Annotated in this window: 22 protein-coding genes (1 of these 22 only partly in view); 18 read left to right on the forward strand and 4 right to left on the reverse strand. The window is 39.1% G+C overall.

Features of this window, described 5'->3' with window-relative positions; all coding sequences use genetic code 11:
* Nucleotides 1–246 precede the first annotated feature (246 nt).
* The 9 genes from HNP77_RS07385 to HNP77_RS07425 all read left to right on the forward strand — a co-directional run bounded on the left by HNP77_RS07385 (nt 247) and on the right by HNP77_RS07425 (nt 39,610).
* Nucleotides 247–9,795, forward strand: a complete 9,549-nt coding sequence (locus HNP77_RS07385) for an Ig-like domain-containing protein (protein ID WP_184652534.1) — start codon at nt 247–249, stop codon at nt 9,793–9,795.
* An 11-nt stretch (nt 9,796–9,806) separates the two neighbouring features.
* Nucleotides 9,807–19,496: a hypothetical protein gene (locus HNP77_RS07390; RefSeq protein WP_184652535.1), complete on the forward strand. Its 9,690-nt coding sequence runs from the start codon at nt 9,807–9,809 to the stop codon at nt 19,494–19,496.
* Between the two features lie 243 nt (nt 19,497–19,739).
* On the forward strand, nt 19,740–30,761 hold the full coding sequence (locus HNP77_RS07395; RefSeq protein ID WP_184652536.1) for a hypothetical protein: 11,022 nt from the start codon (nt 19,740–19,742) through the stop codon (nt 30,759–30,761).
* Nucleotides 30,762–31,065: 304 nt separating this feature from the next.
* Nucleotides 31,066–32,076, forward strand: coding sequence for an ABC transporter permease (locus HNP77_RS07400; protein ID WP_184652537.1), 1,011 nt, complete (start codon nt 31,066–31,068; stop codon nt 32,074–32,076).
* A gap of 19 nt (nt 32,077–32,095) precedes the next feature.
* Nucleotides 32,096–32,983, forward strand: a complete 888-nt coding sequence (locus HNP77_RS07405; RefSeq protein ID WP_184652538.1) for a carbohydrate ABC transporter permease — start codon at nt 32,096–32,098, stop codon at nt 32,981–32,983.
* Nucleotides 32,984–33,224: 241 nt separating this feature from the next.
* Nucleotides 33,225–34,862 (forward strand): ABC transporter substrate-binding protein, encoded by a 1,638-nt coding sequence (locus HNP77_RS07410; RefSeq protein WP_184652539.1) that lies wholly within the window; start codon nt 33,225–33,227, stop codon nt 34,860–34,862.
* Between the two features lie 229 nt (nt 34,863–35,091).
* The gene (locus tag HNP77_RS07415) at nt 35,092–37,404 is read left to right on the forward strand and encodes a glycoside hydrolase family 2 protein (protein ID WP_184652540.1); all 2,313 of its coding nucleotides are present in this window, start codon (nt 35,092–35,094) and stop codon (nt 37,402–37,404) included.
* A 179-nt stretch (nt 37,405–37,583) separates the two neighbouring features.
* Nucleotides 37,584–38,108, forward strand: a complete 525-nt coding sequence (locus HNP77_RS07420; RefSeq protein WP_184652541.1) for a hypothetical protein — start codon at nt 37,584–37,586, stop codon at nt 38,106–38,108.
* Between the two features lie 122 nt (nt 38,109–38,230).
* On the forward strand, nt 38,231–39,610 hold the full coding sequence (locus HNP77_RS07425; protein WP_184652542.1) for a GGDEF domain-containing protein: 1,380 nt from the start codon (nt 38,231–38,233) through the stop codon (nt 39,608–39,610).
* Between the two features lie 120 nt (nt 39,611–39,730).
* Here the strand turns inward: HNP77_RS07425 and kduI are convergent, their stop codons facing one another.
* The 3 genes from kduI to HNP77_RS07440 are packed head-to-tail and all read right to left on the reverse strand — an operon-like array spanning nt 39,731 to nt 42,140.
* A complete protein-coding gene (gene kduI / locus HNP77_RS07430; RefSeq protein WP_184652543.1) occupies nt 39,731–40,573 on the reverse strand; it encodes a 5-dehydro-4-deoxy-D-glucuronate isomerase in 843 nt (280 codons plus the stop codon).
* 23 nt (nt 40,574–40,596) lie between these two features.
* Nucleotides 40,597–41,322 (reverse strand): GntR family transcriptional regulator, encoded by a 726-nt coding sequence (locus tag HNP77_RS07435; protein WP_184652544.1) that lies wholly within the window; start codon nt 41,320–41,322, stop codon nt 40,597–40,599.
* A 14-nt stretch (nt 41,323–41,336) separates the two neighbouring features.
* A complete protein-coding gene (locus HNP77_RS07440; protein ID WP_221266546.1) occupies nt 41,337–42,140 on the reverse strand; it encodes a gluconate 5-dehydrogenase in 804 nt (267 codons plus the stop codon).
* A 220-nt stretch (nt 42,141–42,360) separates the two neighbouring features.
* Between HNP77_RS07440 and HNP77_RS07445 the strand changes: the two genes are divergently transcribed.
* The 7 genes from HNP77_RS07445 (at nt 42,361) to HNP77_RS07475 (ending at nt 54,330) form a co-directional block, all read left to right on the forward strand.
* A complete protein-coding gene (locus tag HNP77_RS07445) occupies nt 42,361–43,149 on the forward strand; it encodes a DUF7402 domain-containing protein (RefSeq protein WP_184652545.1) in 789 nt (262 codons plus the stop codon).
* A 523-nt stretch (nt 43,150–43,672) separates the two neighbouring features.
* Nucleotides 43,673–45,451, forward strand: a complete 1,779-nt coding sequence (locus HNP77_RS07450; RefSeq protein ID WP_184652546.1) for an RICIN domain-containing protein — start codon at nt 43,673–43,675, stop codon at nt 45,449–45,451.
* Nucleotides 45,452–45,472: 21 nt separating this feature from the next.
* Nucleotides 45,473–46,603, forward strand: coding sequence for a glycoside hydrolase family protein (locus HNP77_RS07455; protein ID WP_184652547.1), 1,131 nt, complete (start codon nt 45,473–45,475; stop codon nt 46,601–46,603).
* 10 nt (nt 46,604–46,613) lie between these two features.
* On the forward strand, nt 46,614–47,708 hold the full coding sequence (locus HNP77_RS07460; protein WP_184652548.1) for a family 43 glycosylhydrolase: 1,095 nt from the start codon (nt 46,614–46,616) through the stop codon (nt 47,706–47,708).
* Nucleotides 47,709–47,719: 11 nt separating this feature from the next.
* Complete coding sequence (locus HNP77_RS07465; RefSeq protein WP_184652549.1) at nt 47,720–49,423, forward strand: Ig-like domain-containing protein; 1,704 nt, start codon at nt 47,720–47,722, stop codon at nt 49,421–49,423.
* Between the two features lie 219 nt (nt 49,424–49,642).
* On the forward strand, nt 49,643–51,793 hold the full coding sequence (locus tag HNP77_RS07470; protein WP_184652550.1) for a phage tail protein: 2,151 nt from the start codon (nt 49,643–49,645) through the stop codon (nt 51,791–51,793).
* Between the two features lie 395 nt (nt 51,794–52,188).
* A complete protein-coding gene (locus HNP77_RS07475) occupies nt 52,189–54,330 on the forward strand; it encodes a fibronectin type III domain-containing protein (RefSeq protein ID WP_184652551.1) in 2,142 nt (713 codons plus the stop codon).
* Nucleotides 54,331–54,555: 225 nt separating this feature from the next.
* On the opposite strand, the gene HNP77_RS07480 is transcribed toward HNP77_RS07475, so the two are convergent.
* Entirely contained in the window at nt 54,556–55,401 is an 846-nt protein-coding gene (locus tag HNP77_RS07480) for an Rpn family recombination-promoting nuclease/putative transposase (RefSeq protein WP_184652552.1), read from the reverse strand.
* A gap of 327 nt (nt 55,402–55,728) precedes the next feature.
* Between HNP77_RS07480 and HNP77_RS12435 the strand changes: the two genes are divergently transcribed.
* Entirely contained in the window at nt 55,729–55,860 is a 132-nt protein-coding gene (locus HNP77_RS12435) for a hypothetical protein (protein WP_281393462.1), read from the forward strand.
* A gap of 216 nt (nt 55,861–56,076) precedes the next feature.
* Nucleotides 56,077–57,671: the 5' portion of an Ig-like domain-containing protein gene (locus tag HNP77_RS07485; RefSeq protein ID WP_184652553.1), read on the forward strand. It continues 193 nt past the right edge of the window; only the first 1,595 of its 1,788 coding nucleotides appear in the window; its start codon is at nt 56,077–56,079; the stop codon falls past the right edge of the window.

Below are 57,671 nucleotides of genomic sequence, written 5' to 3' on the forward strand. Positions count from 1 at the left end.
CAGATAAATAGAAAAATCAAGAAATTTTACTACGTTTTACAAAAATTTGACAAATTTCAAAAAATTTCAATGGAGATTTTGGAGAAAAATAATATACTCACAATAAGGCACTCTGTTTTAAAATACTTTAAGTATTTTAAATGTTTGGGTTATGTTTGCATTAAATTCTACCGAAGTTAAATAAGGTGGTCTGGCTTTTTTTTCAGACCATGTTTTCCTGATGTCCCTTTTTTTATGGAGAGTTGTATGAACCTTAAAAAACTGTATTACATAGTTTGTTCTCTGTTTATTTTAACGTTTATTGCCTGCGAAATCGGTCTCGGCCCTTCTGTTGATACCAGGGCACCTACTGTTTCCATTGACAGTCCTTCAACTGGTGAACTCCTTAAGGATGAGATTTCTGTTAGTGGAAGCTGGACAGACGATAAAAGTGTAACAAAGGTTCTTCTTACATTAAAAAATATTGGAACGGAGGAGGTTGTATTCTCTGACAGAGAGGCTGTTCTTGGTGAAGGGACGGAATGGTCTGCTACAATTTCTTCTTTACCGGACGGCAGCTATGAACTTTCGGCAATAGCTTATGACGGCTCAGGACATACATCAAGTAAACCTACCTGTACTTTTGACGTGGATATGACACCCCCGCTGTTTGTAATGGAAAAACCCGGCATTGTTCTGGAATCTGACGGTTCAATTGACGAAAATGCGGATACGGATCTTTATCTTTACGGACATAAAATACAGCTTACAGGCGTTATAAGTGACAGCCATAATATAGAAAAATTAGAAGTTGAAGTTTACGATTCAGACGGAAATAAAATTGAACTTGCACAGGATACTTTTTCCGGATTTGACGCAAACTCTGCTGCAATAACCATAGCCTGCTATTATCCTGACAGTACTTCACTGGATGAACCCCAGCAGAAACTTTACGACAATTACATTGCCATTTATGGAGAAAAAAACAGTACCGGATGGAATACCAATAAAACTTTTTCAGCCGTTGCAAGAGTTTATGATGAATTAGGCAATTATACTGAAAAGGTTTTCCTGGAAGAAAACATGTCTTCTCTTCTGAAAACTGCAGGTATTTCCAGTATTCCTGATGCAAAAGAATGCATGCAGATTTTAAATGGGTCTTATTCCGGCAATCTGAGTGAATCTGAAACTGCCATCATAAAATCCGTACTCGACGGTTCTTACGTTCAGACAGGAACACCATTAGCCTATGTTGCAGACAGTGAGAATAAATTTGCCTTTGTAATAAATTCAGATGCTGATCCTACGTATCAGATAATTAACTATTCATATACAGGTTCTGATGATATTGTAGCTGCTTCTGTAAATGGATCCCTCAGTGTTAACATAACTTACGGTATAGACCTTGCGGAAATTTATCCTTCAAGCCTCGGTGCAAAATTTATCCGTCTTGATGAAAGCTTTAATGAAACAGATGATGTTTTTGTAACGGACGGAACTTTTATAACAGACCGTGACGGCAACAGTGTTAATGATGATGATACGACGATAGATACTTATACATATACTCTGTATCTTGATACTTCCTTCGGTTTAAAAGCCGGCAATTATTATAAAGTAGAAATCTTTGGAACAGATACTAACGATAATTCATTGATTGCCTATAACGGAAACAACTACGGCTTTGCAATTAATGATTCTACTAACACGACACTTTCTTCTCTTTATTATGCTACTTCCGGAAATACAGCCCTTATTAAAACTGGTTCTAATGTTTATGTAAACGGCTCGACTGAACTTGTGGTTTACGGAAATTACTTCAATTCCACAAGTGGTGTTCAGGAACTCAGCTTTAAGCTTGGAGACAGTAATTACACTGGTGGAAGCGTACAGTATTCCGCAGTAGAAATAACTTCGGCAGAAGATGCGCAGGGAATTTCTGACTGGATGGATTATGATGATTATAAAAATTCAGATAAGCTTGAAACAATCCGTTCATGGAAGCTTACCTGTACTCCGGCTTCTGAAGGCAAACTTGTTGCTTACGGATTGAATAATAAAAACATTGATACGTCTCCTCTTGTTTCGGTTTCTGCAAGACTTTTCGAAATTGTTTATGACAGTACTTCACCTTCTCTTGCCCTGAGTTCTTTAACTCCTTCGTACTATAAGTCTTCTGAGTCGGCATATTATGTAAATAATAAGGCAGGCAATGTATTTACGTTTAAGGGAAATGCTTCTGATGATAAGGTGGTTTCTTCCGTAACCCTTGAGATTCTTGATAAAAATGGAGCTGAGACAAGTGTAACTGTTCCTGAAAATTCCGGAAGCGGTGTTTATAACTGGGAATTTGCAGATATCAGCCTTAAGTCTCTTTCTGAAGGGGCACAGGCAAAGTTTACTGTAACTGACGGTGCCGGAAACTCATATGAAAAACTGGTAAGTATTGTGTTTGATGTAACCGGTCCTCAGGCATGGCACTGGGTTGATAAAAATAATAAAGATGTTGTATTCAGGATCGGAGATTTGGACAATGAAGTTTCTGAACTGACGGAAGCCGGTCTTACTTACGATTCTTCTAAAGATGCAAAAGTCGGCGGAAAGTATGCTGCCGGTACATATGGAAATGATACTTCTATAAAAGTCCGCGGTATGTTTACAGATGATGGTTCTGGCGTTTCTACTATTTACTATAAGATATTTACAGAACAGCCGGCTGATTCAGATATTTCTGACTTTATAGATAACTATAAAACTACGGCAAACGGAAACTTCTCTCCTCTTTCTTCAGCAGTAACGAAACGTGTTTCTTATACAGATTCAGATGGAAGTAAAAAGTTTAAGGAAGTAAAGAGTACTTTTGAAACGACTATATCTGGATTTACCGGTGTTGATAACTACATGCTGCTTCTGGCCCAGGATTACACCGGTAACGTAGCCTTGGATTCTCTCAGCGTATACTATGACGGAGAAGCCGGTGAAGAAGGAAATACCTGGAACGGCGGAAACAGCTATAATCTTCATGTAGATACAGATGCTCCTGAAATTTCTGCAGCCTCTTCTGTTCTGTATTCAAATGCAACGGAAGAACTTGTATTTGACGGAACGGCTTCTGACGGTGAAGGGGCTGGAATAAAAACTGTAACAATTGAAGTAAATGGAAAAACAATCAGTTTATCAAATACAACTTATGGAACTGTTGAACTTACAACTTCAGGAACGGATGACAGCGGAGTTTCTTACAGCGATAAATATGTAAAATGGACCGTTACTATAGAACCAGATGTATTTGAAGATGCTTCTGACGGAAACGTTACGGTTTATGCTTCTGCAGTTGATAATGCAGGTTCCGGTAATTCTACAAGAGTAAGTATTGCTACGATTGCTGTTGATAAGACGGCTCCAGTATTTACAGTTACTGCACCTTCTGATGCAGACTCTTCTTCTGACGGAGTGCAGGTTAACGGAACTATTTCTCTTAAAGGAACTGCCTCTGATAGAAGCGGACTTGCTGCTGACTCAAAAATTTCTATGTATTACACGACAAAAGCTTCGGTAGGAAATGTTGCATCTGTAACTTCTTCTACCTTTGCTCAGAAAAATTCTGCCGCAGAAGGATGGTGTCTGTATAAGGAAATTGAAGCCGGCAATAACTGGACAGTTTCTGATATTGTTACTTCTGAACTTTCCTCAGAAGAAGGAATCGTTTATATAATTTTTGCAGGAACAGACAAGGCAGGCAATGAGGGTTATTCAGATCCTCTTGCAGTAGATGTTGATCAGGATACAGACCGTCCTGTAATTACTCTTTCCAATATTAATGACATAAGTTCCATGGATGCAGATAATCCGGTCTGGCTGAAAAATACAAATTCCCTTCAGCTGAACGTCAGTGATGATGACGGAACGGTTTCTTCAATGGAGTACAGCCTTAACAGCGGAACATCATGGACTACTGTTACTCTTTCTAACGGAGCCGGAAGCTTTACTCTTGCAGACGGAAGCCACAGCATACTTTTCAGAGTAAAAGATTCTGCGGGAACTACATTCACAACTTCTTCTGCGGAACTTCTTACACAACCAAAGCTTTCTGACGGAACAAATATTATTTCTTCAGAACTTTATATTTCCATTGATAAGACTGTTCCTGTAACGGAAGACATCGTATACACATATTATGATGAAACTCTGGATGCTTCATCTGACAGTCTTAAAACTCTTCCTGTTTTAGGCGGCAGCCGTACGAAGTTTACGGTTTCATTTAATGCAGGAGATGAAAACGGCATTGCAGGCGTCAGTGCAGTTATTTCAGGAGAGACTGATTCTCATGAAGGTGTAATTGCTGTGCTGAATGATGGAGAACTTAAGTCCGGAAAAATTTATTATACCTGTACGGTTTCTGATATAGATGTTTCTTCACTTGAGACGGGAACACATTCCCTTAAAATTATTGTAACGGATAAAGCCGGTCTGGAAACTGAAGAATCCCTTCGTATTGTTATTGATAACGATGATCCGGAAATTGAACTTACCGGACCGTCTGCTTCAACAACATCAAGCGGAAAAGTCCTTACTTTCGGTACGGCCTCAGGTGCCAGCGAAATGTACTATGCACTTTCTCCTTCTTATTCAGTTGCACCGGACGGAACAACTTCAGTAACAACATGGACAGGTCTTGATTCAAATGGAAATAGTGTAAGCGGCACCTGTAATGCTGTGCCTGAATATGTTCAGATAAACGATTCCGGAACTTCATGGAGCGTTTATTTTGACGGTGATACGGATTCTGCAACCACAGGAACTCATACCGCCCTCATGACGGATTATCTTATAAATTATGGAATTACTACTGAAGAAGATTTTGAAAACTTTGAAGATATTGTAAATCTTTATCTTTGGGTAAAGGCTTATGATGAAGTAGGTAATGTTGCAGAAAGTTATTTCCCTATCGTTCTTGATCCTCAGGGAGACAGACCTTCAATTTCTGTAAGCTATCCTTCTTCTTCCGGAACTACTTTAGGTGGAACTGTAAAGATTTACGGAACAGTAAGTGATACTTTGGGAACAAATATTGGTGTAGACAGTGTATGGATTCAGATGATTTCTGAAGGCCACGGTACTGATACAAGCGCCGGTTATGGTACTGCAGTTTATGATGAAGACGATTATTCCGTTTCTTCATTCAGCATGACTACAAAAGATTTGGATTATCTTGCAGCAAACGGATACAGTGTTTACAACATGCGGACTTATGATCCGGATGGAACCAATACAAAATGGGTTAAAGGTTCAAGTTCTGTTGCTTCAGGATACTCAGTATCTGATTATGCAGCTCTGGCATCTTTAAGCGGCACTTACTGGAATATTGATGTTAATACAAACAGTGAGTTTGACCCTGATTCAAATTCTGCCGTAAACGCAGTTACCTTCGTATTTGTTGCCCGTGACGGTGACGGTAAGTTCAGTCTTTATAAAGATCTTGTTGCTCGTTTTGACGCAGACAATCCTTATGTTTCTGATCTTACTCTCGTGCAGAAAGATGGTGATACCGTTACAGCTTCAAGAGAATACACGTCTGATATGTATGTAAAGGGAAGCTGGACACTTTGCGGTATTGTTCATGATAAAGACAGCATCAGTGAACTTTCTGTAGGTTCATCAACGCTTATTTCAGGCGGAACTCTTAAGACTGTTTCTGGAAGTTCTGTTACCTGGAATAATGTTTCTCATACCGAAGCATATTTTGAATATGATCTTGCAACTTCTTCGGGTGTAGGTTCACTTTCATTTACAATTTCTGCAACGGATAATGCAGATAGTACACCTAATACAGGCAGTACGTCTGTAAGTATTAATTATGATAATGATGCTCCTGTGATTCCTTTGTCTCTTTCTGACGATTCAGGATTTAATATCAGCAGTGACGTAAAGCAGAGCAACAGCTGGTACACATTCGGTTCTGTTGCATCTGAAGATGATGTGGGTGGGGTAAGTCAGTCTGGATATGCATATACAGCTTTCTACTTCAAGAGAAACTATACAAAGAATTCTTCTGAAGTTTTAAAACTTTATGATATTCTTAAAGCCCGTGCAGATGCAGAAATTGATATTTCTTCAGAGACGGTAAAGGTTTTGGGTGAAGAAACTTCTACGGCGGATAACACTCTGGTTACGGAAAATAATCTTTACTGGTTCAGGAAGTCAATTAATGCTGTATCCGGAAGTCCTAATGTTACGATGAATGATACGGATTACGTTCATGTAAATTCTCTCGTAAGCATTGGCGGAATTTATTATCTTGTAAATTCTGTCAGCGGAAATACAATAACCCTTTCTGATAATCTTACAGGTTCTTATGATACTGCCTATGTTGCACTGGCCGGTGTTGTAGATAATACAACGCCTGAGGGTGAATCGGACAGTGATTCAATTCAGAGTGACGGATATTATTTAAGCCCGAGCCGTGATGACGGTGACCGCATGATCGAAAGCGTAGAAAAGAGCGGTACTAAATGGACCTGGGAAGCAAATGTATGTTCAAGAAATATACCTGACGGTCCTGTTGAAATTGTATATGTCGTATTTGATAACGCCGGAAACTGTACTGCAGCGAGCGTAAGCGGAACTGTATGCAATAATGCACCGCGTATGGCCGGCTTTGTGATTTCTTCAGATTACGATGATGATGAGGTTGCAGAAACAGAAGTTACTTCTTATGCATCATCTGTTTATTCATCCGGTTCTATAAGTTCAACTTCAGGCGGAGTTAATTATTTTGATCCTGATAAGGTTGCTTCCAAGAATCAGCTTGGAACTTCAATAAGTGCCGGTAATGCTTCTTCTCCTGTAATGACAGTAAGAAGCCTTACTCAGATTACACCGGAAATTGTAGGCGGAAATGATGCCATTTATTATTCATGTTCTGTTACAAACGGAACAAAGACAATTGCCGGACAGAACAGCACGCCGATTATTGCAGAAGGAACAATCGATTACAGTGTTAATGCTTCTTCAACCATTAATATTCAGACTGGAGACCTTCTGTATCTTGGTGATACAGTTTCAAATGGAACTGTAACCGGTATACCGTTTAACTTTGTATTCTGGGATTCAACAGAGGGAAGCACTCCGTTTACAGACAGTCAGAGTGCACGGCTGACTGTATATCTGGGTATCTCCGCACAGACATCTTCTACTCCGGAAGCTGTGGTTAATCCGTTCTACTGGAACAGCATAAATGATAACTCTATATATGATTCTGCTTCTGCAACGGATTATTCTGAACTGAAAGGTCATATAGAACTTGAAGCAGACTGGAAGAATGCTTCTGGTTATGACAGTAAGACCAGTGGAACTGTTTATGATGCAGATCCTAAAGTTTCAGGTTCAATTGTTTTTGAGGGAACTTCTTATGATGCAAACCTTATAAATGAAATATATGTAAGAATTTCCGGAATGACCTTAGGCAGTTCTACAAAAACTTTCAGTTCTTCTACATATTATAAAGTTGCTGAATACGTAAAGGACAGCACGGAAAAAACAAAACTTGTGGGAACTGATGCGTGGTCTTCTTCAGGCTATAAGTTTGAAATTGTTAAAGAAAGTATAAATGCAGACGGACATACTGCTGACTGGAAGTTAAGCTGGAATACAGAAAAACTCGGTCCTGCAAAAGATGTAGAATTCAGTATCGTGGCAGTAAACAGAGGCATGCCTTCTGCTGCTCAAAGTGCTTCTGCAACTTCATATCTTTCTGTAGACGGAAGTACATACTATAAGGCAACGGAATATTCAAACTCTGTAAGCAGTGCGGTTTCTTCAACCGTAACTGCATCTGGTGCTGAGACTTCGTTCTACCGTATGGATGTTGTTCCGTACATTACAAAGATTACGACAGCACTTTCTAAAGTAGATAGTGATAATGCCAGTGTATATAACAGAACTGCTTTAGGCCGTTATCCTGTATATATGACTTTTGCAGGCGGAACAACAGCGGCTGCAACTGCAACAAATTATAATAATGCAACTTATGAAACTGTAACTGTTGCCGGCTTTAACTTGAGCGGAGGAAGCATTGTCTTCAGCGGCTCTTCAAATAATGAAGCAGTTCTTAGTGCATCCGGTTCTTCTGATTCAGACAGCGGGGCTGCTCTGTACACCTTTACAGTTCCTTCAGGAGCAGAATCCGGAGCAACTTATGTTTCCGTAACAGAGAGCGGAACGGAATATAAGAGCATTAATAATATGAACAATAATGATTCCCGCGGAAAATATGGTTATGAAGCTGATGAAGACGGTACCTTAACAGATACAATAGGTGAAGTAGATGCTTATGGTAATTATGATGTTTACAATAACTATTATAACCGTATTCCTAATGGAACAAATAACAATATCCTTACGGATAATGTTGAATTTGATATATGGAATATAAACTCTGCAGCTGCCAGACCTGCTAATAACTCTGCCCTTGATATCATGATGAAGGTTAATCCTTCCAGCGGAATGGTTGACTTTGCTTTCTGCAGTGGAGACTTGTACTGGGCAATGGCAAACGGAACAAAAACTTCATATTCAACATGGTACAGTGCAGCGGACTTTATCCAGTGTACAGGATTTACTGTTGATCCAGACGGTGTAACTTATGGTTCTGGTGCCGGCGGACAGAGTTCCGATACCCTGGGAGACTGTCTTAAGTTTACAGTCAGCAAGTGGAATACAAATGCAACTGTTTCTGATACATCCAATACAAATTACGGTTTGAGAATTGGATTCACAGCAGTTGATAGTTATAGCAATATGGCAAAAGACAGGTTTAAGAGCCAGAGTATAGCTTCTAACGGAACTTCTGCTTACATTGCATATTTTGACCTTCTTACTGGAGAAATAAGGTTCCAGGGTGGTGGAACGTCTATACCTGCTGCAAAAGGTGCAATTGGAACATTAAAAGATAATTTTACTAATGGTACATCAAGTTTAAAAACTGCTGCTGCCGAACAGGGACTTGTACAGGTTGTAGCAGATGGTTCAGGAAACAGCTTAGGTTATTCCGGTGAATACGTTTCAATAGGAATTACTTCTGACAATGTTGTTGTAATGACCTGGTACGATTCAATAAACGGTAATCTTATGTTTGCTTATAACGATACTTTGCCGGCTGGTATAAAAACAGGTGTAAACTCAACAGGATGGACAGCTTTCTCTGCTCCTCTTATCACAGGAGGCGGTAAGTATTGTCAGCTTGCAGTTGCTTCAGATGACTCAATACATATTGCAGCTTATGACAGTTCAAATGGTGATCTGAAATATGTTTATCTTCCGTCTTATGAAGAAGAAGACTCAAAGAAGGTTTGTGTTGTTGATTCATATCAGAGTATTGGTAGGGAACTTACTATAGATGTTGCTTCTGATGGCACTTATCAGATTCCGTATATCGGTTATTACGGTACAACACCTAAAAAACCTCACTACGCTTATCTTTATGAGCCTGCAACCTTCTATGGTTCCAGTGATGAAAAAGAATTCAGCGGTGTAGTGGAAGATTTGTATAACGGAGTATGGGAATGTACGATTGTTCCTACCATAAGTACGGTAACTCAGGATTCTTCTAACCGGCGCATAAATATCGGTGTATGGAAAGACGGGGACGGCCTTCTCACAGATTCTGAAGTAAGCGGTGCAAATAAATATACAGCATCTTATGCAGGAACTGGTGCAGGTATCTGTTACGGTAACGGTTCTTCAAACGGGGTTCTTGGATATGGTGTTAAGTATTCATCATCTGAAGATTATGTAGAAACAGCCCAGAAGAGATAAGGAGAAATAAAATGAAAAGTTCTATTTTTAATATTATAAAGAAAACATTTTTTACGTCTCTTGTTATCCTCGTTTCTTTTTCCTGCGATGTAGGTCTTGGAACTTCTGTTGATACGGAAACTCCTGTGATTTCAATAGTGACACCGCAGGTTCAGTCTGTTAACAGAGAAAATATTGAAGTTACCGGAACCTGGAAAGATGATAAAAGTGTAACTTCAATAAAAATATCTGTTGAAGATGTAGAAACAAAAGCAACGGTAATAGATTCGGTTTCTGCAAATGTAAATAAAGATGGTACCTGGGATTATGTTTTGTATACAAAAGATTCAGATACTGATATGGAGAATGTCCTTGCTGACGGTAAGTATAAGATTACTGTAAACGGATATGATGCAGCAGGACACGATTCCGGAAAAATTACACGTTCCTTTGAAGTTGACTGTACGCCGCCGCTGTTCCTTATTTCAAAACCTAATTCCGTAGATGCTGCTAAACCAACTTCTTTTGGTAGGGAAGTTATCATAGCAGGTGTTTTAAGTGATGATAATTCCGTAAGTCAGATGGATGTTGAATTCTATGATGCAGCCAGCGGAGAAAAAATTAATCTGCCTAAAAGTTCATTTACTGATTTTAAGGCAACTAATACTTCCATAACGGTTGCAAAGTATTATAACTCAACGGAAGCGGCTGCCCTGGAAGAAGAAAGTGAAGACTGGTATGCCTATAAAAACTATCTTGCTCTTTATGGAGATTCTTCTTCATCAGTATGGAATACGACAAAGAAGTTTAAGGTTTATCCTTCTTTTACGGATAAAGCCGGCAATAAAAGTTCTGTCGTATATCTCAAGCAGAATCTTAATAAGCTTATAAAAGCAGAAGTTTCTCTTGAGCCGGAACCTGCAGATCTTAAGAATATTCTTAATGGTTCTTATTCAGGAAGTTACACTTCAGAGCAGATAGAAACGATAAGTGAAATCCTTAACGGAACTTATGAAACAGGAACTTCTTATATGGTTAATTCAGACAGCATGCTTTCTGTTTCTATTAATTCAAATATTAATCCGACATACGTTGTTACTGATTGTGAGTATACGGAAGGTAAGAGTACTTCATTTAAATCTCTTTCTCTGGAACGCTCCCTTGAGGTACAAGTATCCAGCGGACTCAGCGGTTCTAAGATTATTCCGTCTGAACTTAAAATGACAATTTGTCGTCTTAATACAGATCTTACGGTCGACGAAAACGGAACAATCGAGGTTCCTTTAAGCTGCATCCTGGATTCAAAAGGTGAATCAATAGAAAATAAGACTGAAGGAGTAAGTACTGCAACTTATACAGTTTCTTTTGCCAGTCTTAATTCCATACTGGATGATTCTCTGGATATAAAAGTCGGAAAGCGTTACCGCATAGAAATTGAAGGTGTTGATGAAGACGAAAATACTCTGGAAGCTTATGCAGATAATTATGGTTTTGCTGTAACAGATTCTACTACGCCGTCAGTTGATTCAAAATATTACACCATTGCAGACGGAGACTTAAAATCTGCAGGCGGTAATATCTATGTTAATGGAACGGCAGAAGTTGTTGTTTATGGAAATTACAGTAATACGACAGCAGGTCTTTCTGAACTCTTATATACTCTGGACGGTAAAGATTATTCTGTAGAAGAAGTCTGGTATTCTGCAGACAAAGAGATTTCTTCAGAATCAGATATTGATTCAATTGAATGGAAGCCGTTCTCCGATTTTACAGACAGAACTACAACTATTAAATCTTTCAAGATTAAATTTACTCCAGAAAGTGACGGAGATTTTGTAATCGTAGGATGTAATGAAGTTTATTCTGTTTCTGATGAAGACGGAATAGCTCAGAATCTTGCATTCACTATTACTCTTGATAAGCAGGGACCGGAACTTACAAGTCATTCTCTTTCTGATTCATACGAAAAAGAAGAATCAGAGGAAACTGTATATTATGTAAATAATATTTCCGGAACCTTTACATTTACAGGTTATGCAGATGATAACGTCGACATGGATACTATAACTCTCAGTGTAACTGACGGTCTGGTAACCTCTGCATATAATAATAAAAATGAAACTGCAAGAAACTGGCTGTTTGAGGATATTGATCTTTCGGCAATGAATGATTCTGCAGTATTTACCCTTACACTTAGAGATGTTGCCGGAAATGAAACTTCAGAAAGCGTTACAGTTGTTTTTGATACACAGGCTCCTTCCGGCATTCATTATGCTGACTCTGAAAATAATGATATTGTTTTCCGTACCGGTAGCGGTGATAACGATGCAGCAGTTCTTGCAGCAGCAAAAGCTGAAGATGGATCGGCTTTGAGTAAAAAACTTACCTGGTCTTCTTCTTTAGATGCTGATGTTGGAACAAAGTATTGTTCAGGTGTTTACGGTAATGATGAGAACGTAGTTATCCGTGGAAGCTTTGAAGATTCAGGAAGTGGTGTAGATATTATTTACTATAAGCTTTTTGATTCAGAACCATCTGCTGCTGATATTACAAACTTTGAGACAGACTATGAAAATCTGTGTTCCGGATATTTCCATCCTCTGACGGAATCTCAGGTAAGAAGAGTTTTCTATACAAAAGAAAGTGCATCCGGTGAAGTATATACAACTTATAGGGAAGTTGAATCAACATTCGTTACTACTCTGACAACTTCCTTTACTGAAGGACAGAATTATCTTGTTCTTGTTGCAGTAGATAATGTTGGAAATGCTGCTGCAGATACGATGAAGATAAATTACAACGGAGAGACCGGCGGCAATAAGTGGAACGGCGGAGATGAAGATGATGTTGCTGACGAAAATGACGGCAATTTATTCTTTACAATGAATCTTGATACAACAGTACCTGAAGTTACGGCTGCTTCCCGCTTTAACGAAACGGTTTATACAAACAAACAGTCTTCTCTTACTGTGTATGGTCTTGCAGTAGATTCTGCTTCTGGAGTTAAGAACGTTGCTTTAAGCGTAAATGGAAATGTTATCAGCAGTGATGATGATTCTTCTACTTATGGAAGCATTGTTCTTCAGCAGACTGGTTCTGTTGAAATGGACGGAGAGCAGGTTATTTGTTCATTGCAGAAAACATACTGGACTGCAGAAATCAATTCTTCTGTATTCAGTTCAATGAGTGCAGATGCAACGATTAATATTTCAGCAACCGTTTACGACAGATCTGATGAAGGAAACTCTCAGACTGTAAACATAGCTGCGGTTGCTGTTGATACAACTCCTCCTTCTGTAGCGATAAACGTTCCTTCTGATGCGGATACGACACAGACAGGAATTCAGGTAAACGGCGGTCTTGTTCTTTCAGGAACTGCAGCTGATGATAACGGATTTGATGACGACGGAATGCTGACCCTGTACTATACGACAACTGCATCTCTGGGTAAAAAGTCTTCAATAACCTCTGTAGAAGGCTGGACTGAATCTGTTTCCTGCACCGGTGGAACTTCATGGACTCTTCCTGAACTTGATACCACTGTAATTACAGATAATTCTACACTCTATGTAACTGCAGCCATTACAGATAAGGCAGGCAATATCGGTTATGCAGCCCCTGTGGCACTTGTTGTTTCTCAGGATTCTGACCGCCCGATAATAAACTTTACAAATATTTCTCTTAAATCAGACAGTTCTGTATGGCTTAAGAATACAAATACTCTTTATTTTGTAGCAACAGACGATGATGGAATAACTTCCTTCTATTATAAGGATTCTGGTGCAGTAAGCTGGACTCCTGTCGTTCTTTCTAACGGTGCAGGATCATTCAGTCTGGCTGACGGAAATCACAGTATCTGTTTTAAGATTATAGATAAAGACGGAACTTCATTTATTACAGATGAGGCCGGGTATAAATCTGTAAAACTTACTGGAGAATCTTCAGATTCTGATTCCGAAGTGCTGGATTCTGCCCTTGAAATTGCAGTAGATAAAACAAGTCCTGTAACTCAGGATCTGTTCTATTCATATTTTGATAATGATGACAGACAGGCAACCCAGGATTATATTGACTGGATTTCAACTTTGCCGGCTCTTGGAGGAGCAAGAACAAAACTCAAGATTAAGCTTTCTGCAGGAGACGAAAACGATATAGAAAGCGTTACGGCAAATCTTGAAAAAACAAGTTCTAATGTAATCTCATATTCCGGTGAATGTACTGAAAGTGCGGAATACTCTGACGTTACCTTTAAGTATTACAGTACCTGGGAAATAAAAGACATTGATGTTTCTGCAGCAGCTCTTGAGAGCGGTACTTATAACCTTAAGCTGGTTGTTACGGATAAGGCCGGACTGTCAAAAACAGATACTGTTCAGATTTCTGTTGATAACACCGGTCCTGAAGTTTCTATTACAAGCCCGACTTCTTCAAAAACTTCCAGCGGAAGTATTATTGCCTATGGTTCAGTAAGTGGTGCACAGGTAATGCATTATGCCCTTTCTTCAACTGATGAAGTAGAACCTGACGGAGTTACAAAAGTTACTTCATGGAGCGGACCTGATGATAGCGGAACTTGTGATGCTTCAAGTGCCACAGCTCCATCTTATTCAGAAATCGCCAGCATCGGTATGTCATGGAGCGTTTACTTTGACGGAGAAATTGATTCTACAACAGGTACACATGCTCCTCTTATGACAGATTATCTTGAGGCTCTTGGAATTACGGACGATGTAGATTCATTTGATTCTCCAGTATACATGTATCTCTGGCTTAAAGCTTATGATGAAGTAGGAAATTACAGCAGCAATGCATTTAAAGTACTTCTTGATCCTCAGGGAGACAGACCTTCTATAGAAATAACTTATCCTGAAAGTACTAATGCCATTCTTGGAGATAAAGTTAAAATTTCAGGAATTGTTTCTGATACAAACGGAACTGCTTCTGACAAGATTGGTGTAGAAAGTGTATGGATGCAGATTATTTCTACAGATCATGGTACAGATACTTCAACAGTTTACGGCTCATTTACTTATGATGAAGATACCGGCGTGCTCAATTCATTTGCAATAACAAAGAATGACCTGGATTATATGGCAGCAAACGGTTACAGCGTATATAACATGCGCACTTATGATTCTGAATCAAGTACTCCATGGGTAAAAGGTTCAAGTACGATAGCTTCCGGTTATACAGCAGCTGATTATGGTGCCCTTGCATCTTTAAGTGGAAGTGCATGGAACATTACTATTAATTCTAATGATGAACTTAATGCAAATACTTCTGATAAGAATGCAGTTGCTATAAGAATGATTGCAAAAGACGGTGACGGTAAATGCAGCGTTAATAACGAAGATAATACTTATCTTGTATATTTTGATTCTGATACGCCGGTAATTACAGGACTTAAGCTTATTCAGAAAAACGGAAGCAGTGTTGCAGCCGGAAGAGCATATTCAAGTGATATGTTTGTTAAGGGAGACTGGTATCTTACTGGTTCAGTTTCGGATTCAGATACAATTGCTTCTCTTAAAATAGGTTCGACTGTAACAGATTCAGTTGAATATATAAATAATTCTTCAGTAGTAACTCTTTCTGCAGATACAAAGACGGCAACCTTTGAATATCCTCTTAAATCTTCTGAGGAAGCAAATCTTGCCGGTTCATGGAACTTTACGGTCTTTGTAACGGATGGTGCCAGCCCTGTAAGTCATACAGGCAAGCGAACTGTAAGTATTAACTTTGATAATAAGAATCCTGAACTTCTTTCATCATCAAATGCTGCCTTCAATATTTCTGAAGAAATCTGTCAGAATAACAGCTGGTACACTTTCAGTTCAAAAGTAACAGAAGCTGCAGTGGGTTCTTCTTCTCAGTCAGGATTTGCATATACAGCCTTCTACTTCAAGAGAAACTATATAAAGAATTCTTCTCAGGTTTCTAAACTGTATGATGTCCTTAAAGCACGGGATGAAGCAGAAATTGATATATCAGGAACAAGTATTCCTGAACTTGGAGAAGAAACATCAGCTTCTGATAATGTAATAGTTACAGAAAATGATTTGTTCTGGTATAGAAAAAACATTACTGCAGAGTCAGGCAGTCAGACTGTAACTATGTCAGACACATCAAATGTTCGCGTAAACTCCCTCATCAGCATTGGAGGAACTTATTATCTTGTCAGTGCAGTAAGCGGAACGGACGTAACTTTATCAGATGTACTTCCTGCATTCAGTGATGATGAAGCAGACTCTTATACTGTGGCTTATGTTGCAATTGCAGCTGTTGTTGATAATACGGTTCCAGAATCAGACGGTTCAGAAATCCAGTCTGACGGTTATTATGAAAAACCGAGATATGATGACGGCGATCGCATGATAGAAAGTGTTGATAAATCAGGAACAACCTGGCAGTGGGAAGCAAATATCTGTTCAAAGAATATTTCGGACGGACCTGTAGAAATTGTTTACGTAGTATTTGATAAAGCCGGCAATCATGTTTCTGATACTGTAAGCGGAACTGTATGTAATTACAGACCTCGTCTTGCCGGATTTACCCTTGCGACGGATTATAACGGTGACTATGAAATGGATGAAGAATTAACGGATTATAATTCTGAATCTATTTCTGAAGCTTACGTAACAGGTACGGTAGAAAAGAATTCTGACACTGTAAAGGTTTATGATCCGGATGCAGTATCTGTAACCATGTCAAAGATTTATCCTCTCAGTACAACTATGACAAAGGGAAGTTCTGATTCTCCTGTCATGAAGGTTCGCGGCTATACAAAACTCATGCCGGAAATTGTTGGAGGAACCGGAGCTGTTTATTATTCATATTCAGTTACAAACGGTTCCAAAACTCTGTCGGGACAGAACAGCACACCGGTGATTGCTTCTGCTTCAACGGATTATACAATAAATGAAAGTGACGCAATTAATATTCAGACCGGAGACCTTATTGCCATAGGTAATTCTTCAGAAGGAATTCCTTTTGAATTTAAGTTCTGGGATTCTGCAGAAGGAACTACTTTGTTTACAAATGAAATGCTTTCTGCAAGCCTTACAGTTTATCTTGCAGTAAATGCATCTTCTTCAGAAGCTCCGGTTGTAGAGATTACGCCGTTCTACTGGAACAGCCTTACAGAAAACTCTGTTTATGATTCTAAGAATGCTTCTTCTTATTCAGCTCTCAAGGGACATATTGAACTTGAAGAGGACTGGAAAAATGCTGATGCCTATACAGGTACAACGGGTGAATATGACGGAGACCCTAAAGTTTCAGGTGCCGTTACGGTAGAAGGAACTGTGCATGATGACAATCTCATTAAGTCTGTTGCTGTTTCTATAAACGGAACTTCATATTCTGTTGCAGCTTTTGATTCATCAAGTGCAGCCCTTGTTTCTTCAAAACCTGCATCTGCTTATGCTTCCAATAAATACTGGTTTGAAATTGTAAGTCAGGAATTCTCGGCTTCAGGACATGATGTTTCATGGAAATTCCACTGGAATACAGAAAGTCTTGGTACAGCTGCTGATGTTCCTGTAACGGTTGTTGCTTCAAATTACGGTCAGCCGTCTGCTTCTACCGGCGGTACTCTTGTGGGAATTGATGGTGTTACAAAGTATGCGGCAGCTCTTTCTTACTCAAGTCCGCTTTCAAATACACCGGGAACAGTTCAGACTGATTCTGAAGGAATGACGGCATATTACCGCATGGATGTAGTTCCTTACATTACAAAACTTACTACAGCCCTTTCGTCTTATAACACTGTTTCAAGTATTTATGACAGAACTGCCCTCGGTCACTATCCGGTTTACATGAATTTTGCAGGCGGAACGACTGCTGCGGCAACTGCAACAAATTATAATAATGCAACTTATGAAACTGTAAAACTTGCAGGCTTTAACTTAAATGGAGGAACTGTAAACTTTACGGCAGCTTCTGCAACTACTGCAGCTCTTACAGCTTCCGGTTCTTATGATTCGGATAACGGTGCATCTGAATATAAGTTTACAGTTGCAGCTGGTGCAAAGTCAGGAAACATATATGTATCTTCTTCTGCCGGAATTGTTTCTCTTAACAATGAAAATAATAATGATTCCAGAGGTAAGTACGGATATGAATCTGCTGAAGACGGTACGCAGACGGATTCTGTAGGTACAGTTGACGTTCAGGGTAATTATTCAGTTTACAAGAATTACTATAACCGCATTCCTAATAACAAGAACAACAATAATCTTACGGATGATGTTTTCCTTGATATATGGGATATAAATAGTAAGGCTGCCATAGCTTATAACAAAGGTAAGGTTGATAATCTTGAAATGAAGATTAATCCTGATAACAGAATGCTTGGCTTTGCTTTCTCAAACGGAACCTTGCGTTTCAGTATGGCAAATACAAATACTTCATATCAGGACTGGAACATGAGCTGGGACTACATGAGTCATAATGCCCTGGCAATGGACAGTAACGGTTACAGTTATGGTGTATCAGTAGGTGGTGATATTAATAGCGACAGTGCGGCAGACCAGTTCTCCTTTATGAGCAGCCGGTGGGGTATTGTCGGTACTAACAGTCAGAGCTTAAATCAGGGAGAAACTAATCATTTGAGGCTTGATACAATTGGACAGAAGGGGACTAAGGCTAATACCGGAAGCAATGTTTTATATCGTAATAAATCCAGATTTAAGAATCAGAGCATTGCAACCCATGCTAATGCTACTAATTCTGACAATACGGATGTTTATATGGCATACTACGATCTGTTGAATGAGGAAATCCGCTTTAAGGCAGGTACCATTACAGGCGGAAGAGCTAATTATGGCAATTTTTATGATATAGGATCAGCAGCCGTTAACTATACAAACAATGCTGCAAGGTGTCAGATAATTGCCGACGGTGACACAACGAAAACTCTTGGTTCTGCCGGAGAGTATGTAAGCGTAGGCGTTACTTCAAACAATGTAGTTGTAATTGTCTGGTATGACGGTACAGACCTGCAGTTTGCATATAATGCAAATCCTTTGGATTATGTAAATCAGACGGCTGTAACTTATGCAAAAAATACAGGATGGACAGGTCTTACAACACCGGTATTTTCAAATGCCGGAGAACACTGTCAGATTGCAGTCGGCGGGGATAACAGCGTACACATTGCCGCTTACAGTTCATCAAGTGCGGATTTGATGTATGCTTATATTCCGTTTGATGAAGATACAGGATTACCGGATGTTGATAATATTGTGACTGTAGCTGTAGACTCATATCTTGATATAGGTGAATACCTTACGATAGATGTAGCTGAAGATGCTGACGGTTATCAGATTCCTTACATCGGTTACTGGGGAACATATCCTGAAAAACCAAGATATGCATATCTTGCAGATCCTGTAAGCTTCTATTCAGGAGAAGAAACTGCTGGTGCAACACAAAATCTCTACACTGGAGTATGGGAGTGTACAGTAGTTCCTACAGCCAGTACTGTAAAGGATTCCCGTAAAATGAGTGTAGGTGTATGGAAGGATTCAGACGGAGTTCTTGCATATTCAACCACCGGTACTAATAAAGGTAAGGTAACTGGAACCAACAGTTACAAATCTTCTTATGCAACAACAACAGCCGGTTACTGTTACGGTAACGGCTCAGACAACGGAGTCATGGCTTACGTTGTAGCTCCTTCAAGCTCACAGTACAACGTAGAAACGGCACAGAAACGCTGATGCATTCACAGAAATAGTTTAATGAGCCCCTGAAACTGGATGAAAGAGTCCTTTTCAGGGGTATTTTTTTCCTTAAATTCAACTCTATATTAATTAACAGAAAATTATCCACTAGACCAATGGAGATTTTAGAGATATTATTAAAATTCAGGTAGAATTAATATTTTATACTGAATAAAAATCACTACTGTGTTTTTTAATAATCAATATAGATTTTCGGCTGTAATTTTATAGGGGTATAAGATGGAAAAATCAGATTTTTTTATGTTTAAGCGTAAGGCTGTCAGATGTTTTTTTTATGGTATTTTATTCCCTCTGGTAATATCCTGTGATATAGGTCTTGGAGCCTCTGTTGATACGCAGACGCCTAAACTGGATTTTGAGAGTCCGTCTTCTTCAGCTGATGTCGTATATTCAGGGGAAATTCCCGTATACGGTAATATATCAGATGATAAGGGCGTAACCAGAGTTGATGTTGTAGTACTTAATACTGGTACAAATGAAGTTGTGGGAGAAACCCTTCATGCGGCTATTATAGACGGTACAAAGTGGGAACTTACACTTCAGGCAGGCCGTTCTGCAAATTCAGACAGTGCGCTCGTACTTCCTGACGGCTCCTACGAACTTAGTGCAACGGCTTATGATGCAGCAGGACATTCCTATAAACGTGAAAGAACATTCAAAGTCGATTCAACTTCTCCTGTATTTGTTGTTTCAAAACCGGGAACATTAAATATTGGTTCTCCTGACCCGTATGGCAGAACCGTTCAGATTACAGGAAAGATTTCAGATGACAATAATGTAAAGACAATGAAAGTCCGTGTATTTAGAGAAGACGGAACTGAAATTGAACTTGCCAAAAATGAGTTTACCGGATTTGATACGGCCGATACTGCTGTAAACATTGCAAAGTATTATGAAAATGAAGATGCTGCAAAAGCAAAGGGTGATGAAGATATTTATGAAAACTATAAAAGGATTTACGGCGTAAAGGGAGATGCTGCTTTTGATACCGAGCAGAAATACTACGCAGTTGTTTCTGTAATAGATGCAGCCGGTAACGAAAGCAAAATGTCTTATGTTGAATCTTACCTTAAGGAAGAGCTTTCTCTTCTGGGCGAAAGTCTTGAAATGTATGAAATAAAAAACCTTCTTAACGGAAGCTATACCGGTTCACTTACGGAACAGAAAAAAGAAATCGTACTTGATATCCTGAATGCAGAAGGAGACTACGCTCTTCCAAACAGATATTTTGCCAACGATACTTACCGCCTTGCCTTTTCCGTAGACTCCAGGGCTAATCCGACGTACGCTCTTGATTATTCATATTTACCGGGAGACTCTGATTCATTTACAGAAATTCTTAAAGACCAGGCTCTTAACATAGAAGTTTCAGCAGGTCTTGATAAAGCTTATATAAAACCGGACAGTCTCTGTGTAAAAATTTATGAGATACTTCCTACTGGAACAATAAATGAAGATGCTGAACCGGTTGTAACTATTGAAAGTCAGAATATTTATATCGGAAGTTCTGATAATCACATTACTGAAGATACTCCGATGACAACTTCTGCAAAGTACCGCGTAAAGATTTCAGAATTCTCTGATGTTCTTTTAGCCGGAAAATCTTATGCAGTAAAAATTGACGGTTATGATCAGGATAACAATGAGTTCATAGCCGCAGACGGAAAAAACTACGGATTTAAAATTCAGACGACCGCCAGTGCACCGACAGTAAATTTTAATATAAAAAATGCTGAATACAGAAAGGCTTCTGATTTTGACGGCGGTGCAAATTCAAATGTCGTATTTACAGTAAAAGATGAAACCGGCTCTGCAATGAAATTTACAGTCATGCAGAAAATATTTGACGGTATAAAAGAAGAATCAGAAATTGCATTTGAAGAAGGAACTTATACCTTCTTAAAGAACGGTGAGGAGCTTCCGGCTTCCAGCGGAGAGCACGTTATAGAAATACCGCTGGAAATTCCTGCGGACAAACTCAGCCTTGAGAAAAACTATACCATTGCTTTAAGGGTTTCTGCAGATAAAGTAGATAATGCAACTTCAAGAACTTATTATTTCTATGCAGATAATGCTGCTCCAAAAATAGAGCTGTCCAATTCTGAACTTGTAGGATGGGATGGTCTGAGTACTCTTAGAATTACAGAAGAAACCGCTTCGATAACAAAAGACAGCAGCGGTACGTACAGCTATAAAATTCAGGGTTCCTGGAGTGACGAAGAAGGCTCAGGAACAAAAACTGTTCATTATGCAGTCAAGGCCGCAACGATGACAGAATACTCCCCGTGGTATGAACTTGAGCGTCAGGAAGCTCCGCAGGTTAAAGACAGCGCTTACTGGACAAAGAGCTTTCCTGTAGTTCACGGGGAAGGAAAAGATATATGCATTAAGTATTATGCAGAAGATCAGGTTGGCAATTGCAGTGATATTGTAGAATTTACCGGAGTAACATTTGATTTCGGAAAACCGGAAATTTCTCTGGCAGAAAATACAAGTGCACTTTCTTCATATTATAAAAAAGACTCTGTTGCAAAACTCAGCCTTACAGCTTCTGATACAAATGAATTAAATTCTGTAGTTACTAAAATTTACACGAAGCAGAGTTCTGAGGATAAGAATCCTGTCCTTATAGATGTATCTGATTACGATGATCATGGAATTACTTTTGAATCAAGGGTTGAGTCAACAAAAGAAACTTCGGTTAATATTTCATTTTCTACAGACGGAAAGTCAACTTTGTCAGTGCCCCATGATGGTATTTACATGATTACAGTTGTTGCTTCAGATATTGCAGGAAGGGAATCTGTTGTTTATCAGACAGAAACTGTTATAGACGGAACTGTTCCGGTTCTTGATTCTGATATTTCCGTAGGTTCTTCATTGTGGAATGGAAATAAATTCTATAATGATACCCGCCTGAATATTTCCGGACAGTATAATGATGATCGTCTTGATACTGTTTATTATTACGTAAAGAAATCCGGTGTTTCAGAAACAGTTCCTTCTGATCTTTCAGTTCGTCATACGGGAGAAACTTCCAGTTTTGAATCCGGGGTATTTAAATTCAATTCAGTTGAATTCTCAGAAAACAAGGTTGTAGGTTCCCTTTCAACTGCAAACGTAATTTACATTCAGGCAAAAGATAAAGCCGGAAACCTTTCTCAGATTTCAGAATATAAAATTAATGTAGATACTTCTGCTCCTGATATTTCAGGCCTTTATTATCAGGTTGGTTCTTCACAGATTTTTGAAGCAGGCGGAACTGTTTACGTAAACGGAACAAAACCTGTAACTGTTTACGGTTTGTATTCTGATGAGCACAGTGGTGTTGACGGTCTTGAACTTAATGTAAACGGTGAAGAAATGTGGTATTCCCAGGAAGTCCTTACAGATTCTTCTTCCGTAGAAGCTGTTGAATGGAAGTCCTATGCAGATATTACAAATAAACAGCTTATCCGTTCATGGAAGGCTAAGTTTACTCCGACAGAAGGTGCTAGTCTTCATGTTGAAGGAAAGAACCTTGCCGGAACTTCAAGAAGCCTTACACTTTTCCCTCTTGCTCTGGATGATGCTTATCCTTCAATCAATAGTTTTGAACTTTATGAAAAGAAACAGAATTCAGAAAGTGCCGCATATACGGATAATGAAACTGAAAAATCAAGGTATTTTGCAAATCCAGCTTCAAAAACATTTATTCTCAGGGGAACTGTTACCGATAACTACGGGCTTGATTCCGTAAAGCTTGTCATTACCAGTGAATCCAATAAAGTGGAACGTCTTCAGAATTTTACAACAGCATCAGGAAGCTATGAGTTTGCCGGAATTGATATGTCTTCATGGACAAAAACTGCATCTGCTGTGATTGCCGTAACGGATAAATCAGGCAATGTTACGGAAAAGAATTTTGAAATAATTTTTGATACCAGTGCCCCGACCGGATATCATGAAGTTGATTCAACGTTTAAGGATCTTTATTTCCGTTTCGGAAAAGCTGACAATGATGATATTAATACAGGCAATTCTTTGTGGAATGCTTCTCTGGATAAAGATGTTGGAAGTAAATATGCAGAAGGAACTTATGGTAATGCAACTCAGTCAGAACTCCGTGGAAATATAAGTGACGGTATTAACGGTTCCGGTGTTAAGAGAATTTATTATGCAGTATTTGATAAGCCTGTAGAAACTTCCGGTTCTTCTGTTGAGCCTGTTCTTAGTGACGGAAAGTATATTATAAAAGACCTTGATTCCCTCAGAGATTATGTAATTTCAAATTCAACGGGATTCTTTGCTCCGTCTGCTGAAGAAAAACGCCGCGTGTTCTACAGTATGAGAGAAGGAGAAGAGCCGTTTGAAGATTCCGTAAAGTTTACTGATTCTGCAGATGATAACGGAATGCTTCGTTACTATAAAACTGTTGCTACCAATTACCGCAGTATATTCTCCGGTTTTGATGGAACAGTAAATTATCTTGTAATTGCTGCAGTTGATAATGCCGGTAATGCAGGAATCGATTATGCCATAGTTGATGGTGAACAGAAAATTTATCTAACAATAAATCGTGACCCTGAACCTGCAGATATTACTCTGGATGAGTCTTCATCAGGAATAAAATATGTCAGCGTAAAGCAGGATGGCAACGGATACAGTTATAAAAACGGACAGAAGTTCATTCTTTCAGGAACAGCCAGTGATAATGCAGCCGGAGTAAAATCCATTGCCGTAAGGGTAGGTAAAACAAATCTCATTACGGAAACAGATTCTACTTATGGAAATCTTACTGTAACAAGAAACGGACTTACTGCTGAATGGACGGTTGAAATAAAGGCGGAAGCTTTCAAAGATTCTTCCGGAAATGAAGTTATTTTTGGAATAGTAACGGATATGGCCGGTGACGGTAATACAAATGAACTTCCTCTTACAACAGTAATTGCAGATACAAAGGCTCCGGTTGTTAGCCTTAATTCTCCGGAAGATGCAGATTCTTCAGTTCAGGGAATTCAGGTAAACAGATTGATTTCTTTTGCCGGTACGGTAAGTGATGATAATACATTGCCTTCAGCTGCCGTAACGAGACTTGAGTATTCCGTTAAAACAAACGGCTGGCAGGAAGCTTCCGCATCATGGACTCCTGTTGTTCCTTCAGAAAATCCCGGAGAAAATGATTTTCAGATTTCAGGAAGCTACAGTTTTACAGTAAAGAATTTCAATACTGCAGATTTGACGGACGGAACGACTTACATGCTTCGCGCCGTTGCTTCTGATATTGCCGGTAACGAAGGCCGCTCTTCCTGTGTTGAAGTTCAGGTAAGCCAGGATACAGACAGACCTGTTGTAACGCTTACAAATCTTAAGATAGACGAAGACGGAATTACTTATCTTAAGAGTACTACAACTCTTTATGGAACTGTAAGTGATGATGACGGCAGCATTAAGTCATTTAAGTATTCTCTTAACAGGGGGACGTCATGGTCTGATGAGATTGTCCTCTCTGGAAGTTCATGGAGTATTTCCGGATTTACAGAAGGAAGAAATTCCCTCTGGTTTAAAGTTACAGATTCTGCAGGAACGGAATTTGTTTCCGGTTCAGCAGCAAAGCCTAAAATCTGTGACAGCGGTACGGGAAGTGATAAGCATTATGTTACTTCACAGAATGCAGAACTTGCATTCAATGTTGTTACGGAACGTCCGACTGTAAATAACATCAAGTACTATGTATTTGATTCTGAAGAAAACAGCTGGAGTTCAGAGGCTGCTTCTCTTGGAACTCTGGGCGGAGCATATTCAAAGTTTAAGGTTTCAATCTCAGCAAAATCTGCTCAGTATGTAGGCGGTGCTAAAGTTGTTTATGGCGGAACTGAATACAGCTTTACCTGTGATGATGCAGATTATGATGATACTGAAGTGCATGTCTGGAGATCTGAAGAAATTGCACTTGCTTCATCTTCATCATTCCTTCTTGTCGTTTATGACCAGGTTCCGGATCCGATGTTGTATGAACAGACGGTAAACTTTTCTATAGATAATGTTTCTCCTGAAGTAAAGATTTCTAAGACGGCTGCGACTGTAGGCGTTTCAGAAACTATGCGCGGTGAAGTTGTAAACGAAAATGAATTTAAGGTTTACTATGCGGTTTCCAGAACGGAAGCCGATGTGCCTCAGGATGAAAAAGTAATAGAAAGCGGAACCGTGCGTTCAACTCCATGGACAGAAATTGTTGAATCAGGAAACGGTACAAGCTGGTTTGTTTACTTTGATGATGAACTGGATGCAGCGGATCATACTGATAAATTTGCCGTATACCTTACAGAAAAATATCTTGGAATTACCACAGCTGCAGCTATTGAAGCCCCATTAAATCCTTATGATGAAATTACTCCGGTATACTTCTGGGTAAAAGCAGTTGACGGATGTAAGAATCATACGGAAATGTGTCAGCTGGTAAACGTAGACCCTCAGGGAGAACGGCCGTCTGTAGAAGTATCATATCCGGTGGATATTGATTCAAAGGCTCCTACCTTAGGCGGTGCAATCCGCATGACAGGAACTGCAGTTGATAACAATGCAGCAAAATATGTCTGGGTTCAGATTGCAGAAGGAGTATCAGCAGACTTTACTCTTGCTGATCTTACAAAACTTTTCAATCTTAAAGATTCCGGCGGAAAGCGTATTTACACAATCGGTAACATGACAACGAATACGGCTGTAAATTCTCTTGCAGGAATTACGGAACAGTCCGCTTCAAATTATGGAATCATGGTTGAAGTTAAGGGTACCGGCTGGAACCAGACAATAAATACCAATAAGGAATTCAATCCTTCTTCAGACGGTAAGGCAGAACTTACACTTATCTTTTATGCAACTGATGAAGAAATGCACAGAAGTATTCCTATTGTTCAGAATATTGAGATTGACGCAAAGAGTCCGTATGTTGATGCAAATACACTTTATCTTGTCCAGTATAATTCTTCTGGAACAGTAATTGCACGGCAGCCCTATTCTGACGGAAAGAACGTTAAGGGAATCTGGTATCTTACAGGAACCTTCAAGGATGATGACTCAGGTATCTCAAAAGTTGTTTACAATGATGCAGAAAAAATTTCTTCAGCCGGAGCTTCCTTTACTGACGGAAAAGATTCAAACATCTGGTTTAAGCCTGTAGCAGATTCTTATAATGGAAATGTAATTTACAATTATGAATTCAGTGTTCCGATGGGAAGTGAAGAAGCAGGAAAAGTCGGTTCATCTTCCGTAGAATTCTATGTTGAGGAAAATACAGATACAAGACTTTCTCTTCCATTAACATATACGATTACCTTCGATAACAAAGCTCCTGTGTTTAATACCGAAGCTTCAAATACTTTTGTAAAGCTTGATGATAAGATTCAGAATCAGAGCGGCTTCTATACCTTTGGAGCAATTGCTTCTGAAGACAAGATTGAATCTTCCGGAGTTGAAGTTGAACAGTCTGGTGTAAAACATATTGCTTTCTACTTTACAAGAGATCTTGGTTACAGCCTGGGAGATTTTGATGCAGAAACATATCCTCTTCATGTAAATGAATTGAATTCAAAGACAAACGATTTGTTTGATGTAATGATTTATCATTCAAACAAAGACTCTGAGGATGCTGCTTCCGGCAATATGATTATTAATTACAAGGGAAGAAGTGACATTACTTATTCTGACGGTTTGTACTGGAAGAAACTTTCAGGAACTGTTTCTGGAACTACTTTCTCTTATGCAGGCAGTGCAGATGCAAACCTTCATTCAAGAGGTCTGGTAAAGATTAACGGTACGATTTACCTTATTTCTTCAGTATCAGGTACTGCAGTACAGATTTCCGAGGCACCGGGAGACGGTACGGTTGATGCTTACTTTGCCCTCTGTAATGTTATTGATAACGGAAGTGAAAAGAACGGTACTGAATTAAACTATGACCATGGTTACGGTTATGGTTATTACAGAAGCCGTTCAACTGATGACGGAGACCTTATTACAGAAACTTTCTCTAAACAGGGAACTGACTGGATTTTTGATGCATCTATAAACTCAAAGAATCTTCCTGACGGTCCTGTTACTCTTCATATGGTTGCATTTGATGCAGCAGGCAACAGTTCAGAAACTCCGTTTACTTTAGACTGTACGGTTTCAAATAATGCACCTCGTCTTGCCGGTATGCTTATCGGTACTGATGAAAACGGAAACGGCACGGTTGATGAAAGTGAGTTTATTACAAATTATCATGTTGCTGATGTTTCAACTTACGATTTTGATTCAGCACAGAGTGAAGTTGTATATCCGGCTCAGACTTCAGAAAAAGTAAAAGCTGCCCTTACCGTAAAGGGTGTTACGGAAATCAAGCCGGAAATTGTCGGCGGAAACGGAAAGATTTCTTATGAATATTCTGTTTACAAATATAACGAGACTGAACGCAGGTGGCTTGAGGCAGAAAAATGCGGAACTGTAAGAGGTTCGGATATTGCTTCCGGTTCAACTGATGAAATTGCTGAACTTGATGATACGATTCTTCTTCCTGTAAGTGCCTTTATCGGAACTGTGGACGAAACAGATTCTGAACTGATATCTGACGGTAAGAATAAGAAATTTGAATTCAGATTCGGGGATTCTACTCCTGGTAAAAATCAGAGTGATGCAATAAGCAATAATGCAAAACTTTCTGTAATCATGAATGTAAGCCTTCGTGAAAAGAACAGTGCTGAAAACTACATTCTTCCTCTTTACTGGAACTCTGCTTCGGATAACAGTATTTTTGGCGCAGACAAAAAGAACGGACATATTGAGTATGCAAAAGACTGGATTCTTTCTTCCGGTTACAATGCATCAGAAAGAGAATTTGATGCAGATCCGAAAGTTTCCGGAAAGATTAAAATAGAAGGTATTGCCCGTGATGATACTCTTCTTCGCGAAATTAAAGTTAAGTTTGGAACAGGTATGGGATCAATGGGAAGTACGGATACTGCCATTGCTTCTTATGATGCTGAAAACAGTTCGACCTGGATTTTAAGATCTTCTCTTGGTTCCGGTAATGTTATTCCTGATTCAGGCTGGGCATCAGATGTCGTTCATGCAACTTATGCAGAACTTGTTTCTGTCGGAATAATTGATGAACTTCCTTCCGGTAAAAAAGCCGGTGATGAAGTTCCTTATACTTCGCAGGAATATGGACATGTAGTTCACTGGATTCTTTATGTTGATACAGAAAAGGTTTCCGGTACGGCTGCTCTTGATGTAACTGTAACAGCTTCGGCTACAGACCGCGGTACACCAAAGTGGAGTTCCGGTGAGTCAGAAGCTGTTTATACGGCAAATACTGTTTCTGTAACAGGTACCGGTTATTCCGGTGCAGTAACAAAAACCGGCAGCACTGTAACGGAAGGACCTCTTACCGGGCTGTACAGAATGGATGTTGTTCCGTATATAAGTGAAATTGTAACAAAAGTTCGTAATTCCAGCGGACTGAAGGCAAACAATATACGTTCTGCTTCCGGTAAATACAGTGTGCTTGCAAATGTGCAGGCAAATACAATTACTGTAAACGGATTTAACTTTAATCCGACGGCTGCATGGATTGTAAAAGAAAGTAATCTTGGAGCAGCTTCCTTTACAACTCAGAATGCCTCAAGGCTCTCTTATGTAACAGGAACTTCTTCTTCATTTACCATCAGAAATCAGGGTATAACGAAGAGCGGTTATCTGGAAGTTTACAGTAACGGTATACGTACTCTTAATAATATTAATGGCAATGAGGCAAAGGGAAATCTTTCTTCAGAAAAAGATTATAAGAATATGCCTAATCGTGAACCGGATTATATTCAGACAAAGAACATTATTCTGACAGATGACAGATACTTCCGTTTCTTTGATATGAAGACTACGGCAATTAAGAATGGATATTATCCTAATATGATTCTGGACGGGGATGATCCTGTGTTCGGATACATCGATCTTAACGGTGTTAATTCTGCATCTTCGTTTAACGGATATATTCAGAGCTGCTATCAGGCACAGCGTACTAAGTTCAGCGGAACGGATGCGTCCTTTACTGACATTGAATATCTTGAAGGTGCAATTACTTCTGATCAGATGGCAATGGTCCGTGACGAAGACGGAAAGTATATCCATGCAACGGTATATAATTATTCCGATGCAACTATGGATGTAATTTACAATGATTATGCTGAGGATCACACATGGAGTGGCTATACTGACGGCTGGGCAGGCGGTACAGGTTATAGTGGTTATGGCGGAGTTTATTCCTATGATGGAAATAATAATGCAATAGCTTTAGAAAGAACCAGTTTCGGTAATGGTACGCTTATAGGCCGCTATCAGAATATCCGTATGGTTGCAAAGGGAAATTCTTCTACCAGAGCCGGTGCAAGCATATACATGGCTTATTATGATGACAACACCACTAATAAAGATATTATTTTCCGCACTTTTAAGATCGGAACAAATAATGGCTGGACGAATACCTTGAATACCGGAAACCGCGGAACGAGAGGCAGGTATTCTAATCTGGCTGACAGAAATACCAATGGAAGAATTACTGCCGGAAGCAGCGGTTCAAAGTATCTTGATCTTGGCATAACATCAGATAATATTGCAGTAATCGTTTACTATGACGTAAATGATGCCCGTCTTAAACTCAGATATTCAAAAGAGGCAGTTGACGGTAATACGGTCAGATATGCAGGGGGATGGAATGATGCTGCAGTTGAATTCCCTGAATATGTTGGAACGGATGTTTCCATGACAATAGACAGCAACGATGGAATTCATATTGCGGCCTTTGATGCCGGAGATTCTGATCTGGTTTACATGTATCTTCCGTCTTGTGGCAGCAATAGCCTTAAAACTGTCAGGGTAGACCAGTATGGTTCTGTCGGTAACTGGACCTGCATCCGTGTAAAGGATGATGTTCCGTACATTGCTTACTATAACAGTACGGAAGCCGGAAGCCGTGAACCGATCAAGCTTGCATATTTTGCAGCAGAGGATATTGATATTTCTGATGCTGACGAAAATGAGCTTCAGGGAATCAATGCTGAAGGTTATACAACCGGCGTATGGGAATACATGACTGTTCCTGCCGTTACACCTCCTCAGGGAAGTGACAGCAAATTCAGAGCGGTAAACCTTGATTTTGACAGCAAAGACCGTCCTGTTTTAGGTTACCTCGGTACGACCCTGGAATTCGGTAAGATGCTGGATGAATAAAAAAACAGAATAAAATATACAGGCACGGAATTGAGTTACGTGAGTTACGGCTCTTTTCCGTGTTTTTTTTACAGCAGGGCTTTAAAGATTGTGTAAAAAATAAAATAAAAGGTGAGAAAGCGTAAAATTCGTGTTAAAATAAAGAATAAGAGGGAGAGAAGGAGCAGTTGAGGAATTAGAAATCAGTTACATTTTTTTGATATTAAATAAAAAATCTGATATCATTTTTAAAATTGCTTTACAAATGTTATTTGTGATGTTAATATTGTGAAAAGGTTTTCATAAATTTAAACGAGGAATTGCTATGGAAAAAGTAAAAACAGCAGCTTCTGAGGGAACGGTATCTGCCGGAACCCCTGCTGAAGTGACGGTACTGGCTAAAAAGAAAAAGCTTGGCAAGACCGGTATTTTCTTTAGAGAATGCGGAAAGCATTACTCTCTTATTTTGATGTGTATACCTGCAATTATATTCTTTATTGCATTCAGTTATGCACCTCTTCCGGGTATTTACGTTGCATTCGTTAAGTATAATTATGCCAGCGGAATTTTTGGAAGTGATTTTATAGGACTTGATAACTTTAAGTTCCTTTTTGAATCAGGTCAGATGTGGAAGCTTACCCGCAACACCATTCTTTATAACTTTGCTTTTCTTGTTCTTGATAATGTTGTTGCCATGTTCATGGCTATTCTTATTAATGAAATTACAAACAGAATTTTCAAGAAAATTACGCAGACAATAATGTTGCTGCCGTATTTTATTTCTGCCGTACTTGTAGGTCTTCTTGTTTACAACGTATTGAACTATGACTACGGATTCCTTAACAGCGTTCTTAGGAGCCTTGGTCTTTCCAGATGGGCTCCATATTCTAATCCGAAAGCATGGCCGCCGCTTATTATCCTTGTCCAGCTGTGGCAGTGTACCGGTTATAATACGATTGTTTACTTTGCTGCAATCATGGGTATTGATTCAGAAACTATTGAAGCAGCACGTATTGACGGTGTAAACGCTTTCCAGCGTATCTGGTACATCGAGCTTCCTCTGCTTAAACCTACACTTGTAATCCTCATGCTCTTTGCAATGGGAGGAATCGTTAAAGGTAACTTCGGATTGTTCTATAACATCATTGGTACAAACGCACTTCTTTATCCAACTACTGATATTCTTGAAACTTACGTTTACCGTGCAACCATGCAGGACTTTAACTTCTCAACTGCATCGGCAATCGGTTTCTATCAGTCTGTAATCGGATTTGTTATCGTTATGATTTGTAATGCGGTAATCAAAAAGATTGAGCCTGAATATTCATTGTTCTAATCAGTAAGGAGAATAAATAATGTCACAGAAAACAACATCGGACTTTTTTGTAGAACGTTTCGCAATGATTGTAGTAATCATTTTCTCTTTACTGTGTGTACTTCCGTTTCTTCTGATTGTCGGAACTTCATTCAGTTCTGAGGATATTGTACGCGTAAAGGGCTTCTCTCTCTTTCCTCGTGGAGCAACTCTTGAAGCTTACAGAATGATTTTCAAAGGTGGAACAAACATTCTTGGTTCTTATGTAGTAACAATTTCAATGACACTCGTAGGAACTCTTGTAGGACTTGGAATTATTTCTATGACAGGTTATGCACTCAACCGTCATGACTTCCCTCTTAGAAACATAATTTCCTTCTTCATTTATTTTGCCAGCCTCTTCAGTGCAGGTCTTGCTCCTTACTATCTTCTTATGACACAGGGATATGGTCTTAAGGACAATTACCTTGCAATTCTTCTTCCTTTAATGATGAGTCCGTGGCTTATTATTCTTATGAAGAACTTTGTAAAGTCTGTTCCGTATGAACTTACTGAAGCAGGAAAGATTGACGGTGCCGGAGACTTCTCTATTTTTATCCGTCTTATTCTTCCAATGCTTAAGCCTGCACTTGCAACAATCGGTCTGTTCCTTGCTCTTGGTTACTGGAATGAATGGTATCAGTCATCACTGTTCCTTTCAGAACGCGTAACATACAAACCATTGCAGTACATGCTGTATCAGATTATCAACCAGCTTTCTTATCTTAAGAATTCCGTAGCAGGAGCCTTCGTAACATTCGATAACTTCCCGGAAGAAACTCTTAAGATGGCAACCGCCTGTGTAGCAACCGGCCCTATCATCTTAGTGTACCCGTTCGTACAGAAATACTTCATCAGCGGTATCACAGTAGGTGCTGTTAAGGGTTGATTGCGCAAGCAATCAAGCCGAAATAATAATGGCTGTTTCGCGAAGCAAAGACAGATTGCGTCTGCAATCTGGTCGGAATACTTCAGTCAGTTTCGCGAAGCGAGTAAGACTGAAGTATGCAGGAGCAGTAACGCCGGCAGGGCAAATTGCGAAAACAAAGCCCTTCATTACTTAGTTTAGAAAAAAGGTTTTCATTACTGTTTAGTGTTTAGTTAAAAAATAAATAAATTGGAGGAACTAAATGAAACGAATGATTAAAGGTTTAGGGTTTGCAGCAGCATCCCTCTTGATGATTGGTTCAATGGCTTCATGCGGAAACAAATTACCAAAGTTTTCTGATGATGACATGAATGAATTTGCAAAAGTTGTTTACATGACAACTGGAAACAAACCAAGTGATACAGCAACTCAGGAAATGCTTAAAGAACTTAACAAGATTCTTAAAGAAAAAGCAAATGCTGAGCTCGAAATTTACTATATCCCATGGACAAACTATCAGACACAGTACAATCTTACTCTCGCACAGATGGATGGAACTGTTGACCTTGTTGGTACTGCTTCTGACTGGCTTGATGCATGGAAAAACTCAAAGAATGGAGCATTCTGTGCTATTCCTGAAGAAGAAATCCAGAAATGGGCTCCAAAAACATGGAACAGCGTTTCAAAAGAACACTGGGATATGTGCCGCTACAACGGAAAAATCTATCTTATGCCTGAAGATAACTATGCACAGTGGATTAACCACGGATTTATGTACCGCGGAGACTGGGCAAGAGAAGCTGGCCTTAAGGATGGAGTACACTCATGGGAAGATATGACAAAGTACTTCGAATACCTTACAGGTCTTAAGAAGTCAAACTTCTATGCATGGGATTCAACTGGTGCTAACTCTACTTTCCATGCAGACGGATATATTCAGTCAAAATCTGATTACATCGCCCTTGACGGTATCAACACACTGGGAACCTTCGGTGTACGCCGTTCTAACCTTAACAAAATCTATTCACCATTCATGGAAGGTGATGAACTTGTAGAATATGCAAAGCTCATGAAAGAATGGGATGAAATGGGTGTATGGAAGAAAGACGTATTCAACAGCACTGGTGATACACGTGAAGAACTTTACCTTGGTCAGACTGGTGTAGATCAGCATCATACACAGACATGGTATACAACAGTTCGTCCTCAGATGGATGTAAAACAGCCTGGTTCTGATGTTGGATTCTTCTGGTTCGGTGAAGAATCTGGAAACGTAACTACAATGACAATCACTCACGGTGCTATGGCTATTTCTGCTGCTTCTAAGCATAAGAGACATGCACTTGCTGTATATGATCTTCTCCGCAATGATCCTGAATGTTACCGCCTCTTCAACTACGGTATTGAAGGAAAACAGTATGAAGTTCTTGATGCAAACAAAAATGTTATCAAAGCTTCTGAGATCAAATACACAGAAGATGAAAACGGCAACATTAAGCTTGACGGTGAATATTACTACAGACCGGTTCTTAACGAAAAGGGAGAGAATGCTTATCCTGCAATCGTAACAGATTACTGGTGGGGACGTAATGACAATCTCGAAATCCGCAACGTAAAGGGTGCATGGGATAAGTTTGATGAAATCTGCGCTATTTATGACAAAGTAAAGGTTGATTATCCTTACGGACAGATTGTATGGGATGTAGATTCAATTCAGTCAGAGCTTTCTAACATCAGTGACGTATGGTCACGCTATATGGGTAACATCTGTTATGGTAAAACAACAGATCCGGAAGCTGATGTAAAGAAATTCAGACAGGAACTTAAGCAGGCTGGAATTGACAGAGCAATTGCTGAACTTCAGAGCCAGCTTGATGCATTCAATAAAAAGAATAAATAAGATTAGTTAATTCTGCAGGTATCGCAGCCGCTGCGGTACCTGTATGTCATTTTTTTACTGCTTTAGAGAAGAGGGATGCGAAGTTTTCCATTCCTCTTTTTTAGTGATTGAGTATGAAAACCTTTTCATAATCAAATAGTTTTTTTTGTAATAAAGTGCCAGGTTCCGGATTAAATTCCGCATAACATGGGTTTTTAGAACAGTCCCGGCTTTTATACAGGAGTTTAGGATGAATTACAATCTTAAAGACGGATGGTTATTTAGTTTACAGAACCATTTTGAAAACCTTCATTCAGTTATTAAGTCAGGTGATTTTTGGGCAAGAGATTTTGACGATTCATCCTGGAAAAAAGTAAGTGTTCCGTACGACTGGGCCCCTTCCTTTCCGTTCAGCAGAGAAAATTCAAGCGGAACAGGATATCTTCCTGGTGGTACCGGCTGGTTCCGCTGTCATTTTGACGGCAGCACCATGAAGAATAAACGGGTACGTGTATGTTTTGATGGAGTTTATAAACATGCCCGCGTATGGTGTAACGGTTATTATTTTGGAAATCATCAGAATGGTTTTACATCATTTGAATTTGATATAACAGAAAGTATTAAGACAGACAGTGAAAATGTTCTTGCAGTATGTGTCAGTCATGAAGACATAGCTGACTGCCGCTGGTATACAGGAAGCGGAATAATGCGTCCTGTTGTGCTTAAGGTTACAGATGACTGTCATATAACAGACGACGGAGTTTTCTTTTATTCTAAAGATAATAAGCAGATTTATGTAGATACCCGCGTAAAAAATGCCGGAAGTATTAAACATGCTCTTGAAGTAACTGTTAATCTTGCTGATAAGGACGGAAAAAGCGTTTACACAAGAACTCAGAAAGGAGATATAGCTGCTTCAGAAACAGCATCCTATGAATTTACTTATGAACTGCCGGAAGTGCATGAATGGTCTCCGGAAGATCCGTATCTCTATACTTTGAATGTTTCAGTTGTAAGTGACGGTAAAGAAAGTGACAGCTGTTCTCAGCAGGTAGGAATTCGTGAACTTAAGTTTGATGCTGACAAAGGATTTTTCTGTAATGGAAAGAGTTACAAGTTTAAGGGACTTTGTGTTCATGAAGATGCAGGCTGCTGGGGTAATGCAGTTCCTAAGGAAGTGTGGGCCCGCCGTCTTGCAAAGCTTCAGGAAGCAGGATGTAATGCAATCCGCATGAGTCATAATCCTCATTCAGATGAGCTTTATCAGCTTTGTGATGAAATGGGATTCTTTGTCATGGATGAAATCTATGATGAATGGCAGGAACCGAAGAATAAATGGTGGCAGGGTCATAATGTTTATCCGCCAAGCCATCAGGGAATTACAGATGATTTCTTAAGCTGTTATAAAGATGACTGCCGTTCATTTGTAGTACGCCGCCGCAATCATCCTTGTGTTGTTATGTATTCAATCGGTAACGAAATTGACTATCCGAACGATCCTTACTGTTCTCCAAAATTTAAGGAGATGACGGGAAATAACGATGCTTCAAAACCGGCAGCAGAAAGACAGTTCAATCCAAATCATCCTGATATCGGACAGATTGGCGGAATAGCAAAAATGCTTTCGGCACAGGTAAAGCTCTGGGATACGACCCGTCCTGTAACCATGGCTCTTGCATTCCCTGAACTTTCCAGTGATACGGGAGTTGTGGATGCCCTTGATGTTATCGGTTACAACTATAAGGAACAGTTTTATAAAGAAGACCACAAACGTTTCCCGAATAAAATGTTTGTAGGTAGTGAAAACCAGCACGGTCTTGATGCATGGCGTGCTGTTACTGATAACGAATACATTGCAGGACAGTTCCTCTGGACAGGAATTGACTATCTGGGAGAAGCAAAAGGCTGGCCTGTACATGGAAGTTATGCAGGTCTTTTAACGCTTGCAGGCTTTGAAAAGCCGATGTACTACTTCCGCAAAGGTTTGTGGAGCAGTGAGAAGTTCTGTAAGATTTTTACAGCTGTTAGCGAAGAAGATTACTGGAACAGACCATGGCTTGAAAGCTGGAATTATGCTTCCGGAACAAAAGTTGATGTCCGTGTTTTCTCTAATGAAGATGAAGTTGAACTTTTTGTAAACGGAAAGTCAGCCGGTAAGGCAAACCCTAAAGAAAAAGGTTTTGCTGAATTCACACTTGATTATGAAGAAGGAGAGATTTCTGTAAAAGCTTCTTCCAGCGATGATGTAATCGTAACGACTGGTGCTGCAGTTGCCTTTAATGCAACGGTTGTTTCTGGTGAAGAAGTTCAGCAGATAGAAGTTTCTGTTGTTGATGATCTGGATAATCCTGTAGTAACAGATTCTTCACTTATCACAGTAGAAACAGAAGGCTGCGTGCTTGCAGGAATTGAAAACGGAGACCTTGCAGATGTAACTGAATATTCTGCAAATTACCGTCATGCCTATAACGGAAAATTGATTGTTTACGTAAAAAAATGTTCAGACAACGCAAGCGTAACTTTCAGAAGTGCAGGTAAAACTGAACTTACAGTAGAAGTATGATGAAAATACTTAATTAAAATATCAGAAGCAGGGAATAAGCCCTCCGGTAAATAACCGGAGGGCTTATTTTTTTTTCGCCATTACTATAGCAATGGGGTAGTAGAGAACTTGACAGTTCTCTACTAAAGACTTCCTGTTAATCCTTTTGAGATTAGGAAAAAAGTTAAAGGAGGATATATATGAAACTTTTTAAAAAATTAATGGGAGCATTTGCTTGTGTGATTTTATTTACAGGGTGTCAGGAAAAAGTAGAAGATAATCCTGAGAATAGTTATGAGTATATTTGCGGAGAATATGAAACTTCTTATGGTACGCTTGTGATTACTCCTACAGAGAATTATCTTCTTACTGATTCTGATGAAAAACTCGATACTGATGTTTCTTATGATTATGACGGTTATGCAGAAGTTCGTTTGGTTTCCTCAAGAAAAACAGAAACCGTAGCAGTGTCTTCTTACTATGCGGATAAAACTACAGAGATTCATTTTGAGTTGCAGAAAAATCATGGTACATTAATTGAAAAATTAGAAACTATTTATGGTGATACTTTATATACTGATAAAGATAAAACATCACCTAAGTTTACATGGTATTTTTCAGAAAAAGTATATGGGTGTTATGAGAGTAATAATTCTGTAACCTATACAGGTGAGGGGAGTGAAAGGTATTATTCTGAAATAATAAAGATAAATCAATTTGATTAAATGTGAATCTGATAAAAAAAGTACAGCTCCCATAATAAGCCCTCCGGTAAATAACCGGAGGGCTTATTTTTTATCATGAGTTTTTATTTGAAAAAGCAGTGATTTAGCTTTAAAATAGAAGTATGAATTTTCAGGATTTAGTTGATTCCTTTGAAAAGGCAAGTGCTGTTATGTCAGTCAGAAAAACTGACGACGGCCATTATGACGAAATAAGAATTGTCTGTGCAAATGACAGCTATAAACAGATAATGGGCACTGGTTATTATAACAACATGATTTATTCAGAACTTGTGCCTAAAGAACCGAATTTTGAAGATTTCTGTTATAGGGCTGCCGTTTTAAAACAGTCTCTTCACACTTATGTAGATGCAAAATCCATGGATGTTTGGACCGATGGCGTTTATTCACCCTTATCCTCTGAATTGGATAAAGACGGTCTTTATTATTTTTTATTTTCCTTTGAGTTCACTAAAAAACCAGAATCAGAAAGAATGTCAAATGTTTCTATGGAAACTGCTTCAAATGTTATTCAGACCTGTATAAATTTACGCGGGACAGATAATTTTTATGAAAGCATGAATAAAGTTATTTCTGATATTCAAAAGATTACTGATTCATTCTGCAGCTGTATCATTATGATAGACAGCTCACAGAAAAAATATGCACCTCTGTGTTCAAAGTTTAATAATGATGATGTTTCAATAAATGACTTTATGCCTTATCTGACTCCTGATGTAGTATTCTCCTGGGAAGAGACTATCGGAAAACATGATAACGTAATTATAAAAAATGAATTTGATATGGCAGAACTTGAAAAAATTAATCCTGTCTGGGTAAAAAGCCTTAAAGGGGCCGGGGTAAAAACTCTTATTCTTGTTCCTCTTACAAAAGGTAAAAAAATGATGGGCGTTCTGTTTGTTACCAATTTTAATACTGACAAAATTGTAGAACTAAAAGAGTATATTGAATTAAGTGCTTTTTTTCTTTCTGCAGAAGTTGCAAGTAATGAACTTATGGAACGCCTGGAATACATGAGTAATATAGATACTCTTACAGGAGTTAAAAACCGTAATTCTATGAATGCCAGAGTAGACTGGCATGTTAAAAAGAGTTACACGGTTGCAGTTCCATATGGTGTAATATTTGTGGACTTAAATGGACTTAAGCAGTGCAATGATACAGGAGGACATGAAGCAGGAGATGCCCTCTTAATAAATGCAGCAAATCTTTTAAGACGGCATTTTGAAAATTATGAAATCTATCGTTCTGGGGGAGATGAATTTGTAATAATTCTTCCAGGGTGCCAGAAAGATGAACTTGAAGAAAAAGTAAAAAAACTTCGCTCAGAAACAGGATATGGTTCAGACGTTTGTCTTGCAATTGGTTCCGCATGGACTCAGAATGAACAGGAATTGCGAATGTGCATGCATATCGCCGATGAAGCAATGTACGCCGACAAAAACGAATATTACCGTCAGCACAAAGAAGTAAAAAAAAGATAGGATTATGTAAAAATGGAACAAATCGTAAGTTCAACCTGCGATTTGTTCCATTTTTAAAACAAAAAAAGCCCGGCCTTTCAAAAGCGAAAGCCGGGCTTTAGTGTTTACAGTTCGTAAAACCTATCTCAAATCCTGTGTTTTAATCCAGTCCTGATCTGTATATGTACGGTTTTCACCAGCCATACTCCAGATAAAGGTGTAGTTGCGTGTTCCGCAGCCTGAGTGGATTGACCAGCTTGGGTTGATGACAGCTTCATCATTGTGCATTACGATGTGACGGGTTTCCTGTGGTTCACCAAAGAAGTGGAACAAAGCCTGATCTTCAGGAATATCAAAATAGAAGTAAACTTCCATGCGGCGCTCGTGAGTGTGAGCCGGCATTGTATTCCATACAGAACCTGGTTCAAGGTGAGTAAGACCCATAGAAAGCTGGCATGTATCAAGAACATCCGGGTGAATGTACTGATTGATGGTGCGTTCATTACTTTCTTCAAGAGAACCAAGATGAACGTGTTTTGCATCATTCAGTGTAATAAGTTTAAGTGGAAAAGCCCTGTGTGCCGGAGTAGAGTTCATGTAGAATTTTGCAGGTTTAGCAGCATCCTTTGAAGAAAGCATAACCTTTTTTGTACCCATTGGAATGTAAAGTGCATCATAGTGGTTAAGGGTATAATCCGTACCGTCTACATTTACGACACCGGTCTCTCCGATATTGATTATTCCAAGTTCACGGCGTTCAAGAAAATAATTTACACCGAAGTCTTTCATTGCATCGATGTTTTTTTCAAGATCTACTTTTTCTGTGGTAGGCATTGCACCTAATGTAACTATGCGGTCAACATGTGAATAAACTGCACTTACATCATTTGCATTGAAAATATTCTGAATGAGGAATTCTTTGCGAAGTTCTTCAGTTGTCATGTGCTTGAAGGCTTCTTTTCCTGTAGAATAACGTACATCCATTTTATAAAAATCTCCCTGTTAGTTCAGTTGTAATATTGTTGAGTGTAAGAGTTCCAGAATTCTTTTTGCAGCGGCGGAATGAAAAAATGTGCACATTCTTTAAGAACATCTTCATTGGTTCGCCTGATTCCGTCGTGCAGATGCCGTCCGATAAGCTTTGGTATAGAATCTGTATCATGCTGTTTAATGGCCTCAACAAGATTTTTATGTCCCGAAACCATTGATGTATAACTCATAGTGTTTTTATAGTCCAGCATTCTGAATCGGGTATATTCAATTTTCTGTTCCTGAATCATATTCCAGATATGTTCGCAGTTGCGTTCACGGTACCAGATAAGGTGCAGCTGATTATCCAGATTGAAAAACTGAGTGCTGTCGATTTCTTTTTCAGCTGTAAGGATTTCCTGAAGCCGGATATTATGCTCAAGTTCTTCAATAATGAAAGCAGAAGGATTTGAATTGATGAATTCGCATATAATATTTGCTTCAAGAACGGTTCTCATGTGAATTATCTGATAAACCTTGTCCATGTTCAAAAGTGAAGCATGAGTTCCGTAGTATGGTTTTATTTCTACGAGACCCATGTCACTAAGACGACGCAATGCTGTACGGACAGGCGGGCGGGTTACATTAAAACGCTGGCATATTTCGTTTTCAGAAATTTCCTGACCAGGTTTTATCGTAAGGTCCAGAAGTTCGTTTTTGAGAGTCTCAAATATGATTGTTCCGGCGTCTTGAGAAGAATTCATTACGAAGCCTCAGATTACGGCTGTTTTCCGATGTAAGCAAGGATACCGCCGTCAACGTAAAGAATATGTCCGTTTACGGCATTTGATGCGTCTGAAGCAAGGAATACTGCCGGTCCCTGAAGTTCTTCAGTCTGAAGCCAGCGTCCTGCAGGAGTACGGCCACAGATAAACTGATCAAACGGATGTCGTGAACCGTCAGGCTGCTTTTCGCGTAAAGGTGCTGTCTGTGGTGTTGCAATGTATCCAGGTCCGATGCCGTTACACTGAATGTTGTACTGTCCGTATTCAGCACAGATGTTGCGTGTAAGCATCTTAAGACCGCCTTTTGCTGCTGCGTATGCAGAAACTGTTTCACGTCCAAGCTCAGACATCATTGAACAGATGTTGATGATTTTTCCGTGTCCTTTTTCAATCATCTGAGGAATTACAGCAGATGCAACGATATAAGGAGCAACCAGGTCAATGTCAATTACAGCCTGGAATTCTTCCCTTTTCATTTCATGCATAGGAATGCGTTTGATGATTCCTGCATTGTTTACAAGAATGTCGATTGTTCCAAGATCAGCATTTATCTTTTTTACAGTTTCTTTTACTGCATTTTCATCTGTTACGTTGCAGACATAGCCTTTTACAGAATCTTTGCAGCCTGCTTCTTCGTAAGCCTTGTATCCAAGATCAACCTTATCCTGGCTGATATCACAGAATGCAACTTTTGCACCTGCTTTGATATAAGCTGTAGCAATTGCAAATCCGATTCCGTATGTTGCACCTGTAATGAATGCAACCTTTCCAGTCAATGAAAAATCCTTCATTTCCATAGAACTACTCCTTAATAATAAATCCTATAAAAGTATAGGGAACCTCAAAAAAAATAGTTTTTTTGAGATAGCTTTGAAACTATAATAAGTCATAAAGATATATTTGTAAAGAAAATTAGTATAAAATTCATTAAAGTGATATCACATTTTTAATTGACATACCACTTTTTCGTTTCTATACTGATAGCCTGGTAAGTTTTAGTATTACTCTGGAGGAATTATGACAAATTATACTATAAAAGTACTGGATGCTCAGAATAATGTTCGTTTTGAAAAAACAGATGCTGTTGAACTGGCTGCAGTTTTTGACGGGGAATATCAGAAGGGGGATAAAATTCAGCTTAGTTCTAGCAGTGATAAAGTTTATACCATAGTAAAGCTTGATGACTGCATGGATTTTTCTTTTACGCTTTTAAGCGGGGTTTTTACTATAGAGATTCCTTTTGACGAAAAAAAGATGTCATATAATCCGAAAGCTTTTACAGGAACTCGTCATTACCTTTATGCAAGGGAAGCTTTGCCTGCAGAAATTTCCTGCAGAAAGAATCTTGCACTGAATGTATGGGACTGTCATGAAAATACAGCGCTTTTTCCTCATACTTCAGCAAATGTTGAGACTCGCGGTGAATCAGTTTTTGCCTCGAGAAATGCAATAGACGGCCTTCTTGCAAATACTTTCCATGGTGAATGGCCTTATTCCAGCTGGGGAATTAATAAAAATCCGCAGGCTGAACTTACGCTTGATTTTGGCCGCAAGGTTAGGGCTGATGAAGTTGTGATATATTTGCGTGCGGATTTTCCTCATGATGCATGGTGGACTCAGGGAACTATTACTTTTAGTGATGGTAGTGAACTTGTAATGAATTTTGAGAAACGTGGAGATGCTCAGAGTTTTAAGTTTCCTGAAAAAGAGATTACATACCTTAAACTTCATTCACTTATAAAAGCTGATGATCCTTCTCCGTTCCCGGCACTTACTCAGATTGAAGTATATGGTACAGAAGCGTGAATGTCAGGTTTGAAATTTTTAAGTAGAGAAAACGGGACTGTCCAAAAAGTTCAAAAAATGTCATTTTCGGGCTGTCAACAACTTTTTATAAGTGTCATTTTCGGGCCTGACCCGAAAATCCCCCTGCATGAGATTGCCGTGTCGAGCACGGCAATGACAGGGTGTCGAGCACGGCAATGACTCATACTGAACGCTACGCCACATTCGCACACACATTCGTAGCAGGTGCGTGCGAATGTGGCGTAGCGTTCGGAATGACACTAGGATGTAAACTTATTGGTCATCCCCTTTTTTTTTACCGGTTATCTGAATAAATTACTTTAAATTTACAAAGAAAGACTTTGCTTTAATAAAAAATACTTGAATTCATCAAAATTCTTTACGAAAACGTTTGCATAAATAAATGACCCATGCTATGATTTATGAAAAGGTTTTCATAAAATATATGGAAGAATGGGGCATGGTGTCACTGATGTTATCTGTTGCTGATTGCCCTGTTCTTTCTAAAAAAGGTGGTAGAAGGATGAAAAAAGTTTTGTTTGCTATGGCAACGACGGTTTTTGTTCTGGTGACAGCTTCATGTAGTCTTCTTAATACTTCAGATGAATTGGTTGAAGGTTCAAGAACTGCAAGCGGTGTCCAGAAAGGTGTTCTTCTGGCTGGTGTTCATCACTATGACACTGACGGAAATACTCTTTTTGGAGACGGTGGCTGTATGCTTCAGACTGTGAAGCATAAAAAGAACTCTGACGGCAGTATTGATTATGGTACTATAGAAAAAGTCGGAAAATATATTTACTGGTATGGTGAGTACCGTTATTCAAGCGGTAATGCCCGCGGTGTATCATGCTACCGTTCTACGGATATGGTTAACTGGGAGTGGAGATGTAATATTCTTCCAGAAAGCTCTTCTCCTGAACTTTGGACAGACGGATACTTCCTTGAACGTCCGAAGGTTATTTATAACGAAAAAACAGGAAAGTATGTTCTCTGGGCTCACCGTGATGGTACAGGCTGGAACTATGGATATGCTTCGATTATCGTAGCAGAAGGAGATTATCCGGATCAGGAATTTACTTATGTAAAGACATTCCGTCCTTTTGATGATCCTGCTCTTGATATTCATGATTCAGGATATACAAGTGATTATTCTAATGACGACCTTCCTTACGGTTATATGAGCCGTGACTGTACGCTTTTTGTTGATGATGACGGTACAGCATATTTTGCATCATCTTCTTCAGAAAATAGTGCAATTAATATTTACCGCCTTACAGATGATTATCTTGATGTTGATACTACATGGCTTGCTCAGGATGCCCTTAAACGTAATCAGAAAGAAGCTCCTTGTATCATTAAGAGAAATGATGTTTATTACTGTGTAACTTCTGATACAGACGGTTGGAACGTAACACCTTCAAGATGGTTCTATTCTTATCATATTGGTGGCCCATGGTATTACGGCGGAGTTTTCTCTGATAATGATGATGGTGGAAATAACTCTTCTAACGATCGTCACTCTGACCGCTCACAGCCTGCTTATATCTTTAAGCTTACGGCAACAGATGGTTCTGGTACTAATTCCTGGCTGTATCTTGGTGACCGCTGGGGTCCTGCTTTCGGTAAGTCATCAACTTATGATAACGAACAGGTTCTTATGAAGGTTGAATTTGATGATTCTTCTTCTACGCCAAAATGTAATGCTTTCTTCAGTGAAGCTTTGTGTCCTGATGTAGAGAAGGGAGAAATTAATTATCCTCAGTATTATTACATCAGGAACGCAAACAGTCAGTATATGACAAACCTTGAATATTGTTATCAGGGAACAAATGCCAGCTGGACGGGAACTGCTCCAAGTGGAGATTCAACATCAACTCTTCGTCGTGATCAGTATCTGTATCAGTATCGTCTTGTTCCTACAAATTACGGCTATCAGCTTATTAACCGCTATTCCGGTCTTGCAATTACTGCCAACGGAACGGAAGCTAACGGTACCTGTTCAATGCAGAGCCGTGATGCAGATGATGAAAAGCAGAGTTTCGTATTGGAAAAATACTCTGATGGTGTTTACAAGATAAAGAATTATGCAACACAGCAGTATGTTTCAACCTGGCTTAAAACTACAAAGGTTGAATCTACTCAGCTGAACGGTTCAAATATTCTCTGGATGTCAAGCTATGGTTACTATCCGGGATGGGAACAATATGAAACAACTTATCGTAATAATTATTCTAATACTGCTATTCGTCAGCGCTGGCAGCTTATACCTGTTAATACAGATGATGATGAATGGGATTTCTAAAATAAGGGAGAGTGAATAAAGATGAAAAAGTTAATAAAAAATCTTGTTAAAGCACTTTCCGTTAGTGCTATTGCCTGTGTTGCAATGACTGGATGTCAGGATAAAATAGACGGTGTTACTCCTTCAGACTGGAGTGAAGGTGTTATGGCAACTTCAGCCTGGGTTATGGCTGGTACTGGTTCTACAATCAGTACATCATCAGATGTGCTGCATCTTGCATACAGTGAAGACGGACTTTCATGGACTCTTCTTACCAGCAGTGCATATACATCAGGAATAGGTTCTACACATATTCGTGATCCGTATATTTTCAGAATGAATGACGGAACTTTTGTTCTTCTTGCAGCTGATTTTACAAGTGACGGTATGTTCTATGATCCGGGTGCAGGAGAAGACTGGAGTTACGGAAATAATCCTTCAAAAAGAATCATTGTTGCATTCAGTGATGATCTTGTAACCTGGAATTATGAACATACACTTACTCTTACAGATTCAACTGGTAAGTATGGTGTCCGCTATCCTAGGGCTATGTATAATAAGTTTGACCGCTGTTATGACATTTACTTTACATGGGATAACGGAGATGGTGTTCAGGGTATCTATTATGTTCAGACAGAGGATTTCCTTACACTTAAATATGATGATGTTCACACAGTTTTCTCTTCGGATCATAGTGTAGGTCAGGCAACTGTAGTAAAGGGAAGCTCAAACTACTATCTTATGTGCCGTGATACCCGTGATTCTGACGATGATGTTCTTGAAACAAAGCTTGGCGGAGACATTCAGTGTGCAAAGCTTAAGACCTGGGGTGACGGAACATTCTCGATTATGGGTGATGCAGATGCAGCCATCGGTAACAAAAAATCTAATTATTATGTAAACCGCGGTTCTGATCAGAATAATGTTCTCTGGCAGAGTGAGCCTTGTGTTTATCAGCTTGCAAGCGGAAAATGGATCATGCTGGTTAATTATGTAAGTAGTGCTGGCGCTGACGGACAGTATGCTGCTTATGAAACTGAGAATATTGATGATCCTACAAGCTGGACAGACTGTACTTCCAGTGTAACAAAGTTTTCCAGCGGCCGTATAGTTGGAACTTCTGTAACTCGTATTACTGCTGCAGAACTTGATGTTTTGAAAGCTGCATTCTAAGGAGAAAATGATGAAATTAAAGAAAATAGCTACTTTTTTGATTGCGACATGTACACTCCTTATGAGTGTTGCAGCAGAAGAAAAATCAGTAACTAATGGTGTTGCATGGACAGATGCCAATGGTAATGTAATTCAGGCACATGATACTGTTGTAAAATATGGCAGTAAGTATTACTGGTACGGACTGGATTACAGTCAGGAAGCTGCTGTTGGTGACGGTACAGGTTTTATGGCTGTTAAGTGTTATGAGAGTGAAGATCTTGTAAACTGGACCTGGAAAAGCGATGTACTTACAAAACAGACAGATGACCGTTTCTATGGAATGGGAAATGTTTTCTTTCCACAGGTTGTTTATAACAAGTCAACAAAAATGTTTGTTATGTGGATGGGAACATCAAATGGACCTCTTGTTGCTGTAAGTGATAAGCCTTATGGTAATTTCCATATTCATGATACTTATGTAACTACAAGTTCCGGTTCAATCATAAACTCTGTTTTTGTAGATGATGACGGCGCTGCATATCTTTCAGCTTATGTTTGGGAAGATCTTGCTGTAGATGCACCTAAACTTTATGTATACCGCCTTACTGATGATTATCTTGAAATCCGTAAAGAATGGAATTCCTGGGGTGACATTTATTCAATCAGCTTTGACAATCGTGCAATAGGACGCTCAAAGATTATTAAACATAAGGGTGTTTATTACCTTATCTTTGCAGATTATGGAAGTCTTATTTCAGTTGCTTCTAAGTTGGAGTATACAGGCTTAACCTGGTATGATTTTGTCGGCGGTTCGTACACATATCAGGGTGTAAAATGGGCTTATGCAAACAGCCTTTATGATGAATGGTCAGGTGTTAATTCATTCGAAAATACCTCTACAAGTTATGAATTCAGTACTTTGATTGCCGTTCAGGGTGAAGAAGGTACAAGTTATATTGCTTCTTTCAACGGATGGAATTCATCTGATATGAGCAATAGCACTTATACCTGGCAGCCGCTTCAGTGGGATGATTCTAAGTTCTCTAACATGGATGTTCCATATATCGGCGATTATTCATCAATTGTAATTGATGCTAAAAAAGGCACTGTAAAGGGTAACTAAGGAGGCGTAAAATGAAAAAGTATTCTATTATAAAAGCTTTTACTGCATCTTTAGCTGCTGCTGCATTATTTTGTGTAACTGCATGTAATAATGATGCAACTGAATTTGTTCCAACGGTGGCTAAGGGGCTTGAGATTTCTTCTATAAACCTTTCTGCTTCTTCTGTAGTACTTTCTGGAACAAGCGGTATTACTACAAAAGATTTGTCTGCAGATATTTATCCAAGTTATGCGACAAATACGACTGTTTACTGGTCTTCCAGTGATGACTCAATTGTAACTGTAAGTTCAGAAACTGGTACTTCGGTTACTCTTACACTTATTGGAAAAGGTACGGCAGTTGTTACAGCCCGCAGTGAAAGTGGTGTTGCAACAGCTTCATGCAAAGTAATTTGTGAACTTGAAACAACAGCTCCGGATACTGTTTCTGCTGTAACTGTAACGGCTAATGCCAATAATGTTTATTTTGAATGGACTGACCCGGTTGATTATGATAGTGATCTTGATCATATTCGTATTGAATCAAATAGCGGTGAATATACAGAAGTTGCTGCTGGTCTTGAATATGGTTGGGTTAAGGGACTTAGTTCCGGTACAGAATATAATTTTACATTGACTGCAATTGATCTTAATGGTAATGCTTCTGTCGGCTATCAGATTTCTGCCACTACAGAGACTGTAGCAGAGGAATTTACAGCTGAATCGGTAACAAATCCGACTGTATCTAAACTGGCTGAATCAATTACAGTTACCTGGGCTGCAGATTCTGTGCTTGAAGGTTCTGAAGAATGGAATCATATGGATCTTATTATTGGTGAAGAGGTTGTAAAACAGCTTTTCTATACTTCTGATGAGATTTCATATACATTTGAGGGTTTAACCGCAGGTGATGAATATGTAGTAACAGCTAAAGTTTATAATGACGATTTTGATTGTCTTACCTGGACAGATACTGTAACAACAGATAATTATGTTGCAACTATTGTTTGTGATGATTCAGTAAGTGCAGATTTCTCTGGTTATCTTCCAGTTAAACTTTCTGATATTTCTGATGAAATTACATATTCTAAAGTTCAGTTTGTATTAGATGATGTTGATGAAACTGCGGGAACTGCTACGACAAAAGTATGGACAGGTCTTACAGTTTTCCAGGAATATTCAGTATATGCTAAGTTCCTTGATGCTTCTGACAATGTAATAGGTGTGTCTAATACACTTGTTATGGAGCCATTGCTTAGACTTGTGCATTTGATCAATGGTGGAAATAAATACCTTCAGGTAAAAGATGGAAATGTAGTAGCATTCTGGGCTACAGACACTTCTAATACTTATACATGGGCTTTAATGCCTTCACTTGCAAATTCTGACAATGAAGATCAATTCTCTCTCATGAGCGTAAGTGGTGATGCATGGCTTGTTATAGATGCAACAACAGATTATTCTAATACAACAGCTCCTTCTGGTGGATGGACTGATGGTGCAAATGATACTTATGTAATGATTCTTGCAGATAAACCAACGACTGAGGATGGTAAAAAATTGGCAAGCTTTACAAAAACTACTGCTGCAAGTGGTGATGATAATTATTTCTCTGCAACGTTAGTTTATAGTTCTTCAAGAACACTTCGTGATTATTGGAATATTTCTCAGTGCGCTAGCGCACAGACAGGAAGTAATGCGATTTATTCTTCATATAAGTTTATTGATGTTGAATAATTAATAGGTATAAGAGAAAGCTGGTATCATTAATTTGATGCCAGCTTTTTTTTGTTTTAAATACTTTTATACGCGGATAATTAGATATCACATTTTCGATTTAAATATTTCTTTTTTAGTTTGGTATTTAAAAATTTTAAGATATGATTTTTTTTTCACTGCTAGAATTATTTAGTATTAGTTGGTTCAGTAATTAATTTAATAAAGGGGGAATTAATTATGAAAAAGGTTATACTGTTGTTTTTTACAGCAGCATCTCTGTTGTTTTCAGGATGTAATGATTTAAGTGAGGATTCTTCATCGGCATCTCTTACTCTTGATAAAGAGAGTATTACAATTTCTAATGCTTTGGGTGGTGCAACTTCTGCTACTGTTACTGCTACTCTTACTGGTTCATCTTCTTCGCTTGAATGGTTTTCGGCTGATAAGTCGATTGTAACAGTTACCGGTTCTGGTAATTTTGCTGTTATTTTATGTCAGGGAAAAGCCGGAACAGCTAATGTAGGTGTTCGTACTGCTGATAATTCGCTGGAGGCTGTTTGTTCTGTTTCTGTTTCTTTGTCTTCTGCTCCAGCTTCCTGTGTAACAGATCTTGCACTTACAGAAGATTCAGAAACCGCAAGTGGATTTACTCTTACATGGACGGATCCTGTAAGGGCAAGTGCAGTTGTAATTGATGTATTTGAATCTGAGGAAGATAGAACTGCAGGAATTGCTCTTGCAGAAGCATCAAGTACAGCAGAACCCGATCTATATAAAAGCTATACAGTAGATTTGAATCTTGCTTCATATGTAATATCTGACTTGATTACCAATTCAACTGGTAAAGAGTATTATGTTGCTGTTTATGGTTATCTAAATGGAAAACGGTCTTTATCTGCAATGACTGTAGATGTTCAGCTTAAACCTGATACTAATGCACCTGCAGATATTACAAATGTTGAATCTTCTGTAACAGAGCACAGTATTGAATTAACATGGACGGAACCTTCTGATGATGATTATGCAGGAGTTGTTGTAACACTTGTATCTCCTGTAAAAGATTTTGCAGGAAATGCTATTGCTTCTTCAGAACTTACTAAGACAATTGGTGCAGGTACGACAAAGGCTGCTTTCTCTAACCTCGCAGCTAATACTGAACATGAGTTTACATTCTACACTTATGATAGCAATGGAAATAAACAGGGAGATGCAAATAATGAATCTGCCGGTTCAACAAAGACTGTAAAAACTGAAGAAGATACAACAGCTCCGGCTGTAGTGACTAACGTTTCTGCTGGATTTACTGTAAATGGTAATGTTAGCGTAACATGGACAGATCCAAGTGATCGCGATTTTAAGGAAATAATTGTTACTGCTGCATGTTCTACAGACGGATATAATGCACCTGCTTCTCAGACGATTGCTTCTGGAGTAAACAATGCAATCTTCTCTTGTGATACAGATGCTGAATATACATTTACAGTTACAGCTTATGACTATGATGGAAATGCAAGTGCCGGAATAACTGCTGATGCCGTAAAACCAGTGCCAGAATTGACATCTGTTACAGCAGCTTCTTATGGTTCTGGTCTTTTTGCAGAGTGGAAAGAAGCTGATATTGCAGATTCTTCTGTGTACTCATATACATATCAGTTCCTTTGTTATACAGATGAAGATTGTACAAATCTTGCCGCTACAATTGATGTACCAACAGGTAATTCAAAATGGGTTCTTGGTTATGGTCTTGATTTTGAAACGACTTATTATTTCGTGCTTCAGACTTATGTTTATGAAACAGAGAATTTATCAAATAATGCAGGTTACAAGAGTTCTGTAGTATGCACTGCTACAATGCCAGAAAAGGTTGTTGCTACAACAATAAAAAATTCTAAAACAAGTGCTTATATTGTTCCAAATACATCAGGTACTGTTTACTGCGTAAGTTCTAGTGCTGCAAATGCTAGTTATTCTGCAGCATGGATTGTTCGTCCGGCTCTTGATTTTACAAGCACTTACACGTATACAGGTGGTAACGATTCTACTACAGGAACAGTATCTACATTCAGCCTTGAAGCAACGGATGCAGATGGAAATCCAACGGGAAAATTCCTTTATGTTACAAATTTGAGTACTTCTAATACAAGTACCACAGATGGTACACCAGTATTGCTTGAACAGGGTAATATAGATGATGTAACACATGCGTCCTTCTTCCAGGCTTTTGCTTCTTATGCATCTACCGGCTATAAGTCTATAAGGTCTACTTATGACGACGGTGGATTCATGCTTGGTAATGATTCTGCCGGTAATGTCCTTAAATACCGCTACAGCTTGAATGTTGCCGGTGTAAACAACTGGCACTGGTATATGGATATATCTGAAGAGTAAATAATTATTTACAAGGGGCTGTCTAAAAAGTATGAGTCATTGCCGTGCTCGACACGGAAAAGTATGAGTCATTGCCGTGTTCGACAGCCTGTCATTGCCGCACTTGATGCGGCAATCTCTTGTTTTGTAATTAAATAGATTTTCGGGTCGGGCCCGAAAATGACATTTTAAGTATGAGTCATTGCCGTGCTCGACAGCCTGTCATTGCCGCACTTGATGCGGCAATCTCATGCAGGGGAATTTTCGGGTCGAACCCGAAAATGACACTTTTTGAACTTATTGGACATCCCCTGCTGGCTTAATTCAGTTAAAATTTCCTTAAAAAAAAATTTGCGCTATATGAAATTTGGTGTTAGTATTTATGAAAAGGTTTTCATAAATACGGAGGAAATTTTATGCGTAAGCTATTAATAACGCTCGCAACTGTCGTATCATTAGTTTTTACAGGTTGTAATGACATTGATGAGGAAAATGCGTCAGCTTCTTTGTTGTTGGATAGGGAAGCTGTCGTCATGACAAATGCTCTTGGCGGATACACAACGGCAAAAGTTAATGCAAGTTATACAGGTCCAGCTTCTGACCTGGAATGGTTTTCTGCAAATAAGTCTATAGTTACCGTTTCTTCTGAAAACGGAACGTCAGCTGTGATTCTCTGTCAGGGAAAAGAAGGTTCAGCAAATATCGGCGTACGTACTTCAGACGGCTCTCTTGAAGCAGTGTGTACGGTAAGCGTATCTCTGTCAGCAGCACCGGCAACAGGTGTTTCAGATCTGCAACTTGTAGAAGATTCAGAGACGGAAAGAGGATTTACTCTTAAATGGACGGATCCGACCAGAGCCAATGGTGTAGTAATTGACGTTTATAAATCGGAGGAAGACAGGACAGCCGGCCTTGCAAAAATTGCTGCCAGGGAAGTTCCGGAAGTATATTCAACATATACGGTAGAGTTTGGAAAGGAAGAACATACTGTTACTGACCTTTTAACGGATCAGGTCGGAAAGAATTATTATGTTGCAGTCTGCGGATATCTTAATAACTATCGTTCGCTTACGGCAGAGACAGTAGATGTGCAGCTGAAACCTGATGTGACACCACCTTCAAATGTAACAGGAGTTACTTCAAGTGTAACCGATCATGCAGTTACACTGACATGGACAGATCCTGAAGATGACGATTATTCTTATGTTGATGTTTCAATTAATTCTGATGCAGTTGATTATTCCGGCACGGTTATTGATTCATCTGAAATTACAAAGAAGATAAACAAGGCACTGCAGACTGTTACCTTTGATAATCTTAAGGCAGATCAGGAATATACGTTTACATTCAAAACTGCAGACGTTAACGGAAATCAGCAGGACGAAGGTATTTCTGAATCTGTTTCTACTGCGGCAGATACAACGGCACCGGCAGCTGTGTCTGGGGCTGCTGCAAATGCAGGACGTAGAGCAGTTAGTCTTACATGGACTGATCCTGATACCGTAGATTTAAAAGAACTTCATGTTTATATGGATGATTCTGAGAATTATACAGTTGTTGCAAAGAGTGCTGAAAGTAATCGTTCAAACGTACTTCAGGTGTCGGATCTTGAAGAGTTGACTTCATATAGCTTTGTAATAAAAGCTTGTGACTATAATGGTAATGAAAGCTCAGCTGCGACAGTTTCTGCGACAACTGCAAACCCTGTAGCAACAAATGTAAAGGCTGTTTGTTCAGATATAAATTTTGCAGATGCTTCTCTGACTGCAACAGTATCATGGACAGTTCCATCTGCTGTTGAGTATTCAAATGGTGAACTCGTTACGTATAATTATCGTGTAAATGTTACTTCAGGTGGAACTGATGTAACAGAAGTGACAACGGCGGCTGGTGCTAAAAGTGTGGAGATTAGCGGTCTTACATATGGTGATGATTATATCTTTAAGGTTACTACAATTCCTTCTGATGAAGGAGAATTTACAGGAACAGATTCTTCTGTAGAAAAAACACTTATAGGAATGATTGCTGTTAAAAATAACTGGGGCGGTCGTGTACTGGTTCCATTTAAAACATCTGCAAAGAGTTATGTTAACTGTGTAATCGTTCAGGATGATTCAAGTAAGACTTATAATCCTTCTGTAATGACGTATCCTTATTGGATTGTAAGGGCTCCGTTAAACGGTACATCTGGTTATTTCAGTCTTGAAGCAGCAACTGCTGATGGTGAGGCTAGTGGTATTTATCTTTACTTTAGCGCAACAACGCCTTCTGGTTCAACAAATTATGATGTTGATGGAACAGGCTGGGGTAGTGGTTCATCCCCGCATTGTTTCTATGGAGATGTAGGTCAGATTGGTACTGATATTGCTAAGGCATGCTTTAAGTTTGATGAAGAGACAAATATAGGTGCCGCTCTTGATGGTTGTTCAGCATGGATGGCAGTAAAGACTGCAGACGGAAAGTATTTCTGGTCTGGTAACTCTAATCCGGGACTTATGAATTCTATAGATAAAACAAAGGGTGACTACAGCTGGTGTTATAAAGTTATAACTGAATGATGTAGTTTTATTTCACGGTATATTGATTTTATGTAAAGGGGATGTCCAATAAGTATGAGTCATTGCCGTGCTCGACACGGAAAAGTATGAGTCATTGCCACACTCGCCACCCTGTCATTGCCGCACTTGATGCGGCAATCTCATGCAGGGGGATTTTCGGGTTGAGCCCGAAAATGACACTTTTTGAACTTATTGGACAGCCCCTTTTTTGTATGATGTTAAATTCTAAAGGGTGTGAGATATATGACAGACTTCGTCTTCTGGAAGACCTGAAATTTGAGCAGCCTGTTTTATGGTTAAGGAAAGTTTTAGAGCATTTTCAGCTGCTTCAACAGCTTTCTGACGGGCACCTTCAGTCCTGCCAGCTTCCCTTCCTTCGGCAAGTCCCTGAGCTCTGCCAGCTTCACGGGCATATTCCTTTTCTTCTTCAACTATGTCCATAAAATACATGTATTCATCCTCCATCCCGGGTCTGGATTTTGCACGGAGGGTGTTTTCCTCAAGAAGTTTTGAGAAAGAAGAAGTTGCTTTGGATTCATAAATAAAACGCAGTACGTCCCTTAGTTCTTCGTCCTGAACCCTACTCCATGCACTTGAATTATAAAATACGGCATGGCTTTTGTCATCATAAATCAGGGCGTCTGTTTCTGTAAAACGGTTCTTCTTCGTGTATACGGGCAGTCCCATTCCAAAAGGATCATCTTCACAGATGAAGACGATGTAGGTTTCCTTAAGGTTCCTGAATTTAGTGCGGCGCCTTACGGTTGCAACGTCACAGGCTCCCTGATAGTAGCGGGCCCTCAGCAGCAGGTCATCATAGTTGCCGGTCTGGATTTCTATGTCAAAGATTCTGTCTGAATCCTTAACGTAGACATCCAGCCTGATTCCCCTGGATTCGTAATAGTTTTCGATGGTCTTTTCTGATTCAATGTACTCAATTTTTTCGACTTTAATTTTAAGAAGAATCTCAAGCATCTTTCTACAGATTTCTTCGTTTTTCATAACCTTGCAGAAGATAAAGTTGTCCTTAAAGGTCAGGTCCTTCCACGGTCTGGTGAATTGTCCGTTCATGATTTTTACAGCTCCTTTTTTTAATTTGGTTTACATATATATATTTTCACTGAATTTTCAAAATCACCACAAATAAGATGGGAATCTCTAAAAATTGCAATTTTTAGAGATAACTCTGAAAGAGCGATGTTTTAAGTCGTGACATTACAACGACTTAAAACTCGTCGGCATTTTCTAGAAATACACGTTAGTGGATTTCTAGAGATGCCCAGATTTTTTTTTATTAATTGTGTAGTTTTTTTCAAATCGGGGAAAATATATATATAACGGTATTTCAAATTTTTGTTTGAAGCTGATTTTAAAATTAATAAAATAGGGAGGTTTTTATTGAAAGAAGAATGGCTTAATTTGTCTGGTATTGAATGGATGCTTTACAGGATTTTAATGGTACCTGATGATATTAGAATGTTGCCGGAAGTTAGATGTGATAAACTAAAGATATGGAAAAAAGGTTGTTGATGTTTGCTTAATAACGGCAGAATCCGTTTCGGTGAATAATTGACAGAAAATTTACTTAAAATAGTGCAAGAAAGATTGAATGTTCAAAAAAATACTATAAAAAGCCATGTTTTTTATAAGAAAACGTTTGCATAAATAAAAATTCAATGCTATGATTTATGAAAAGGTTTTCATAACACAATGGATAAAAAGTTTCAAAAAAAGGAGAAACGTATTATGTCAATAACAAAAAAAAGTATTGCACTTGCATGTTCAGCTTTTTTAGCACTTTCTGCAGCTGTAGCTCAGGAAGCAGAAGAGAGTGTGACTACTACTGCTGTAAGCCGGCCGGCTGCCAGAAAATCTTCAGCAATGGAGATTAAGGGTGACGGTGAAGTTGCTCTGCATGGAACTGATTACGACGGCTTTAAGAGTCTCTGGGTAGATTTCCACGGTGAAGATTGGGCAAAAGTAAAATGGAGCTCAAGTAATATTAAAATCCTTAAGGTAGATCAGAAAGGCCGCCTTTTCCCGCGTGCATTGGGTAAGGTTACTGTTACTGCTACAACAAAAGACGGCAGAAGCACAAGCCGTGAAATTGAAGTTACAAAGTATGGTCCTGCACCAACTAGCGCAGGTCTTGATCTTGAACTTGGTCTTTCAGGTGAAGCTGGTGTAACTTTTGGTACAGACCTTGATTCTGGAAAAAGTGGTTTCTCAAGCTATCAGGATATAGACCTTAAGCTTAAGGTTCTTAATGTTGGAGAAATCTGGAGTGAAAACACAGACGGACTTCCTATCTGGGGAGAAATCCGTGTTGTTCTTGATGGAGATCCAGTTCGTTATATGGTTGACAGCTCAAGCGGAACAGATCTTTATACAAACGATGGAAGCTATTCTATCGAAGTAGACCGTGCAGCAATTCATTTTGGACCTGGATATATCACTCTCTGGGATAGAAATGAATCAAGCCTTGGTTATGTAAACTATACAACCGGATCTGATGTAGCTTACTCATTTATGGGTGCTGATACTGACCGTCGTTATGGACAGATGGTTAAAAAGCCGCTTCAGTCTTATTTAAGTTCTTTTGATGAAGATGATACTGTATACGGACTTTCTGCCGGATATGAAATGGATGGAATCTTCAGTCTTGGTGGTGATATTGCAAGTACATTGAAATGGACTGGCGGTAATTCTGATCCAACAACTGATACTGCAGAACAGGATGCTACAGACTGGCTTTATAAAGTTTACGGACATTTACTTGTTGTTCCTGGTCTTGATGTTCAGCTTGGCTATTCAAATGGTGTTCTTGGTGAAGACAGTGTAAAACAGACTGATATGCGTTTCGGTGCTCAGGTTGATTATCAGTGGGATTTCTACGATATCTATTACCTTAAGCCGTCATTCGGTGTAACTATGGTTCAGCAGGAAAACCGCGGTGATGCATATCCTCTTATTTCCGGCGGTATCTTACTTGGATGGGAAGATAAACAGTCTGCATTTGACTACTGGAGCACAAAATATGATGAAGATGATCACGGTGCTTATCCTGGACTTGCATTCAACTTCCAGTATGCAGATGCAAATATTGCTGCAAAGAGTGTATATCTGAACGAAACAATTTCAGATCTTGATCACGATGTTCTTATCCTTCACGGATCATTCAATACAGGTGACGGTCTTCTTGTAGACAATCTTCAGGCTGTAGGTGCTGTAGATGTTATTGATGCAACAAATGACCGCACTCTTATTGGTGCAACAATCGGTGCTAAATACTGGACACCTGTTGCAGGAAAATTCAGTGTTGAACCACGCGTTCTCCTTAC

The sequence above is a fragment of the Treponema rectale genome, assembly GCF_014202035.1.
Classification (GTDB): domain Bacteria; phylum Spirochaetota; class Spirochaetia; order Treponematales; family Treponemataceae; genus Treponema_D; species Treponema_D rectale.

Coding starts and splice junctions, on each gene's coding strand:
- HNP77_RS07395 (WP_184652536.1), top strand. CDS start 19,740: ATGGAAAAATCAGATTTTTTTATGTTTAAGCGTAAGGCTGTCAGATGT.
- HNP77_RS07390 (WP_184652535.1), top strand. CDS start 9,807: ATGAAAAGTTCTATTTTTAATATTATAAAGAAAACATTTTTTACGTCT.
- HNP77_RS07405 (WP_184652538.1), top strand. CDS start 32,096: ATGTCACAGAAAACAACATCGGACTTTTTTGTAGAACGTTTCGCAATG.
- HNP77_RS07455 (WP_184652547.1), top strand. CDS start 45,473: ATGAAAAAGTTAATAAAAAATCTTGTTAAAGCACTTTCCGTTAGTGCT.
- HNP77_RS07440 (WP_221266546.1), bottom strand. CDS start 42,140: ATGGAAATGAAGGATTTTTCATTGACTGGAAAGGTTGCATTCATTACA.
- HNP77_RS07385 (WP_184652534.1), top strand. CDS start 247: ATGAACCTTAAAAAACTGTATTACATAGTTTGTTCTCTGTTTATTTTA.
- HNP77_RS07480 (WP_184652552.1), bottom strand. CDS start 55,401: ATGAACGGACAATTCACCAGACCGTGGAAGGACCTGACCTTTAAGGAC.
- HNP77_RS07470 (WP_184652550.1), top strand. CDS start 49,643: ATGAAAAAGGTTATACTGTTGTTTTTTACAGCAGCATCTCTGTTGTTT.
- HNP77_RS07475 (WP_184652551.1), top strand. CDS start 52,189: ATGCGTAAGCTATTAATAACGCTCGCAACTGTCGTATCATTAGTTTTT.
- HNP77_RS07400 (WP_184652537.1), top strand. CDS start 31,066: ATGGAAAAAGTAAAAACAGCAGCTTCTGAGGGAACGGTATCTGCCGGA.
- HNP77_RS07450 (WP_184652546.1), top strand. CDS start 43,673: ATGAAAAAAGTTTTGTTTGCTATGGCAACGACGGTTTTTGTTCTGGTG.
- HNP77_RS07445 (WP_184652545.1), top strand. CDS start 42,361: ATGACAAATTATACTATAAAAGTACTGGATGCTCAGAATAATGTTCGT.
- HNP77_RS07410 (WP_184652539.1), top strand. CDS start 33,225: ATGAAACGAATGATTAAAGGTTTAGGGTTTGCAGCAGCATCCCTCTTG.
- HNP77_RS07435 (WP_184652544.1), bottom strand. CDS start 41,322: ATGAATTCTTCTCAAGACGCCGGAACAATCATATTTGAGACTCTCAAA.
- HNP77_RS07460 (WP_184652548.1), top strand. CDS start 46,614: ATGAAATTAAAGAAAATAGCTACTTTTTTGATTGCGACATGTACACTC.
- HNP77_RS07465 (WP_184652549.1), top strand. CDS start 47,720: ATGAAAAAGTATTCTATTATAAAAGCTTTTACTGCATCTTTAGCTGCT.
- HNP77_RS07425 (WP_184652542.1), top strand. CDS start 38,231: ATGAATTTTCAGGATTTAGTTGATTCCTTTGAAAAGGCAAGTGCTGTT.
- HNP77_RS07415 (WP_184652540.1), top strand. CDS start 35,092: ATGAATTACAATCTTAAAGACGGATGGTTATTTAGTTTACAGAACCAT.
- HNP77_RS07420 (WP_184652541.1), top strand. CDS start 37,584: ATGAAACTTTTTAAAAAATTAATGGGAGCATTTGCTTGTGTGATTTTA.
- kduI (WP_184652543.1), bottom strand. CDS start 40,573: ATGGATGTACGTTATTCTACAGGAAAAGAAGCCTTCAAGCACATGACA.